This window comes from Kitasatospora sp. NPDC057965, from assembly GCF_042887135.1.
Classification (GTDB): domain Bacteria; phylum Actinomycetota; class Actinomycetes; order Streptomycetales; family Streptomycetaceae; genus Kitasatospora.
In genome coordinates this window covers 282,651-339,376 of record NZ_JBHVPZ010000004.1, presented here as the reverse complement: position 1 = coordinate 339,376, position 56,726 = coordinate 282,651, and the positions used below count along the sequence as shown (strand labels likewise).

At 73.3% G+C, this 56,726-nt stretch carries 48 protein-coding genes and 1 pseudogene (2 of these 49 cut by a window edge); 17 read left to right on the top strand and 32 right to left on the bottom strand.

Features of this window, described 5'->3' with window-relative positions; all coding sequences use genetic code 11:
* From ACFVVU_RS07335 to purD, 3 genes are all read right to left on the bottom strand, one after another.
* A protein-coding gene (locus tag ACFVVU_RS07335; protein ID WP_380684315.1) for a N,N-dimethylformamidase beta subunit family domain-containing protein crosses the window boundary here: on the bottom strand, positions 1-747 show its beginning. It extends 792 nt beyond the left edge of the window; 747 of the gene's 1,539 nt are visible here — the first part of the coding sequence; the start codon lies at positions 745-747; its stop codon lies beyond the left edge, outside the window.
* A 228-nt stretch (positions 748-975) separates the two neighbouring features.
* Positions 976-2,544 carry a hypothetical protein gene (locus ACFVVU_RS07330; protein WP_387788664.1) on the bottom strand — a complete coding sequence of 523 codons (1,569 nt, stop codon included), beginning with the start codon at positions 2,542-2,544 and terminating at the stop codon, positions 976-978.
* 621 nt (positions 2,545-3,165) lie between these two features.
* Positions 3,166-4,413, bottom strand: coding sequence for a phosphoribosylamine--glycine ligase (purD, locus tag ACFVVU_RS07325; RefSeq protein WP_380685149.1), 1,248 nt, complete (start codon positions 4,411-4,413; stop codon positions 3,166-3,168).
* A gap of 470 nt (positions 4,414-4,883) precedes the next feature.
* Between purD and ACFVVU_RS07320 the strand changes: the two genes are divergently transcribed.
* Positions 4,884-5,669, top strand: a complete 786-nt coding sequence (locus ACFVVU_RS07320; RefSeq protein ID WP_380685151.1) for an SLATT domain-containing protein — start codon at positions 4,884-4,886, stop codon at positions 5,667-5,669.
* A gap of 96 nt (positions 5,670-5,765) precedes the next feature.
* Here the strand turns inward: ACFVVU_RS07320 and ACFVVU_RS07315 are convergent, their stop codons facing one another.
* The 3 genes from ACFVVU_RS07315 to ACFVVU_RS07305 form a co-directional block, all read right to left on the bottom strand.
* The gene (locus ACFVVU_RS07315) at positions 5,766-6,413 is read right to left on the bottom strand and encodes a hypothetical protein (protein WP_355362592.1); all 648 of its coding nucleotides are present in this window, start codon (positions 6,411-6,413) and stop codon (positions 5,766-5,768) included.
* 117 nt (positions 6,414-6,530) lie between these two features.
* The gene (locus ACFVVU_RS07310; RefSeq protein ID WP_387788663.1) at positions 6,531-7,604 is read right to left on the bottom strand and encodes a GntR family transcriptional regulator; all 1,074 of its coding nucleotides are present in this window, start codon (positions 7,602-7,604) and stop codon (positions 6,531-6,533) included.
* 227 nt (positions 7,605-7,831) lie between these two features.
* A complete protein-coding gene (locus ACFVVU_RS07305; RefSeq protein ID WP_387788662.1) occupies positions 7,832-8,629 on the bottom strand; it encodes a carbon-nitrogen family hydrolase in 798 nt (265 codons plus the stop codon).
* A gap of 174 nt (positions 8,630-8,803) precedes the next feature.
* On the opposite strand from ACFVVU_RS07305, the gene ACFVVU_RS07300 reads away from it, so the two are divergent.
* Both ACFVVU_RS07300 and ACFVVU_RS07295 read left to right on the top strand, forming a co-directional pair.
* The gene (locus tag ACFVVU_RS07300) at positions 8,804-9,625 is read left to right on the top strand and encodes a maleylpyruvate isomerase family mycothiol-dependent enzyme (protein ID WP_387788661.1); all 822 of its coding nucleotides are present in this window, start codon (positions 8,804-8,806) and stop codon (positions 9,623-9,625) included.
* A 150-nt stretch (positions 9,626-9,775) separates the two neighbouring features.
* Positions 9,776-10,600 carry a Bro-N domain-containing protein gene (locus ACFVVU_RS07295; protein ID WP_387788660.1) on the top strand — a complete coding sequence of 275 codons (825 nt, stop codon included), beginning with the start codon at positions 9,776-9,778 and terminating at the stop codon, positions 10,598-10,600.
* A 60-nt stretch (positions 10,601-10,660) separates the two neighbouring features.
* Here the strand turns inward: ACFVVU_RS07295 and ACFVVU_RS07290 are convergent, their stop codons facing one another.
* Positions 10,661-12,001 (bottom strand): nitrate/nitrite transporter, encoded by a 1,341-nt coding sequence (locus ACFVVU_RS07290; RefSeq protein ID WP_387788659.1) that lies wholly within the window; start codon positions 11,999-12,001, stop codon positions 10,661-10,663.
* 109 nt (positions 12,002-12,110) lie between these two features.
* Positions 12,111-13,346 (bottom strand): M64 family metallopeptidase, encoded by a 1,236-nt coding sequence (locus tag ACFVVU_RS07285; protein WP_387788658.1) that lies wholly within the window; start codon positions 13,344-13,346, stop codon positions 12,111-12,113.
* Positions 13,347-13,733: 387 nt separating this feature from the next.
* Here ACFVVU_RS07285 and ACFVVU_RS07280 point away from each other — a divergent pair, with 387 nt between their 5' ends.
* On the top strand, positions 13,734-14,405 hold the full coding sequence (locus tag ACFVVU_RS07280; protein ID WP_380685165.1) for a hypothetical protein: 672 nt from the start codon (positions 13,734-13,736) through the stop codon (positions 14,403-14,405).
* Positions 14,406-14,483: 78 nt separating this feature from the next.
* On the opposite strand, the gene ACFVVU_RS07275 is transcribed toward ACFVVU_RS07280, so the two are convergent.
* From ACFVVU_RS07275 to pdhA, 3 genes are read right to left on the bottom strand one after another with little or no spacing between them, the layout of a single operon-like run.
* Positions 14,484-15,920 (bottom strand): dihydrolipoamide acetyltransferase family protein, encoded by a 1,437-nt coding sequence (locus ACFVVU_RS07275; protein WP_387788657.1) that lies wholly within the window; start codon positions 15,918-15,920, stop codon positions 14,484-14,486.
* 15 nt (positions 15,921-15,935) lie between these two features.
* Positions 15,936-16,910 (bottom strand): alpha-ketoacid dehydrogenase subunit beta, encoded by a 975-nt coding sequence (locus ACFVVU_RS07270; protein WP_387788656.1) that lies wholly within the window; start codon positions 16,908-16,910, stop codon positions 15,936-15,938.
* Positions 16,910-18,076, bottom strand: a complete 1,167-nt coding sequence (gene pdhA, locus ACFVVU_RS07265) for a pyruvate dehydrogenase (acetyl-transferring) E1 component subunit alpha (protein ID WP_380688789.1) — start codon at positions 18,074-18,076, stop codon at positions 16,910-16,912. The genes ACFVVU_RS07270 and pdhA overlap by 1 nt, the downstream gene beginning before the upstream one ends.
* Before the next feature lie 380 nt (positions 18,077-18,456).
* Between pdhA and ACFVVU_RS07260 the strand changes: the two genes are divergently transcribed.
* Together ACFVVU_RS07260 and ACFVVU_RS07255 are read left to right on the top strand one after the other, a co-directional pair.
* On the top strand, positions 18,457-19,119 hold the full coding sequence (locus ACFVVU_RS07260) for a response regulator (RefSeq protein ID WP_380688787.1): 663 nt from the start codon (positions 18,457-18,459) through the stop codon (positions 19,117-19,119).
* Positions 19,120-19,181: 62 nt separating this feature from the next.
* Complete coding sequence (locus ACFVVU_RS07255) at positions 19,182-20,270, top strand: phosphotransferase enzyme family protein (protein ID WP_387788655.1); 1,089 nt, start codon at positions 19,182-19,184, stop codon at positions 20,268-20,270.
* A gap of 9 nt (positions 20,271-20,279) precedes the next feature.
* Here ACFVVU_RS07255 and ACFVVU_RS07250 read toward each other — a convergent pair whose 3' ends face one another.
* The 12 genes and pseudogenes from ACFVVU_RS07250 to ACFVVU_RS07195 all read right to left on the bottom strand — a co-directional run bounded on the left by ACFVVU_RS07250 (position 20,280) and on the right by ACFVVU_RS07195 (position 32,573).
* Complete coding sequence (locus ACFVVU_RS07250; RefSeq protein ID WP_387788654.1) at positions 20,280-22,106, bottom strand: protein kinase; 1,827 nt, start codon at positions 22,104-22,106, stop codon at positions 20,280-20,282.
* Between the two features lie 110 nt (positions 22,107-22,216).
* Positions 22,217-23,611 (bottom strand): protein kinase, encoded by a 1,395-nt coding sequence (locus ACFVVU_RS07245; protein WP_387788653.1) that lies wholly within the window; start codon positions 23,609-23,611, stop codon positions 22,217-22,219.
* A gap of 290 nt (positions 23,612-23,901) precedes the next feature.
* Complete coding sequence (locus tag ACFVVU_RS07240) at positions 23,902-24,510, bottom strand: bacterial proteasome activator family protein (protein ID WP_380683320.1); 609 nt, start codon at positions 24,508-24,510, stop codon at positions 23,902-23,904.
* A gap of 147 nt (positions 24,511-24,657) precedes the next feature.
* Positions 24,658-25,515, bottom strand: a complete 858-nt coding sequence (locus ACFVVU_RS07235; RefSeq protein ID WP_387788652.1) for a hypothetical protein — start codon at positions 25,513-25,515, stop codon at positions 24,658-24,660.
* Between the two features lie 161 nt (positions 25,516-25,676).
* Entirely contained in the window at positions 25,677-26,654 is a 978-nt protein-coding gene (locus ACFVVU_RS07230; RefSeq protein ID WP_380683318.1) for an NAD(P)H-quinone oxidoreductase, read from the bottom strand.
* A gap of 51 nt (positions 26,655-26,705) precedes the next feature.
* Positions 26,706-27,269, bottom strand: coding sequence for a YbaK/EbsC family protein (locus ACFVVU_RS07225; RefSeq protein WP_380683317.1), 564 nt, complete (start codon positions 27,267-27,269; stop codon positions 26,706-26,708).
* A 10-nt stretch (positions 27,270-27,279) separates the two neighbouring features.
* Positions 27,280-28,350, bottom strand: a complete 1,071-nt coding sequence (locus ACFVVU_RS07220) for a potassium channel family protein (protein ID WP_387788651.1) — start codon at positions 28,348-28,350, stop codon at positions 27,280-27,282.
* Positions 28,347-29,540, bottom strand: a complete 1,194-nt coding sequence (locus ACFVVU_RS07215) for a molybdopterin molybdotransferase MoeA (protein WP_380683315.1) — start codon at positions 29,538-29,540, stop codon at positions 28,347-28,349. Before ACFVVU_RS07215 ends, ACFVVU_RS07220 begins: the two co-directional genes overlap by 4 nt.
* 2 nt (positions 29,541-29,542) lie before the next feature.
* A pseudogene (locus ACFVVU_RS07210) lies at positions 29,543-29,800 on the bottom strand (DUF6457 domain-containing protein); the annotation flags it as partial.
* Between the two features lie 125 nt (positions 29,801-29,925).
* A complete protein-coding gene (locus ACFVVU_RS07205; protein WP_380683314.1) occupies positions 29,926-30,513 on the bottom strand; it encodes a molybdenum cofactor guanylyltransferase in 588 nt (195 codons plus the stop codon).
* Between the two features lie 22 nt (positions 30,514-30,535).
* Positions 30,536-31,588, bottom strand: coding sequence for an MBL fold metallo-hydrolase (locus ACFVVU_RS07200; RefSeq protein WP_387788650.1), 1,053 nt, complete (start codon positions 31,586-31,588; stop codon positions 30,536-30,538).
* Between the two features lie 223 nt (positions 31,589-31,811).
* Positions 31,812-32,573, bottom strand: coding sequence for a polyprenol monophosphomannose synthase (locus tag ACFVVU_RS07195; protein WP_380683312.1), 762 nt, complete (start codon positions 32,571-32,573; stop codon positions 31,812-31,814).
* A 325-nt stretch (positions 32,574-32,898) separates the two neighbouring features.
* Between ACFVVU_RS07195 and manA the strand changes: the two genes are divergently transcribed.
* Positions 32,899-34,098, top strand: coding sequence for a mannose-6-phosphate isomerase, class I (gene manA / locus ACFVVU_RS07190; RefSeq protein ID WP_387788649.1), 1,200 nt, complete (start codon positions 32,899-32,901; stop codon positions 34,096-34,098).
* A gap of 25 nt (positions 34,099-34,123) precedes the next feature.
* Here the strand turns inward: manA and ACFVVU_RS07185 are convergent, their stop codons facing one another.
* Positions 34,124-35,551: an acyltransferase family protein gene (locus tag ACFVVU_RS07185; RefSeq protein ID WP_380683310.1), complete on the bottom strand. Its 1,428-nt coding sequence runs from the start codon at positions 35,549-35,551 to the stop codon at positions 34,124-34,126.
* Positions 35,552-35,667: 116 nt separating this feature from the next.
* On the bottom strand, positions 35,668-37,140 hold the full coding sequence (gene dnaB, locus ACFVVU_RS07180; protein ID WP_387788696.1) for a replicative DNA helicase: 1,473 nt from the start codon (positions 37,138-37,140) through the stop codon (positions 35,668-35,670).
* A 591-nt stretch (positions 37,141-37,731) separates the two neighbouring features.
* Between dnaB and ACFVVU_RS07175 the strand changes: the two genes are divergently transcribed.
* Positions 37,732-39,057 (top strand): MATE family efflux transporter, encoded by a 1,326-nt coding sequence (locus ACFVVU_RS07175; RefSeq protein ID WP_387788648.1) that lies wholly within the window; start codon positions 37,732-37,734, stop codon positions 39,055-39,057.
* Positions 39,058-39,176: 119 nt separating this feature from the next.
* Here the strand turns inward: ACFVVU_RS07175 and rplI are convergent, their stop codons facing one another.
* From rplI to rpsF, 4 genes are all read right to left on the bottom strand, one after another.
* The gene (gene rplI, locus ACFVVU_RS07170) at positions 39,177-39,623 is read right to left on the bottom strand and encodes a 50S ribosomal protein L9 (protein ID WP_355362547.1); all 447 of its coding nucleotides are present in this window, start codon (positions 39,621-39,623) and stop codon (positions 39,177-39,179) included.
* Positions 39,624-39,640: 17 nt separating this feature from the next.
* Positions 39,641-39,877, bottom strand: coding sequence for a 30S ribosomal protein S18 (rpsR, locus tag ACFVVU_RS07165; protein WP_030304537.1), 237 nt, complete (start codon positions 39,875-39,877; stop codon positions 39,641-39,643).
* 78 nt (positions 39,878-39,955) lie between these two features.
* On the bottom strand, positions 39,956-40,558 hold the full coding sequence (locus tag ACFVVU_RS07160) for a single-stranded DNA-binding protein (protein ID WP_380687625.1): 603 nt from the start codon (positions 40,556-40,558) through the stop codon (positions 39,956-39,958).
* A 96-nt stretch (positions 40,559-40,654) separates the two neighbouring features.
* Complete coding sequence (gene rpsF, locus ACFVVU_RS07155; RefSeq protein ID WP_350570360.1) at positions 40,655-40,945, bottom strand: 30S ribosomal protein S6; 291 nt, start codon at positions 40,943-40,945, stop codon at positions 40,655-40,657.
* A 298-nt stretch (positions 40,946-41,243) separates the two neighbouring features.
* On the opposite strand from rpsF, the gene ACFVVU_RS07150 reads away from it, so the two are divergent.
* The 3 genes from ACFVVU_RS07150 to ACFVVU_RS07140 all read left to right on the top strand — a co-directional run bounded on the left by ACFVVU_RS07150 (position 41,244) and on the right by ACFVVU_RS07140 (position 43,954).
* Positions 41,244-41,543, top strand: coding sequence for a hypothetical protein (locus tag ACFVVU_RS07150; RefSeq protein WP_030304540.1), 300 nt, complete (start codon positions 41,244-41,246; stop codon positions 41,541-41,543).
* A 200-nt stretch (positions 41,544-41,743) separates the two neighbouring features.
* Positions 41,744-42,862 carry a lipid II:glycine glycyltransferase FemX gene (locus tag ACFVVU_RS07145; RefSeq protein ID WP_380687624.1) on the top strand — a complete coding sequence of 373 codons (1,119 nt, stop codon included), beginning with the start codon at positions 41,744-41,746 and terminating at the stop codon, positions 42,860-42,862.
* Positions 42,863-42,919: 57 nt separating this feature from the next.
* Positions 42,920-43,954, top strand: coding sequence for an alanine racemase (locus ACFVVU_RS07140; RefSeq protein WP_380687622.1), 1,035 nt, complete (start codon positions 42,920-42,922; stop codon positions 43,952-43,954).
* A 10-nt stretch (positions 43,955-43,964) separates the two neighbouring features.
* Here ACFVVU_RS07140 and ACFVVU_RS07135 read toward each other — a convergent pair whose 3' ends face one another.
* Both ACFVVU_RS07135 and ACFVVU_RS07130 read right to left on the bottom strand, forming a co-directional pair.
* Positions 43,965-45,566 (bottom strand): glycosyltransferase family 87 protein, encoded by a 1,602-nt coding sequence (locus ACFVVU_RS07135; RefSeq protein WP_380687620.1) that lies wholly within the window; start codon positions 45,564-45,566, stop codon positions 43,965-43,967.
* Positions 45,567-45,756: 190 nt separating this feature from the next.
* Positions 45,757-48,426, bottom strand: a complete 2,670-nt coding sequence (locus tag ACFVVU_RS07130) for a transglycosylase domain-containing protein (protein WP_387788647.1) — start codon at positions 48,424-48,426, stop codon at positions 45,757-45,759.
* A gap of 508 nt (positions 48,427-48,934) precedes the next feature.
* Here ACFVVU_RS07130 and ACFVVU_RS07125 point away from each other — a divergent pair.
* The 5 genes from ACFVVU_RS07125 (at position 48,935) to ACFVVU_RS07105 (ending at position 54,140) form a co-directional block, all read left to right on the top strand.
* Entirely contained in the window at positions 48,935-49,633 is a 699-nt protein-coding gene (locus tag ACFVVU_RS07125) for a helix-turn-helix transcriptional regulator (RefSeq protein WP_380686384.1), read from the top strand.
* Between the two features lie 127 nt (positions 49,634-49,760).
* A complete protein-coding gene (locus tag ACFVVU_RS07120) occupies positions 49,761-50,843 on the top strand; it encodes an inositol-3-phosphate synthase (RefSeq protein ID WP_355362533.1) in 1,083 nt (360 codons plus the stop codon).
* 138 nt (positions 50,844-50,981) lie between these two features.
* Positions 50,982-52,325, top strand: a complete 1,344-nt coding sequence (locus ACFVVU_RS07115) for an MFS transporter (RefSeq protein WP_387788646.1) — start codon at positions 50,982-50,984, stop codon at positions 52,323-52,325.
* Positions 52,326-52,376: 51 nt separating this feature from the next.
* Positions 52,377-52,997, top strand: a complete 621-nt coding sequence (locus ACFVVU_RS07110) for a hypothetical protein (RefSeq protein ID WP_387788645.1) — start codon at positions 52,377-52,379, stop codon at positions 52,995-52,997.
* A gap of 36 nt (positions 52,998-53,033) precedes the next feature.
* Positions 53,034-54,140 carry a hypothetical protein gene (locus ACFVVU_RS07105; protein ID WP_387788644.1) on the top strand — a complete coding sequence of 369 codons (1,107 nt, stop codon included), beginning with the start codon at positions 53,034-53,036 and terminating at the stop codon, positions 54,138-54,140.
* Positions 54,141-54,220: 80 nt separating this feature from the next.
* On the opposite strand, the gene ACFVVU_RS07100 is transcribed toward ACFVVU_RS07105, so the two are convergent.
* Entirely contained in the window at positions 54,221-55,642 is a 1,422-nt protein-coding gene (locus tag ACFVVU_RS07100) for a CCA tRNA nucleotidyltransferase (protein ID WP_387788695.1), read from the bottom strand.
* Between the two features lie 381 nt (positions 55,643-56,023).
* On the opposite strand from ACFVVU_RS07100, the gene ACFVVU_RS07095 reads away from it, so the two are divergent.
* Positions 56,024-56,726, top strand: partial view of a DUF6049 family protein gene (locus ACFVVU_RS07095; RefSeq protein WP_387788643.1) — the start only. Its footprint extends 1,820 nt past the window's final position; 703 of the gene's 2,523 nt are visible here — the first part of the coding sequence; the start codon lies at positions 56,024-56,026; its stop codon lies off the right edge, out of view.

Sequence of the window (56,726 nt, the reverse complement as noted above, 5' to 3'; positions counted from 1 at the left end):
CGGGCGGTCGAAGGAGACGGTGACGGCCGCCTCGGTCTCGCCGACCAGCCGGCCGCCGTCCCAGGCGTGGTAGAGGCTGGCGCCGCTGCGGCCGTCCTCGGGGAAGAGGTTGTACGCCTGCCAGGTGACGTCCGGGACCACCAGCAGCAGTTCGGCGGCGCGGGTCTGGTCCTCGAAGTCGCGGACCGTGAAGGGGATGTGGCTGCGGTGCAGCATGTCGGCGGTGGTGAGCACGGCGACGTACGCGCCGGGCCGCCAGTGGTTCGGGATCTGCAGCCGCCAGGTGTGCCACCAGTGGTGGCAGGAGACGGTCCGGCCGGCCACCATCGGGGCCGGCTGGACCATGCCGGCGATCAGCGGGCTGGAGGTCATGTGGTGGGCGCCGTCGCCCGCGTAGTGGCCGATCCGGAAGACGTCGACGGTGAACTCGCGGGGCGGATTGACGGTGACCCGCAGGTCCACCGAGCCGCCGGGGCGGACCACGCCGGCCGAGGCGAAGCCCTTGATCTGCTGTTCCTCGTCGTTGGCGCTCAGCGGGGTGCCGACCGCGGGCTTGCCGCGCACCCCGGCGGCCAGCGGACGCTGCCCGGGGGCGTCCACCGAGACGTACCAGGGGACGTCGCCCTCGGCGCCGGCGAGGTACTGGTCCGGGCTGCGCAGCCAGGGCAGCGGGCCCTGGCCGAAGGGGTCGGAGACGCTGTGCGCGTGCGTCCCGGACTCCCAGCGGCGGTTGACTTCGGTCCCCACGCGCGCCCCTCCCAGGTGCACCTCCGCCGGGCTGGCATGTGCCTCCCGGATGTGCGTGCGGACTAATACACCACACCGTGCTGGCGCTGCGTCACCCTACGGTAGCAACTAGTGGCGGGAATCTTCCGGGCCGGCGGACGGATGGCCTCCGGCCTGCGAAGACCCGGGGCGGCCGGTTCGACCGGGGGCGCTCGCGCAGGGGCTGCGCGCCCCTCCCGGCGGTGCCGGTCAGAGCCGGACGGGCTTCTCCAGCCGGACGTCGGCGGCGTCCAGCCAGGCCCGCAGCGGACCGTCCTGGCCCTGCTCGACGGCCTGGGCGACCGGCTCGGCGAGGTCGGTGCGGCGCACCCCGCCGAGCAGCAGCACCGGGCCGTCCAGCCAGTCGAGGCCGGGGACGGCGCCCGCGGTGTCCACGGCGGCGCAGCAGACCATCGCGGTGACGTGGTCGACCAGCACGTCCCGCGCGGTGCGGACCGGTTCGAGCAGCGGTGCGGGAGCGGCGGTGCGGGCCGGCTGGGCCACCAGCGCGGCGGCCAGCCGCTCGCCGTCGCCGTCGGCGAGCCGGTTCAGCAGCCGGGTCAGCGTCGGGGCGCCGGGGCGGGCCTGCGGGGCGAGCAGGTCCAGGGCGGACTGCAGGGCGGCGGCGCGGGCCCGCCAGCCGGCGTCCACGACGTCGGCCGGGTAGTCGGCCCACTCCAGCTCGCGCCGGCCGCCGGAGGCGGGCGTGCCGAAGAACAGTTCGGCGGCGAGCCGGGAGACGGCGGCGTCCACCGTGCCGGGCTCCTCCAGCAGGTCGCAGGCCGGGCGGTCGCCGAGCCGGCTGCCGTAGCCGTCGGCCAGCCGGTCGCGCCGGGAGAGTTCGGTGAGTGCGGCGACCACGCCGGCGTTGAGGTGCGCGGGGTGCCGGCCGATCCGCCAGGCGGGCAGCGCGACCCGGGTGAGCAGCCGGTCCCAGCCCGCGTAGGCGAGGCCGACCTGCTCCTGGGCGGCGATCCGCAGGCCGTAGTCCACCCCGCGGGCCTGTTCGGAGGCCCAGCCGGCGACCGACCGCTCCAGCTCGGCGGCGTGGCCACGGCAGGCGCCGAGCAGCCGGCGGGTGATCCGGTCGGTGAGCGCGGCCGGGCCGCGCCGGGGCGCGCGGGGGGTGCCGGGGCCGGGGACACCGGCCGGGCCGGCGACGGAACCGGCGTCCAGGCTGGCGTCGAGGGCGCGCAGGAAGCGGCGGGCGGCGGCGATCTCGGGGTCCGCGGCGGCCGCGGTGCCGGCCACCACCGGGGCGAGCAGGGCGCGCAGCTCACCGGCCCGCATCCACCAGAGGAAGGGCGAGCCGATCACCAGGACCGGCGCGGGCGGTTCGGCGCGGGCGGCGCGCGCTCGGCGGCGGGGCCGGGCCGCGGGGACGTCCTCCAGCCAGCTGTCGCAGTCCGGGGTGAGCGCGACTGCGGAGGGCGCGGGGACCTCCAGCCGGTCGGCCAGGTCGTCGATCAGCCGGTACAGCTCGGGGGCCTGGGCGCGGCCGAGCGGGACGGCCGGGGTCTGCGGCGGAACGGCCCGGCGGTATCCGCGGGCGGCCGCGGCGGCCACCAGCAGGGTGAGCACGGCCACCGCGCAGACCGTCCAGCGGGCGATGTCCCAGCCGGCGGCGTCGGGTGAGCCGGGGGCGCCGATCCGGCCGGTGAACCGGCCGGCGAGCAGGACCACCGCGGCGGCGGCGGGCAGCGCGGCGGCGGCCAGGGCGAGCCCTCGGATGCGCAGGACCGCGTGGGCGTGAGCGCGCGCGGTGTCGACAGCGGCCATACGGTGCGGCACCCCCTTCGGAGCCCTCGGGTGCCCGGTGAGGGCCCCTGGGCCGTTCGAAACGATCGGTTCCGACCGGGAAACGGTGGCGTCCGAGCCCCGGTAGTACATGCTGCGTGGCGCTTCTGACATTTTCGACGCCCGTGTCCGGGTGGTGTTCCGGATCGCCCCGGTTCCACTCGTCCCGGTGACGCCGCCCGAATTCCGGACGGCCGCCCGGGGCGGCATCGGACGGGCCGGGCGTGTCCGGTCCGGCCGGACGCCGTCCAGCATCCCCCCGCACGACCGCCGCTACCCGGCGGCAGGCGGAAGCGGCCCGACCTGTGGTGCCGTGGTCCAGCGCACCATAAGGCCGGGCACCCGGTTACGTCAGCCGGATGCGGCCGCTGTCACTCGATGGGCTGGATTCCGGCCGCCGAACGGTGTGCCGCGCCCGAAGAGCGCTCCGGCCCCGCTCGGCCCCGAAACGCCCGGCGGCGCTGCGTCCATGGGGGTTGTCCACGGGGTCCGCGGGGCTCGCGGACCGCACCGGGGGTCGCCCGCGGGCCGGCGAACGCCCGGGCCCCCGGCGCGCGGATCGCTCGCCGGGGGCCCGGAGGGGGAGGAGGGGGTGCGCGGCCGCTACTGCGCGGCCTTCAGCGCGATGTCGCCGCGGTGCTGGCCGCCCGCCAGCGAGATCCGCTCCACCGACCGGTAGGCCCGCTCACGCGCCTCGGCGAGCCCGGCGCCGGTGGCGGTGACCGACAGGACGCGGCCGCCGGCGCTCAGCACCCGGCCGTCCTCGGCCGCCTTCGTCCCGGCGTGCAGCACGTACGCGGTGCCGTCGGCGGCCTCCGCCTCGGCCAGGCCCTCGATCGGGTCGCCGGTGCGCGGCGCCGCCGGGTAGCCCTCGGAGGCGATCACCACGGTGACCGCGGCGCCCTCGTCCCAGCGCAGCGGCTCCAGCTGGTCCAGCGTGCCGGTCGCCGAGGCGTGCAGGACGCCGGCCAGCGGCGTGCGCAGCCGGGCCAGCACGACCTGGGTCTCCGGGTCGCCGAAGCGGGCGTTGAACTCGATCACCCGGGTTCCGCGCGAGGTCAGCGCCAGGCCCGCGTAGAGCAGGCCGGAGAACGGGGTGCCGCGGCGGCGCAGCTCGTCCACGGTGGGCTGCAGGACGGTCGCCAGGACCTCCTCGACCAGGCCCTCGGGCGCCCAGGGCAGCGGCGAGTAGGCACCCATGCCGCCGGTGTTGGGGCCCTGGTCGCCGTCCAGGGCGCGCTTGAAGTCCTGGGCCGGCTGGAGCGGCAGGACGGTGCTGCCGTCGGTGATCGCGAACAGCGAGACCTCGGGGCCGTCCAGGTACTCCTCGATCACCACCTGCCCGCAGGCGGCGGCGTGGGCCAGCGCCTCGTCGCGGTCGGAGGTGACCACGACGCCCTTGCCGGCGGCCAGGCCGTCGTCCTTGACCACGTACGGGGCGCCGAAGGCGTCCAGCGCCTCGGCGGCCTCGGCGGCGGTGGTGCAGACGTAGGAGCGGGCGGTCGGCACCCCGGCGGCGGCCATCACGTCCTTGGCGAAGGCCTTGGAGCCCTCCAGCCGGGCGGCTTCGGCGGACGGGCCGAACACCGCGATGCCGGCCGCGCGCACGGCGTCGGCGACACCCGCGACCAGCGGGGCCTCCGGGCCGACCACGACCAGTTCGGCACCGAGCGCGGTGGCGAGCGCGGTGACCCGGGCGCCGTCGAGCTGGTCGACCGGGTGGACCGTCGCCACCTGCGCGATCCCGGCGTTGCCCGGGGCGCAGTGCAGCTCGGTCACGGCGGGATCTTGGGACAGAGAGCGGCACAGGGCGTGTTCGCGGGCGCCGCCGCCGATGACGAGGACCTTCACGCTGGGCAAGGGTAGTCGGTGGCCGGTTCCGGCCGCTCTCCGGTCCCGTAGGAAGAGACAGCGGAGCGGATCCGGCGCCCGCGCGGCCTGGGAGGATCCTCCAATCAGAACCCCCCGGGATCGGCGCACGGTGTCCGGGTCAGGACAGCGGGTCACCGGGCCCTCGCTCGGACGGGTGAAATCCCGCCGACCGCCGCAACCCTCTCACCTCGGGATCCGATGACCGAATCCCGTAACGATCATTGGCGAAGCGCCCACACGGTAAGCCATTTGGCGGTAAGAAGTGCTGTTGGACCACCGCCGGCGGCCGCCGGTGACGCCGCCCCGGGCATCCGCAGCACGCCCCGGAGCGGCGGTGTGGCCGGCGCGTTGTCCGTCGTTCCACGGGTCGTCAGGCCGAGGACACGTCGGTCCGCGCAGAGTCGGAACCAGCGAGACCAGCAGTCCGCCCGCCACAGGGAGCCCCACAGGTGAGCCAGCCGGAAATGCAGCCCGAGGAGAGTGCCTGGGGCAAGGAGATCGGTGAGGAGGACCAGCCCGCCACGACGGTGGCGCGCCGGCCCTCGACCCGCCGCCGGTCCGATCTGAGCACCCGCCAGTTCCCCCTGGGCGACTGGGGCGAGCCCGCGGAGCGGCTGGAGGAGCTGTACCGCTGGTCCGAGGAGCGGGCGGTCGAGGCCGTCGAGTGGTACCGCAGGGACCGGGTCTGGAAGCGCCGCTGGGCCCGGCTGCTGAGGTTCGCCTCGGCCGGCTTCGCGGTCGGCGGCATCGCCGCCCCGCTGGTCGACCTCACCGGGGCCGTCGACAACGCCACCGGCTGGGGCTACGTCGGGCTGGCGCTGGCCGCCGCCTGCTACGGCGCGGACCGGGTGTTCGGGCTGACCTCCGGCTGGATGCGCGACGTCTCCACCGCGCAGGCGCTGCAGCGCCGCCTGGAGGCCTTCCAGTTCGACTGGGCCTCGGAGTGCGTCCGGGAGGTGCTCGGTCCCACCGAGGGCACCGCGGGCGAGGCCGCCGAGCGGTGCCTCGGGGTGCTGCGGCGGTTCTGCGAGGACGTCTCGGACATGGTCCGCACCGAGACCTCGGAGTGGATGCTGGAGTTCCGGGCCGGGATGACCCAGCTGCCCACCCAGGTCGCCGGCAGCTGGGGCGGGCGCACCGAGCCGGGCGTCGGCGCCCAGGTGCGGGTGCTGCCGCCGCCGGGGACCAGGCCCACCATGCCGCGCCAGCGGCCGCCGGAGGGGCCGCTGCGGTAGCGCGGGCCGGGCCCCGGGCTCGGGCCGGGCTCGGGCCCGCGCTCAGGCTCGGGCCCGCGCTCAGGCCCGCGCTCAGGCCCGGGCTCAGGCCCGGGCTCAGGCGAAGACGACCATCGAGCCCTGGTGCAGGCTCCGGGTCGCCGCCGCGTACAGGCCCGCCCAGGCGTGCCGCTCCCGGGCGAACGGGTGCAGGTCGTCCAGCGGCGGGCCGAACGGCTGCTCCAGGCCGGTCGGGCCGAGCGGCCGGGTCGGCGCCGGCGGGTCGAGCGGGTCGATGCCCAGCGCCGGGGCGACGGCCTGCAGCTCGCGCAGCAGCCCGTGGCTGGAGCCGAGCGGACCGCCCGCGGCGAGCAGCGACTCCTCCACCAGCGGGGCGGCGAACTCGATCGGCACGTACGCGCCGGCGTGGTCGAAGTGCCAGACCAGGTGCGACTGCTCGGCGCTGCTCTCGAACATCTCCAGCAGCTGCTCGTAGTCGCCGCCGAGCGCGTCCACCGGCGTGATGTCCAGGCCGGTCAGACCCAACAGGTAGGCCCGGCGCAGGAAGTGCAGCGAGTCGTAGTCGAAGGCGGCTATCGGCTCGACCGCCCCGCTGAGCCCCGGCACGAACCGGTAGACCGGCATCTCGGGCAGGCCGCGGGAGGCCAGCACCTGGTTGTACAGCGCGAGGTCGTCCCGGAAGGGGTTGTCGGGGCTGTGGCTCAGCACGTCCACCAGCGGGACGAGCCAGAGGTCGCAGGCCATGGCCGGCTCTTCCTCTCCGGACGCGGGGAACCGGCCGCGCGGCGGCGGACGGCGGATGGGCGGGTCGGTGCCCGGACCACCGCCACGAGGCGCGGCCGGGACGGACGACCGCCCACCCTACCGGCCCGGCGAGCGATGCGGATCGGGCCGTCCCCCGGGCAGTTGGTCCGGCGGCGGATCGGACGGCCGGCGGCCGAACCGCCCGTACGGCACCGAGCGCGGCTGCGGCACCAGGCCGAGTCCCAGGCCCAGTTCGCGGCCCAGCTCCCGGCCCAGCTCGCGCTCCCGTCCCCGGGCGCCGCCGGTCGCACGGCCCGGATCCGCCGGTCGGGCGGGCTCCCCCGGACGCGGCTGCTCGGTGGCGGCGGTCCCGGTGCCCGCCCCGGTCTTCCCCGGCGCGGCGTCCTCCGGGGTGTCGGGCGGCGCGGCCGGGGCGCCCTGGCCGCCCCGGGCGGCGGGCAGGCCGCCGGTCAGCAGCGGCAGCACCTTCACCGTCTCCACCGACTCGCCGGCCAGCTCGGCCAGCAGCCCGACGGTGAAGAGGTTGTACTCGCAGATGACCCGGTGCGAGCGCGGCACGTCGCGCGCCTCGATCGCCTCCACCAGGTCGAGGTGGCCGTCCCAGCAGACCCCGGCCAGCTGGGGCGTCGACCGCAGGAACCGCGCGGCGAACATCCACGACTGCACCCGCAGCCAGTCCAGGTAGTCGGCGATCCGGCGGTTGCCCATCAGCCCGCCGACCTCCTGCCAGAACCGGCGGTCGCAGCCCACCATCACGTCGAGGTTGCCCGCCCGGGCCGCCCGCGCCGCCGCGTCCGCCCGGCGGCGCAGCGAGGTGAGCCGGCTCTCGTCCTGGCGGCCGGGGTCGCTGGCCAGCCGGCGGTAGTAGCTGTCGGTGATCAGCACCCGGGTCTCGAAGATCTCCAGGAAGTCGTCCCAGCCGAACTCGGGGACGGTGAAGCCGCGGTGGTGCTCGGCGCGGAGCAGCCCCTGGGCGGAGAGGTCGACCAGCGCCTCCCGGGCCGGAGTCGCCGAGACCCCGTACAGCTCGGCGATCTCCTTGACGGTGAAGTTCCGCCCGGCCGCCAGCCGGCCGGCCATCATCTCCTCGCGCAGCGCGCCGGCGATCTGCTCGCGCAGGCTGTTGCGCTGGATCACCGGACGGGGGTCGCCCGCGTCGGTCCCGAACATGCGCGCGACCTCCTCGGGCGGGCGGGACGGCCTGACGGGACAGACCGGCGGTGTACGGACTGGTAACACGACGAGGGCTCATCTTCTCAAATTGGACACCGACGTGTACAAGCCCCCCATACTCTCCGCGCGCCCCCGTACGCTCCCGACCGCCGGTCGAGCGCCGGACGACCGTGCGACCGGCGCCCCCGGACGGCCTTCCGCCCGCCGCCCCGGGGCCGGCCGCCTCAGCGCTGGACCGGCGCCGGGATGCCGAGCAGCCGGTCCCGGTGCACCGGGAACTCGGCGCGCGCCTTCACCACCTCCGCCGGATCGAACTCCACGGTCAGCACCTCCTCCCCCGCCCCCGCCTCGGCCAGCACCCGGCCCCACGGGTCCACCGCGATGCTGTGCCCCGCCTGCTCGACCCCGCCGTGCGTCCCCGCCGTGTTGCAGGCCAGCACGTACGCCTGCTCCTCGACCGCGCGTGCCCGGTTCAGCAGCGTCCAGTGCTCCCGCCGCCGCTCCGGCCAGGCCGCCGGCACCACCAGCACCTGCGCGCCGGCGTCCAGCAGCGCCCGGAACAGCTCCGGGAACCGCAGGTCGTAGCAGGTCGCCAGGCCCAGCGTGCCGACGTCGGTCGCCGCGGTCACGATCTCCTGACCGGCCCCCATCACCACCGCCTCGCCGCTGTCGAAGCCGAAGCGGTGGATCTTGCGGTAGGTGTGCACCAGCTCGCCGTCCGGGGCGAACAGCAGCGAGGTGTTGTAGATCGGCCCGTCCGGGTCGCGCTCGACGATGGAACCGGCGTGCAGCCACACCCCCGCCGCCCTGGCGGCCGCCGCCATCGCGTCCGAGGTCGGCCCGGCCAGCGACTCCGCGCCGTCCGACCAGAGGTCGTGGGCGAAGCCGCCGAGCGGCCACAGCTCGGGCAGGACCACCAGGTCCGATCCCCGCTGCGACCGCACCAGCGCGGCCGCGCGGGCCCTCCGCTCGGCCGAGGGCTCGGCGTCGGAGACCACGAGTTGGATCAATGAAGCGCGCACAGTACCACCGTCCACGGCAAGAGTCCTACGATCGTCACCCGAAAGCGCTGCCCTGCTCTCACCCGGCAGCGTAACGTGCGGTTAGCGTGTGCGCCCGGAAGCCGGAATTCCCGGCCGACCCAGGAAACCGCGGGCACGCGTGGCAAGGCAGCTGACGGAGGGCCGGAGATTCCCGTGACGGACAACCAGACCGTGCAGGCTTACACCGAGGCGTGGACCCGGTCCATCGAGGCGATATCCGAACTGGTGACCCCCCTGCCCGAGGGCTCCTGGAACCGGGCCACCGAGTGCCCCGGCTGGTCGGTCCGCGACATCGTCTCGCACGTGATCGCCGTCGAGTCCGAACTGCTCGGCGACCCCCGTCCGATCCACTCGCTCCCGCGCGACCTGCGCCACGTCACCACCGAAGCCGCCCGCTACCTCGAACTGCCCGTCGACAAGCGCCGCTGCCACACCGCGCTGGAGATGACCAGCGAGCTGGAGTACACGATCATCCGCCGCTCCCGCGCGCTGCGGAACGCCAAGCAGATGCCCAACGAGCCGGTCCGCCGGCCGGGCGGCCCGCAGAGCGGCGAGATCAAGTACTACGAGCTGCTGCGCCAGCGCGCCTTCGACGTCTGGGTCCACGAGCAGGACCTCCGCCGCGCCCTCGGCGTCCCCGGCAACCTCGACTCCCCCGGAGCCCTGGTCGCCCGTGACGTCCTGCTCGAGGGCCTGCCGGAGGCGGTCGCCCACCAGGCCGGCGCCCCGGCCGGCACCGCGCTGGTCGTCGACGTCACCGGACCCGTCGAGTTCCTGCGCACCGTGCGGGTCGACTCCGCCGGGCGCGGCACCGTCGACGAGTCGATCAGCCTCGCCCCCGACGTCCAGCTCACCCTCGACTGGGAGACCTACGTCCGCCTCGCCTGCGGCCGCGGCCGCCCGGGCCACGTGGTCGTCGACGGCGACAAGGAGCTCGCCGACCGCGTCCTCGCCAACTTCTCCGTCACCCGATAGGGGTCGCCTTCACCCGCCCGGCTTACACGTACGAGTGCACGCCGGGCGAGTGCGCCTCGTGCTCCCGTGCGTCACGTTGGGACCAGTAGCCCCGTCCGTTCGGCCTCGTTGATCCGGGCAGTGTCACCCGGAAGAAGGAGGGGCGTCCCGATGGACGACGAACAGACGATGGTGCTGGTCCGGTCGAGCTTCCCGGTCACGGGCCGGCCGATCAGGGTCGTGATGATCGACGGCGAGCCGTGGTTCGTCACGGCGGACGTGTGCCGGATCCTGGGGCGTGGCAACCCGAGCGACGCCGTCAAGGTCCTCGATCCGCGCCGGCACCGAACCATCGACCTGCGGTCGGTAACCCTTGTTCGGAACAAGGGTTATGACGTTTCCGCAGGCCAGAAACCCTATCGACGAGGAAATCCGCTTCTCGGGGTGGTCAGCGAGGCAGGTCTCTACGGATTGCTGATGCGCTCCGACAAGAGTTCGGCCCGCCCCTTTCACGACTGGGTGACGGAAGAGTTGCTCCCCGCCGTCCGCCGCGGGGACACCGACATCCCCGCCCAGCAGCGGCGGATGGCGGAGACGCTCACCGAGGCGATCGGGCAGCAGGTGTACGTCGTCGCGCGGATCGAGCACGAGGACTGGCCGGACCTGACCGTCCACTCCGACGGCACGGTCAGCTGCCGACACGGCGAGATGGTCCTCCGGCTACCCGGCCCCGACGACAGCGGGCCACCATTCGGGCCGTACTTCGAGTGCCCGGGCGGGGAGCACGTCGGGATCCGGGGCAGCCGGGTGGTCCCGGGCTGCCCGAAGCTGCGGATCGTGGACCTGGTCCGGATGCGCGACAAGGCTCAGGCCGGACCGGAGCCGGAGGAGGCGCCCTCACACGCTCACGAGCGTCTGCTCGTGGAGATGCACGGTGCCCGCATCCTCGGAACGCCCCCTCAGATCGCCGAGTTCATGCGCGCCTACGGGAACTGATCCGAACGGGATTACCCTCAGCGAGACTGATAGTAATCCCGTTTCCGCAGGTGAGAAACCCTACGCCGGCGCCTCCGCGAGCTTCTTCCGCAGCCGCAGGATCATCAGCGTCCCCACCGCCAGCGGCACGTACTGCCAGCAGAACGCCCAGCGGAAGGCGCTCGCCGCGTAGGTGTCGGCGCCGGACGGGCTGAGCGTGTCCAGGAGGACGCCGATGCCGAAGAGGGTGATCATCGTGCCGATGAAACCGCCCATGTTGACGATGCCGGAGGCGGTGCCGAGGCGTTCGACGGGGTTGCGGGCGCGGGCGTAGTCGAGGCCGACGAGCGAGGCGGGGCCGTTGCTGCCCATCACCAGGACGACGGTGACCAGCAGCCAGAGCGGCGGGTGGCCGCCGGGCCAGGCGAGCGTCACCGCCCACAGCAGCGCGGTGGCGCCGATGACGGTGAGCACGATGGGCATCCGGGCCCGGGCGGTGCGGGACAGCACGCGGCCGAAGAGGAAGCCGAAGCTCATGTTGGAGAGCACCAGCAGGGTGAGCAGCCCGCCGGCCGCGGCGCGGGTCATGCCCTGGGCCTCGACGAGGTAGGGCAGGCCCCAGAGCAGGCCGAAGGCGTTGCCCGGGAACTGGGTGGTGAAGTGGATCCAGAGCCCCAGCCGGGTGCCCGGCTCGCGCCAGGTCTCCCGGATCTGGCGCCCGACGCCCGGCCGGGGTGCCGCGGCGGGCGACGCCGTCGCGGTGGCGGGCCCGTCCGGGGCCTCGCGCAGGAAGAGCGCGACGAGGGCGAAGACGGCGACGCCGAGCAGCGCGATGGCGGTGAAGGTCGGCGTCCAGCCCTCGCTGTGCAGGGCCTGGGCGAGGACGACGGTGGTGACCAGGTTGCCGCTCATCCCGGCCAGGCCGGTGAGCTGGGCGACCAGCGGGTTCTTGGCGGCGGGGAACCAGCGGGCGGCGATCCGCAGCACGCTGATGAAGGTCATCGCGTCGCCGCAGCCGAGCACGGCCCGGGAGGCGAGGGCGGGGCCGAAGGAGCCGGAGAAGGCGAAGGCGAGCTGGCCGGCGCTGAGCAGCACGACGCCGACCAGCAGCACCCGGCGCGGTCCGAACCGGTCGACCAGCAGGCCGACGGGTATCTGCATGGCCGCGTAGACGAGGACCTGGAGGATCGAGAAGGTGGAGAGCGCGGAGGCGCCGATGCCGAAGCGGTCGGCGGCGTCCAGTCCGGCGACGCCGAGGCTGGTGCGGTGGATGACGGCCAGGACGTAGACGCTGACGCCGATGGACCAGGCGAACCAGGCGGCCCGCCCGCCGGGCGGGTGGTGGGCGGTGGTGGGGCCGGCGCCGGCACGGGGAGCGGGGGCGGACAGGGGGCGGACTGAACTGGCGGGCTCCACGGTCATAGTGGCCCCAGATTAGTCATCCCATCATTGAACGGACAGAGCGGGGTCCCGGGGACGGATACGAACCATCCGTTCCGTCCCCGGGCCCCGGGAGCGCCCGAACGGGGTCTCAGCCCACCACCGTCCAGGAGACCGAGCGCGTCATGTAGCGGTCCCGGAAGGCCTCGTCGCGGACCCAGTCGGTGGTGTCCCGGACGGTCGCCGTGACGGTCGCGCTCTGCCCGGCGGCCAATGGCAGCCGCGCGGTGTCCAGCCAGCTGCGGTCCGGCGCCTGCGGCTCGACCGGGGCGCCGTTCACCGTCCAGTCCACCCGCAGCTGCCGGGCGCCGGCCAGCGGGAGCGGCCGGACCTCCAGCCGGGGCCGGCCGGTGACCTCGCCGGGCGGCGGGACGGGGTCGTCGGTGGGCCGGACCCGCCGGTAGACCTCCTCGATGATCGCCTCCCGGGAGGGCAGGTTGTACGCCCCGCCGAGGGTGCGCATCACCGAGTCCCGGGTGGGCCGGTAGACGCCGTTGGCGCTGCGGTAGGCGCCGATCGTCCCGGCGCCGTCCGGGGACTCCGCGCCCAGCCAGCGCCACCACTTGGTCTGCTTGCGGCGCATCTCCTCGGCGTCGTCGGTGGAGAGGTTGGGGTAGTCGGCGTCGTCCGGCGCGCTGTCGTACTCGTCGCCGAGGTCCCCGACGGTGTGCCCTATCTCGTGCTGGATGATCCGCCCGGCGTCCGGGCTGCCGCCGGCCAGGGTGGTCACCCCGGTGCCGCCGGCGCCGCCGTACTCGGTGGAGTTGGCGAGCGCGATGAGGTACTGCGGGCCCTGGCCGCGGCCGGCGTAGCGGGCGGTCGCCTCCTCGTCGGCGCAGAGCAGCCGGGCGGTGCCCTCGCACCAGAAGTGCATGCCGAGCGGGGTGGCCGGGCGGCGGCCTCGGTTCTCGGTCTCGGCGATGCCGGAGACCGGGGAGACCACCTCGACCCGCCTTATGTTGAAGAACCCCTGGTAGCTGCGGAACGGCTCGATGTCCATCAGCGCGCGCCAGGCCCGGTCCGCCTGCGTGCGGAACAGGTCCTGCTCCCCGGCGCCGTAGCCGTCGCCGAGCAGGACCAGGGTGATCCGGTTGGCCGGGTCCCCGGTCCGCCGTATGTCGACGGTCGGGGCGCCGCCGTCGGCGGGCAGGTCGGCGCGCTGCACCGCGGTGTGCGGCGGCACCGCGCGGTCGGCGGGGGCGCCGGGGCCGATCACCCCGAACGGCGGGGGTCCGGCCAGTTCGAGCGCGGCCGGGAGCACGGCGGTGGACACCAGCACGAGCGCGGCCAGACTCCGGACGATCCGGCCAGGGTTGCCAGGCGGCATACGGGTGTGTCCTCGACGTTCCGGTCACCCGGCGTCGCCCGGGTGGTGGACGCGAAGACGTACCCCGGGCGGCGTGTCGTCCTCACCGAACGGCGGAAATGTCACTGACCTGGCCGAACGACAGGAATCCCACCAGTCGTCCCCATGAGTCGGACCGTTTGGACGATCTCCACCATGAGGGCCTCGACGCCGCCAGAAAAAAATCTGGAAAGAACTTCGGATCGACCGCAACCCTTCGGCCGCGATCGCTGTCTGTACGGACGAAGGAAGCGGGAAGCGAGACCGGCCGGGCCGGGGGGCGCAACTGCTCGGCAGGAGCAGGCCGGTACACCTTCGTCATCCACTCACCCAGCACCATCACCAGACCTCGGGGGTCCTGTCATGCGCATGTCCGTTCTGTCCGCTTCCACCAAGAACTCCGGCTCCTCCTCCGCCACCCGTCGCCGCCGGATCGCCACCGTCGCCGCCACCCTCCTGATCGCCGGCTCGGTCCAGCTGCTGGCCGCCGAGTCCTCCTCGGCCTGCGCCGGCCCGTACCGGGCGAACAACCCCCAGATTCCGGCGGCGGCCCGCGCCGTGCAGCACAAGGGCCCGATCAACAGCGTGTTCCTCTCGACCCCGGGCACGCTCACCCGCGGATCGAAGATCGAGGTCGGCACCCAGATCGGCAACTTCACCGGCGGCGACTTCTCCCTCGCCGCACCGGCCCTCACCCTGACCGGCAAGGGTGCGCGGCTGCGTGCCCAGGACGTGACGGTCGAGGTGTTCGTGAACGGCGCCTGGAAGAAGCTCGGCGTCGACGGCGGCTGCGGCGGCGAGGCCGTCCGGGTCGACACCTCCCCGCTGCTCCAGCCGCTCAAGGACGGACGCGCGAGCCGCCTGCTCTTCCGGATCGGCCTGTCGGCGAAGGCCCCGGCCGGCCAGTCCGCCGTGTCGGTCACGCTGTCGGCCTGGTCGGAGTCCGGCAGCGGCGCGAAGAGCACCCGGACGGTCAAGGTCGTCCGCGCCGCTGGCACGCCGGGCAAGGCCGCGGCCGGCAGCCCGCGCACCCACGGCTGACACTCCGGGGGAACGAAGGGGCCCTGCCGACGCACTGCGGTGCGCGGGCAGGGCCCCTTCGACGTGGCCGGGGGCGGGTCAGCCCCAGGTGATCAGGCGCTTCGGGTGCTCCAGGATGCCCGCGATGTCGGCCAGCACCTTGGAGCCCAGCTCGCCGTCGACCAGCCGGTGGTCGAAGGACAGGGCCAGCGTGGTGACCTGGCGCGGGACGACCTTGCCCTTGTGCACCCAGGGCATCTCCCGGACCGCCCCGAAGGCGAGGATGGCCGCCTCGCCGGGGTTGAGGATCGGGGTGCCGCTGTCGACGCCGAAGACGCCGACGTTGGTGATCGTGACCGTGCCGCCCTGCATGTCGCCGGGCGCCGTCTTCCCCTGGCGGGCGGTGTCGACCAGCTCGCCGAGCGAGACCGCCAGCGCCGAGAGGGTCTTCGCGCCCGCGTCCTTGATGTTGGGGACGATCAGGCCGCGCGGGGTGGCCGCGGCGATGCCGAGGTTCACCTGACCCTTGATGACGATCTCCTGGGCGGCCTCGTCCCACTGGGCGTTGATCCCGGGGTTGCGCTTGACCGCGGTGAGCAGCGCCTTGGCGACCAGCAGCAGCGGGCTGACCCGGACGTCCCGGCCCAGCTCGCCGTTCTCCTTGAGGCGGCGGACGAACTTCATCGTCCGGGTGACGTCGACCTGGACGAACTCGGTGACGTGCGGGGCGGTGAAGGCCGAGGCCACCATCGCCTGCGCGGTCGCCTTGCGGACGCCCTTGATCGGCACCCGGACGTCGCCCGCGCCGGGAACGGCCACGGGGACGGTCACCGGCTCGACGGCCGACTCGACGGCCTGCTCGGCGACCGGCGTCACGGCCGGAGCCGGGGCCGCGGCGGCCGCCGCGTGGGCGTGCAGGTCCTCGCGGGTGATCACGCCGTCCGGACCGGTCGGGGTGACGGCCCGCAGGTCGATCCCGAGGTCCTTGGCGAGCTTGCGCACCGGCGGCTTGGCCAGCGGCCGGTCACCGGTCACCGCGACGGCCGGCGCGGGCGCCGCGGCCGGAACCGGAGCCTCCACGGGGGCCGGAGTCGCGACGGGAGCCGGCGCCACGACCGGAGCCGGAGCCGCGGCCGTGGTGCGCCGGGCCCGGCGCTGGCTGCCGCCGGTCCGCGGACCGTAGCCGACCAGCACCTCGCGCCGCTCGGGCTCGGCGGCCTCCGCCGGGGCGGCGGCGGGTGCCGGCGCGGCGGCCGGAGCCGCGGGCGCCCCCGCCGCGCCGGCCACCGCGACCGAGATGATCACGGTGCCGACGTCGACCGTCGCGCCCTCCGGGAAGAACAGCTGCTCGACGACCCCGGTGAACGGGATCGGCAGCTCCACGGCGGCCTTGGCGGTCTCGACCTCGCAGACGACCTGCCCGTCGGTGACGGTGTCACCGGGCTTGACGTACCAGCTGAGGATCTCGGCCTCGGTGAGGCCCTCGCCCACATCGGGCATCTTGAACTCGCGGAGCGAGCGAACTTCGGTGGTCATCAGCGCTCCCCGGGATCAGTACGCGAAGGCGCGGTCGACGGCGTCGAGCACGCGGTCCAGGTCGGGGAGGAAGGCCTCCTCGACCCGGGACGGCGGGTACGGGGCGTAGTAGCCGCCGACCCGCAGGATCGGTGCCTCCAGGTGGTAGAAGCAGCGCTCGGTGAGCCGGGCGGCCAGCTCGGCGCCCATGCCCAGGAACACCGGTGCCTCGTGCACCACGATGGCGCGCCCGGTGCGCTTGACCGACTCCTCCAGGGCGGCGAAGTCGACCGGGGTGAGCGAGCGCAGGTCGACGACCTCCAGCCGGCGGCCGTCCTCCTCGGCGGCCGCGGCGGCCTCCAGGCAGACCTTGACCATCGGCCCGTAGGCGATCAGCGTGGCGTCGGCGCCGGGGCGCACGATCCGCGCGTCGTGCAGGCCCAGGTCGGCGGCCTCGCCGACCTCGCCCTTGTCCCAGTAGCGGCGCTTGGGCTCCAGGAAGATCACCGGGTCGTCCGAGGCGATGGCCTGGCGCAGCATCCAGTGCGCGTCGTGCGCGTTGGACGGGCTGACCACCCGCAGACCCGCGGTGTGCGCGAAGTACGCCTCGTGCGACTCGCTGTGGTGCTCGACCGCGCCGATGCCGCCCGCGAAGGGGATCCGGACGGTGACCGGGAGCTTGACGTGGCCGAGCGCGCGGGCGTGCATCTTGGCCAGCTGGGAGACGATCTGGTCGAAGGCCGGGTAGACGAAGCCGTCGAACTGGATCTCCACGACCGGGCGGTAGCCGCGCAGCGCGAGGCCGATCGCGGTGCCGACGATGCCGGACTCGGCGAGCGGGGTGTCGATCACCCGGTCCTCGCCGAAGTCCTTCTGCAGGCCGTCGGTGATCCGGAAGACGCCGCCGAGCTTGCCGATGTCCTCGCCCATCAGGACGGTCTTGGGGTCGCTCTCCAGCGACTTGCGCAGCGCCCCGTTGAGCGCCTTGGCGATGCTGAGCTGACCGGCCATCAGAGGTTCTCCCCCGCCTCGAAGGAGGCCGCGTACTCGACGTACTCGGCCCGTTCCTCATCGACCAGCGCGTGCGGCTCGGCGTAGACGTGGTCGAAGATCAGGGTGGGGTCCGGGTCCGGCATGCCGCGCACGCCCTCGCGCACCCTCAGCCCGAGCTGCTCGCTCTCGGCCTCGACCGAGGCGAAGAACGCCTCGTCGGCCAGGCCCTCCTTCTCCAGGTGGGCGCGGAGGCGGGTGATCGGGTCCTTGGCCTTCCAGGCCTCGGTCTCCTCGGCGAGCCGGTAGCGGGTCGGGTCGTCGGAGGTGGTGTGCGCGCCCATCCGGTAGGTGAACGCCTCGACCAGCACCGGGCCGTTGCCGCTGCGGGCGTGCTCCAGGGCCCAGCGGGTCACCGCGAGGCAGGCCAGCACGTCGTTGCCGTCGACCCGCACGCCCGGGAAGCCGAAGCCCGAGGCGCGGCGGTACAGCGGGATCCGGGTCTGGGTGGTGGTGGGCTCGGAGATCGCCCACTGGTTGTTCTGGCAGAAGAACACCACGGGGGCGTTGTAGACCGAGGCGAAGGTGAAGGCCTCGCTGACGTCGCCCTGGCTGGAGGCGCCGTCGCCGAAGTACGCGATCACCGCGTCGTCGGCGCCGTCCTTGGTGATGCCCATCGCGTAGCCGGCGGCGTGCAGGGCCTGCGCGCCGATCACGATGGTGTAGAGGTGGAAGTTCTTCTCGTTCGGGTCCCAGCCGCCGTGGTTCACGCCGCGGAACATGCCGAGCAGGTTCAGCGGGTCGACGTCCCGGCACCAGGCGACGCCGTGCTCGCGGTAGGTGGGGAAGGCGTAGTCGCCGGGCCGCAGCGCGCGGCCGGAGCCGACCTGCGCGGCCTCCTGGCCGAGCAGCGAGGCCCACAGGCCCAGCTCGCCCTGGCGCTGCAGGGAGGTCGCCTCGGCGTCGAACCGGCGCACCAGCACCAGGTCGCGGTAGAGGGCGCGAAGCTCGTCCGGCTCCACGGAGAGCGGGAACTCCGGGTGCTCGACGCGCTCGCCTTCCGGCGTCAGCAGCTGCACGAGCTCCGGCTGGGCGTCCTGACCCGTGGTGCGGAGGGTGCCAGGGACGCCGGGGGCCGCCTTCTTGCGCGCCCTCGCCGTGCTTTTGGCCGTGCTTTTGACGGTCACGTTCACTCCTCGGTCTGTCCGGCCGCCCGGGGTCGCCGGTGACCGGTCCGGTCACCGCCTCGCGGGGCGCGCGTGGGTGTGCGCTCCCATCTGCGGGGCAGGTGGTGATCCTGTTCCGACGGCGTCCCTCACGAGAACGTTACCCAGCGTCCGCCCTCGGCGCGTCTGCGCTAGGACGTCCTACTTGTTCGGGGTCTACAAACGCGCGTGTGGCGCAGCTCTCAATTCGGTCGCCTTCAGGACACCTGCGCACGTTATCCGGGCAAAGGCTCTCGCGTAAGGGGGTTACCGGCATCGGTTTCTCCCGCTCTGGCCGGAACGTGACCCCGGTCCGGTGCGGGCGGAAGGTCTCTCGTAGGGTGATATGGGAGGCTTTGCGCGTGACTGACACGGGACAAATCAGGGTATTCCTCCTCGACGACCACGAGGTGGTCCGCAGGGGCGTTCACGAACTCCTCTCGGTCGAGGACGACATCGAGGTGGTCGGCGAGGCCGGCACCGCCGCCGAGGCGCTGACCAGGATCCCCGCCGTCCACCCCGACGTCGCGGTCCTGGACGTCCGGCTGCCGGACGGCAACGGGGTCGAGGTCTGCCGGGAGATCCGCTCCCGGCTGCCGGAGATCAAGTGCCTGATGCTGACCTCGTTCTCGGACGACGAGGCGCTGTTCGACTCGATCATGGCGGGCGCCTCCGGCTACGTGCTGAAGGCGATCCGCGGCACCGACCTGATCACCGCCGTCCGGGACGTCGCGGCCGGCCGCTCGCTGCTCGACCCGGTCGCCACCAGCCGGGTGCTGGCCCGGCTGCGGGACGGCGGCGAGAAGGAGGACGAGCGGCTCGCCCAGCTCACCAAGCAGGAGCGCCGCATCCTGGACCTGATCGGCGAAGGGATGACCAATCGTCAGATCGGCAACGAGCTGCACCTCGCCGAAAAGACGGTGAAGAACTACGTCTCCAGTCTGCTCGCGAAGATGGGGATGGAGCGCCGGACCCAGGCGGCCGCTTTTGTCGCCCGGCACCAGGCGGACCACCAGCACGGATAGGGCCGATGCACAGAACTGACGAACTGTCAATGCCACCCGCCGAGAGGTCCTAACCTCTGGCTGTGACTTTCAGCCAGACCCTTGCCCTCGCACCAGCCCGTCCCGACCTCACCGCTCCCCCGATAGGAACCCTCAGCCCGCCCGTCCCCCGCACGGCGCTCGCCGAGGTCCTGCGCCGCTACCGGGTGGGCCGCCTGCTCACCGCCGAACCCGTCGCCGAAGGCCTGCTGAACCGCGGCTACCGGGTCACCACCGAGGCCGGCGGCTACTTCCTGAAGTGCTACGTGGACGCCGCGACGGCCGGTCGCGAGGCCGTCGCCGCCCACCACCGCGCGATGGACGCGCTCGCCGCCCTGGGCCTGCCCGTCGCGCCCCCGCTGGCCCTCGCCGGGCGGACCGCCACCATCGCCGCGTTCGGCGGCCGGCTCTTCGCGCTCTTCCCCTGGGTGGACGGCCGGCACCGGCACGGCACCGAGCTGTCCCTGCCGCAGTGCGCCTCGCTGGGCGCGCTGCTCGGCCGGCTGCACGGCGCGCTCGACGAGGTCTGCGCGCCGGCCGCACAACCCTCCGGCTACCGCAGCGCGGACCCGCTCGACAGCGCCGTGCTCGCCCGCGAGCTGCGCCGCCGGGCCCGTGAGCACCAGCCGCACGGCGAGCTGGACATCCTGGTCGAACGCCGGCTGACCGAACGGCTGGAGCTGCTCACCGAGCACGCCCACCGCCGTCCGCTCCCGCAGGCCGCCCCGCCCACCGGCTGGACCCACGGCGACTTCCACGGGCTCAACCTGCTGCACCACGACGAGCGGATCACCGCCGTCCTGGACTGGGACAAGCTCGGGCCGCAGCCGCGCGCCGAGGAGGCCGTCCGCGCGGCCACCCTGCTCTTCAACGACCGTGTCACCGGAGTGCTCGACCTCGTCCGGGTCCGGCACTGGTCGCAGTCCTACCGGGCCACCGGCGCCGCCACCGCCGAGCACCTGGCCGCCGCGGCGCACCGGGTCTGGTGGGAGCGGCTGAACGACTTCTGGATGCTCCAGTGGCGCTACCAGCGGGCCGACCACCGGGCCGACCCGCTCTACCCCGCCTCGGCGGGCCAGTTGGCGTGGTGGTGCCAGGAGTACGAGCAGGTCCTGGACGCCTTCGCCAACTGACCCGTCGGGTCAGCCGGTGGTGGCCGTCGGCTGGGTCGTGGGCTGCACCGGCGGCTTCGGCGTGCCGCCGCCGCCCGCCGGCGGCGTCGTGCCCGCGCCGCCGCCCCCGGTCTGCGGCGGGTTGGTCGCCGGAGCCGTGGCCGTGGCCGTCGTCCCGCCGCCGCCCGTCCCCGTGGTCGGGGCGTTGGTCGGCGGGGCGGTGGCCGCCCCGGTCGGCGTCGTGGGCTCGGTCGTCGGCTTGCCGCCGGTCATGGTCGGCGTCGGCGTCGGGCTAGGCGTGTTGTGCTTGCCGCCCGGCTGGCTCGGCTGCTGGTTCTGGTTGCCGCCGCCGTTGTTGTTGCCGTTGTTGTTGTTGTTCGTGTCCGTCGGCTGCTGCGGACGCTTGCTGTTCTGGCCGCCCTGGGCGGGGGGCGTGGTCGTCCCGGAGCTGGGCGCGGTGGTCTCCGGCGCCGTCGAGACCACCCCGGCGGACGGGCTGGTCCCGCCCGGCGTCCCCTTCGGGGCGTCGTCGCCGCCGCTGAGCGCCAGCGCGATGCCGGCACTGGCCGCGACCACCACCGCCACGATCCCGGCCACCCAGCGCCACGGCCCGCGCTTGCCGGAGCCGTGCCCGTGCCCGCCGCCCTCGTGCCCGTCACCGGAGTCGCCGCCGTACGACCCGCCGGCCGCCGGGTAGGGCGAGGCCGGCGTGTGCGGGCCGCCCGGCACCTGGTAGGGCAGCACCGTCGTCGAATCGCCCGGGACGCCGGCTCCGAGCACCGCCGTCTCGTCCGTGCCGACCGGCGGCAGCCCGCCGCCGTGCACCGGCGCGGCACCGACGGCCCAGCCGCCGGTGCCGCCGGTCAGCTCGCGCAGCGCGTGCTCGATGTGCGCGCGGAACTCGTCGGCGTCCTGGAAGCGGTCGTCCGGGTTCTTGGCCAGCGAGCGCAGCACCAGCGGGTCCAGGCCGGCCGGCACCCGCGGGTTGGCCTGCGAGGGCGGCACCGGCTGGTCCTGCACGTGCTGGTAGACCACCGACAGCGGGGTGTCACCGGTGAACGGCGGGCGCAGCGTCAGCAGTTCGTAGAGCATGCAGCCGGCCGCGTACAGGTCGGAGCGGTGGTCGACCGGCTTGCCCAGCGCCTGCTCCGGCGAGAGGTACTGCGGGGTGCCCATGACCATGCCGGTCTGGGTCATCGTCGAGGCCGTGCCGGTGAGCGCCCGGGCGATGCCGAAGTCCATCACCTTGACCGCGCCGTTGGTGGTGATGATGACGTTGGCCGGCTTGATGTCGCGGTGCACGATGCCGTGCCGGTGGCTGTAGGACAGCGCCTCCAGCACCCCGGCGATGATGATCAGCGCCTGGTCGACCGGCGGCGGCGCCGTCTCGTCCACCAGCAGCTCGCGGACGGTCCGGCCCTCGACCAGCTCCATCACGATGTACGGCGTCGACTCCTCGCCGACGTACTCCTCGCCGGTGTCGTACACCGAGACGATCGCGTGGTGGTTGAGCGCCGCGACGGCGTGCGCCTCCCTGGTGAAGCGCAGCCGGGCGATCTCGTCCTGGGCCAGTTCGCCGCGGAGCAGCTTCACCGCGACGGTCCGGCCGAGCCGGACGTCCTGGGCGGCCAGCACCTCGGCCATGCCGCCCCGGCCGAGCCGGTGGGTCAGCCGGTAGCGGCCGTCGCCGACCGTGCCCAGCGGGGCCGCGGTGCCCCGGCCGGGCGTCTGCGGGCCGCCGTACGGCGGAAGTGCGGTCGTGGCGGCGTCGCTACCGGGCTCGGGCCTCGGGGCCCCGCCGGCCGGACCGGTCGCCCAGGCCCCGTCGTCGTCGCCCGGATGCTGCGTCTGTGCCATCGCTCCTCGCCCCGGGCCTTCGCTCGGATCGCGGTGCCCTGTCGCTCGTATCCCCGAACGCTACCGTCTCCGACCGACCCCTGTGGCACGCGCGATCCGGACGGAACGCGTCAGAGCAGGCCATTCCGGTCGGCCGGACCGTCGAGGCGCAGCACCGTGGCGGTCTGGCCCGAGACCCGCGAGTTGGGACCGGTCTTGGTGTCCCGCTCGGCCCGGTTGACCACGATCGCGATGATGATCACCGCCAGCACGATCACGCCGACGATGATGCCGACGATGACCAGCGCGGTCGAACAGCCGCCGCCGCTGGAGGCCGGGGCCGGCTGGAACGGCGGCGCCGGCATCGGGTGCGGCGGCGGGGTGTGCGCCTGCTGCGGGAAGGGCTGCGGGGTGTGCGGGGCCTGGAAGGCGGGCGGCGGGGTCTGGAACGGCTGCTGCTGCGGCGCCGCGAACGGCTGCGGGGTCTGCGGCGCCTGGAAGGCGGGCGGCGGGGTCTGGAACGGCTGTTGCTGCGGCTGCGGGAACGGCGTCGGCGTCTGCGGGACCTGCGGCGCCGCGTGCACCGAACGCGGACCGTCGGTGATCACCAGCGGGTTGCTGGCCGCCAGCGGGCTGCCGCCGCCCTTGGCCGCGCCGATCAGCCGCTCCGCCTCGTCGCGCATCGCGGCCGCGCTCGGGAAGCGGTGCGCCGGGTCCTTGCGCAGCGCCCTGGCCACGAACTCGTCGACCGCCGGGGTGATCCGCGGGTTGAGCGTCGACGGCGCCGGCGGCGCCTCCTGCACGTGCTTGTAGGCGATCGAGAACGCCGAGTCGCCGTCGAAGACCAGCTGGCCGGTGAGCATCTCGAAGAGCATCACGCCGACCGAGTAGAGGTCGGAGCGGGCGTCCACCGGCTTGCCGAGCGCCTGCTCGGGCGAGAGGTACTGCGGGGTGCCGACCACCATGCCGGTCTGGGTCATCGAGGTGACCCCGCTCTCCAGCGCGCGGGCGATGCCGAAGTCCATGACCTTGACGTTGCCCTTGCGGTCGAACATGACGTTGCCGGGCTTGATGTCGCGGTGCACCAGGCCCATGTCGTGCGAGGCCTCCAGCGCGTTCAGCACGCCGACGGTGACCCGCAGCGCCTCCTCGGCCGGGATCGCGCCCTGCTGGGCGACCGCCTCGTTGATGGCGTCCCGCAGGCCCTTGCCGTCGATCAGCTGCATGACGATGTACGGGGTGCTGGACCCGTCCGGGGCGATGTCCTCGCCGCTGTCGTACACCGTGACGATGTTGGGGTGCTCCAGCCGGGCCACCGCCTGCGCCTCGCGGCGGAACCGCTCCTTGAACGAGTCGTCCCGGCCCAGCTCGGCGTGCATGCTCTTGAGCGCGACCTGACGGTCCAGCACGCTGTCGTACGCGAGGTGGACCGAGGCCATGCCGCCCTCGCCCAGCACCCGCTGCAGCACGTACCGCCCGTTGCCCAGGGAGTAGCCCTCGACCGCCGCGTTGCCGTGCTCGCTCATGGTCCTCTGCTCCCCCTCGGTGCGGCACTGCCGCCGCGACCGTGACGTTCGGTCTCGTCCGTGCGTGTGCGGGCCCGGCCCGCTGGCCCGCCCGCCCCCTGTCGCGGCGCTCGCCCGGCCTGCGACAGGGGCCCAGGGTATCGGCTCACGACGAGGCCGACCGGCCCAGGGCCGACACTGTGTCCAGGTCGCGACCGGGTACCGGCCGGTGGTGCGTCCGGCACCGGCACGCCGTGCGGCGCCCGGTGCCCCACGGCCCCGACACGGGGCCGTGGCGGTACGGGTACGGCCTACAGGTACGGGCCGGAGCGGATGCCGCGGCCCTCGCCCGGCTCGTCGCCCTCCGGCTCCCCGCCCTGCAGGCCCGGCGGCAGCGCCCGGCGCATCTGCTCCAGCTGCGCCCGGGCCGCCATCTGCTGGGCGAACAGCGCGGTCTGGATGCCGTGGAACAGCCCCTCCAGCCAGCCCACCAGCTGCGCCTGCGCGATCCGCAGCTCGGCCTCGGTCGGGATCGAGTCCTCGGTGAACGGCAGCGAGAGCCGCTCCAGCTCGGCGACCAGCTCGGGGGCCAGGCCGAGCTCCAGCTCCTTGATCGAGCTGGCGTGGATGTCCTTCAGCCGGGCCCGGCTGGCCTCGTCGAGAGGAGCCGCCCGGACCTCCTCCAGCAGCTGCTTGATCATGCTGCCGATCCGCATGACCTTGGCGGGCTGCTCGACCATCTCGGTCACCGGCAGCTCACGCGGGCCGTCCCCCTCGTCACCGCCCGCCATGCCGATCGCCCCCTGGCCCACCGGCAGCCCGTCCGGTCCGACGATCAGCACCTTCTGGCCGTCCTGCGACTGCCCGCCCATGGCCTGGTGGAACTCGTGGGACGAGCGCTCGTTCATCGGATTCGTCATGAACCACATTCTCCCTCACTGGGATTGCCCGGGTGGAGGGCCCCGGCCACCCGGGAACGACGCTACGCCCCGGACGCGGGGGCCGGTATCCGTACGGATACTCAGTCCGCCCGGGTACCGGGGCGGGCGCGCGGCGGGGCGCGCGGGTCAGCCGCGTCGCAGCCGCAGGCCGATCAGGCCCAGTCCGCAGCCGATCAGGCCGAGGCCGGCGCCGAGCGGGAACTGCCGGGTGGAGGCGTCGTCCCAGCGGGTGGGCAGCACGACCGGTCCGGCCGCGACCGTCTGCGGACCGGGCAGGCCGAGTGCCAGCGCCTCGCTCCCGGAGCCGTCGGCGGGCTCGGCCGGGGCCGGGGCGTCCGGGGCGGGGTCGGCCGCGGTGGCCGCGGGCTGCTCCGGCGGCTGCTCGACCGGCTGGTCCGGACTCTGCTCGACGGCCTGCTCGGGCACCTGCTCGGGCGCCTGCCCGGCGCGCTCGGGCGCCGATCCGGGATGGTGCCGCTGCCGGCGCTGCTGCCATCCGGCCTGGGAGGCGCCGGAGCGCGGATGCCCGGCCCGCTGCCACCCGGGCGCACCGGCCGGGACGACAGCGGACGAGGACGCGGACGCGGTGGCGGCGGCGGCGATCACCGACGGGTCGGCGGTCTCGGGCACCGGGGCGACGGAGGAGGAGGGCCCGGCGGAGGGCTCATCGGCGGGCTCCGCCTCGGATCCCGTTCCGGCCTCCGTTCCGGGCTCCGTTGCGGGCTCCGCCGCAGCGGCGGACGGCTCGGGCGTCACGGACGCCGCCGGGGACGGCCGGTCGCCCGGCAGGGCAACCGCCGCCGGGCCGACCGCCAGCGGCACGGCCAGACCGAGCGCCGCCACCAGCAGCAGCCGGGCCCGCCACCCGGCCCGGCGGGCACCCGGACGGACCCGGCCCCGGACGCACCCGGGCGACCGGCGGGAGGGGGACGACGGTGATGCTGCGGGCAGCGGCCCGAGGAACGCGGACGAAGGTGCGGGCACGGTCGAGGTCCTTCCGCGACGGCCGACCGCGCGGGGCGGGATCGGCGGCGGGACAGCTCCCGTCCAGACTCACACACACCCGCATTCCGGGCATGTCGGACGGCCCGGACCGGCGGAGCACGGATCCCCCGGAGCCGCCACCCCGCCGGCCGCGCCCGGGCTCAGACCCGCAGCACCACCTTGCCGACCTGCGTACCGGCCTCCAGCACCCGGTGCGCCTCGGCGGCCTCCGTCAGCGGCAGCACCCGGTCGACCACCGGCTTCACCACCCCGGAGGCGACCAGCGGCCAGACGTGCTCGCGCACCGCCGCCACGATCGCCGACTTCTCGGCCAGCGGCCGCCCGCGCAGATTGGTCGCGATCACCGCGCCGCGCTTGCGCAGCAGGGTGTTGAGGTTCAGCTCGCCGTTCACCCCGCCCTGCAGCCCGATGATCACCAGCCGCCCGTTGACCGCCAGCGCGTCCACGTTCCGCTGCAGGTACTTGGCGCCCATGATGTCGAGGATCACGTCCGCCCCGGCGCCGCCGGTGGCCTCCCGGAGCACCTCGACGAAGTCCTGCGTGCGGTAGTCGATCAGCACGTCGGCACCCAGCTCCGCGCAGCGGGCCAGCTTCTCCGGGCCGCCCGCCGTCACCGCCACCCGGGCGCCGATCGCCTTGGCCAGCTGGATCGCCATCGTCCCGATGCCGCTGGCGCCACCGTGCACCAGCACCGTCTCGCCCGGCCGCAGGTGCGCGGTGAGGAAGACGTTGGACCACACCGTGCAGACCACCTCCGGCAGCGCGGCGGCCTGCTCCGGGGTCAGCCCGGGCGGCACCGGCAGCAGTTGGCCGACCGGCACCGCGACCCGCTCCGCGTAGCCGCCGCCGACCAGCAGCGCGCAGACCTCGTCGCCGACCGCCCAGCCGGACACCCCGGGGCCCAGCGCGGTGATCCGGCCCGCGCACTCCAGGCCGGGGTGGCGCGGGCTGCCGGGCGGCGGATCGTAGAAGCCCTGCCGCTGGAGCAGGTCGGCGCGGTTGACGGCGGTGGCGGCCACCTCGACCAGGACCTCGCCTTCCCCGGGCACCGGGTCCGGCACCTCCGCCCAGACCAGCGCCTCGGGCCCGCCGGGTTCAGGAATCGTCATCGCATGCATGGCCCGACGCTACTGCCCGCCGGCCGCCCCGCGGGCGGGCGACCCGCGCCGTCAGCCGGCCAGGTCGGGCAGCAGCACGGCGCCGGGCAGCGCGGCCAGCACCGCTCCGGGCAGGATCAGCTTGCCGCGCCGCCGCCCGCTGCCCACCAGGACGAAGGGGGCGGCCGCCACCGCCTCGTCGACCAGCAGCGGCCAGCCGGCCGGCAGGCCGACCACGGTGATCCCGCCGTACTCCATGCCGGTCGCCTCGACGGCGGTGTCCATCGGCGCGAACGAGGCCTTGCGCGCCTCCAGGTGCTTGCGGACCGTGCGGTTGACGTCGACCCGGGTGGTCGCCAGCGCCAGGCAGGCGGCCAGGGTGGTCTCCCCGCCGCGCTTGGCGGCGACCACCACGCAGTTCGCCGAGGCGTCGAGCGGCACGTCGTAGGTCTCGCAGAAGACCGCGGTGTCGGCCTTCTCCGGATCGGTCTCGACGTACAGCACGGACCGGGCGGCCTCCCGGTCCTCCCAGCCCGCCAGCGCCTCGGCCACCGGGGCGACCAGCCGGTCGGCCACCTCCAGCGCGGGGGCGAAGAAGTCGAAACTGCCGAACGGGAGCTGCGGTTGACCGGTCATGGCGGCAACCCTACGCGCCGTCCGCCGACTTGATGACGATCACCCGGTCGGTGATCTGCAGCGTCCGCGCCTCCGGCTCGGTGTAGTTGATCACCCGCCGGCCGCGCACCACCGCCACCACCAGGTCGTCGAGTTCGCGCGGGCTGTGCCCGGCCTCGGCCCGGGTGACCGGGCGCTCGACCACGTCCAGGCCGTTGCCGTAGGTGAGCAGGTCCTCCATCACCGCTCCCGCGTGCGGGCTGAGCATCGACATGCCGAGCAGCCGGCCCGCCGAACTGGAGCTGGTGACCACCACGTCGGCACCGCTCTGCCGCAGCAGCGGGGCGTTCTCGTCCTCCCGCACCGCCGCGACGATGGTCGCCGAGCGGGTCAGCTGGCGGGCGGTCAGGGTGATCAGCGCGGCGGTGTCGTCCCGTTCGGGGGCGACCACCACCCGGGCGGCGGTGGGCAGTCCGGCGCGCAGCAGGGTGTCGGTCCGGGTGGCGTCGCCGACCACGCCCACCAGGCCCTGCTGGGCGGCCTGGTCGACCACCCGGCGCTGCGGGTCGACCACCACGATCTCGTCCTTGCGGGCGCCCTGCCCGAGCAGGGTGTCGATGGCGCTGCGGCCCTTGGTGCCGAAGCCGATCACGACGGTGTGCTCGCGCACGGTGGACCTCCAGCGGTTCAACCGCCACTGCTGACGGGTGCGTTCGGTGAGCACTTCGAGGGTGGTGCCGACCAGGATGATCAGGAAGAGCACCCGCAGCGGAGTGATCACGAAGATGTTGGTGAGCCGGGCGCTGTCGCTGAACGGGGTGATGTCGCCGTACCCGGTGGTGGAGAGCGTCACCGTGGCGTAGTACGCCGAGTCCAGGAAGCTCAGCCCGCCGCCGGCGTTGTCGTTGTAGCCCTCGCGGTCCAGCCAGACGATCATCGTGGTGGCCACCAGGACGCCCAGCGCCAGCAGCAACCGGGAGCCGACCTGCCGCACCGCCGGCGCGGTGCGCCGGGCCGGCAGCACGATCCCGGAGTCGGCCCAGGGCTCGGTACCGGGTGTGGTCGGTCCGGCCAGCCGCTCGCGGACGCGTCGGACACTCATGGCACCTCCAGCAGTTCGATCTCGTCACCGGCCGCCGCGCCGCCCGGCGGCACCACCGCCAGCGCCTCGGCCCGGGCCAGGCCGCGGAGCATCGCCGGGCCGTCGTGGCGGAGTCGGACCACCCCGCGGGCGGTCCGGCGGACCGGCAGCAGCCGGGTGTCCACCGGGTGGCCGGGCAGCGGGTCGACGGCGGCGGCCAGCACCGGCTCGCCGCTGCTCCGCCCGGCCAGCGCGCGCAGCAGCGGCAGGGCGAGCGTCACCGTGCCCGCGACCGCGGCCAGCGGATTGCCGGGCAGGCCCACCAGGTGCCGGCCGCCGGGGAGTTCGGCCAGCACCATCGGGTGGCCGGGGCGGACGGCGACCCCGTCCACCAGCAGCCGGGCGCCGCACTCGGCGAGCGCCCGGTGCAGGAAGTCCACCGGGCCGGCCGCCGTCCCGCCGGTGGTGACCACCACGTCCGCGACGGAGTGCCGCAGGGCGTCCCGGAGCAGGCCGAAGTCGTCCCGGACGGCACGCGGTTCACCGGTCTCGGCGCCGGCCGCGCGCAGCCACGGCGGCAGCAGCGGGCCGAGCGCGTCCCGGACCAGGCCGGGCCGGGGCAGGCCGGAGCCGAGCAGTTCGTCGCCGAGCACCAGCAGCTCCACCACCGGGGGACGGTGGACGGCCAGCCGGTCGTGGCCGCAGGCGGCGGCCAGGCCGAGCACCGCCGGTCCGACCTCGGTCCCGGCCGGCAGCAGCACCTCGCCGCGCCGGCACTCCTGGCCGCGCGGCCGCACGTCCTGGCCGGTGGTCAGCGCACCGGGGATCCGCTCGGACAGCAGCGTCGCACCCGGCTCACCGTGCTCACGGCGGAGCACCGCGGTGGCACCGGGCGGCAGTTGGGCGCCGGTGGCGATCTCCACGGCGGCGCCGTCGGCCAGTGGACCGTCGGCGGGGTGCCCGGCGAGCAGCCGGCCGGCCACCTTCCAGGGGCCGGGGCCGGCGACCGCCCAGCCGTCCATCGCCGAGGTGTCGAAGGCCGGCAGGTCGCTGAGCGCGATCAGCGGCTCGGCCAGGGTGCGGCCGAGCGCGCCGTCCAGCGGCAGGCTCAGCGACGGCAGCACGGGGCGGCCGGCCCGGCGGGCGGTCTCGCGGGCCGCCGCCCAGCCGGCCGGGCGGGCCGGGGCGACGGCGGTGCGTTCCTCGATCACGCTCACGGCTGTCCCGGGTCGTCCGTCCGGGCCGCCGCCCAGCGCTCGGCGAGCGCCTCGGTGCGCCGGGACGCCTCGGCGACCGCCTCCGGGCCACCGCCGCGACGCGCGGCCGCGTAGCCGATCAGAAAGGCGGTCAGCGGGGCCGCGGGGCGGTCCACCCCGTGCGCGACCACCCGGGCCAGGTCGAGCAGGCCGCGGACGTCGACCTCCAGGTCGATGTCCAGCTCGGCACGGACCTCGGCGATCCAGTCATCCAGCGTGCGCTCCATGCGAACATGCTGCCCGATCGGTGGTGGACCCGGGATGTTTGTCCGGTGAGCGGCGCGCGTCGTTTCGCTCACGTCCGGGCCCCCGCCCCGTGAGCCGGCCGGTCCGGCCGGGATCAGCCCGCGCCGCCGCCGCGTTCGCGGGCCTGCTCCAGGTCCTCCCAGGTGTCGCAGTCGTAGGTGACGTCGTCGGTGTCGGCCAGCCGCAGGGTGGGCAGGGCGCCGGTCAGCCGGCGCAGCGGGAGCCCGGCGGGGTCGCCGGCGGCGGCCAGCGCGGCGCGCAGGGCGGCGGTGCGGTAGGCGGCGGCGAGCGGCTGGTCACGGCCGGCGGCGTCGACCAGCACGGCCGCCGCGGTCTCCGGCCCGGCCCCGTCGAGGGCGGCGACCAGCCGGTGGACGGTGCGCCGGTCGAGGAACGGCAGGTCGGCGGCGAACAGCAGCACCAGATCGGCGCTCACCTCGGCGAGACCGGCCGCGACGGCGGCCACCGGCCCGCCGCCGGGCGGGCGCTCGCGGGTCCAGCGGACCCCGGGCCGGGCGGTGGGCCGGGCCGGCCCGACCACCACGGTGGTCCGGGCCTCCGCGCAGGCGGCGAGCACCCGGTCCAGCAGGGTGGTCCCACCGACGGTCAGACCGGGCTTGTCCGCCCCGCCCAGCCGCCGGGCGGCGCCACCGGCCGGGACGATCACGTCGTACGGCGTCATGCCGCCAGTATCCGCCGGACGCTCAGGCGGTGGACCCGCCGTCCTCGGGCTCCCGCTCGGCGGGCGCTTCGGCGTCCGGTCCGGCCCCGGTCCCGGCGTCCGGTTCGGCCTCCGCCCCGGGCTCGGCGTCCGGTTCGGCCTCCGCCCCGGGCTCGGGCTCGTCGCCGGGCTCGGCCGGCGCCCCGGCCGCAGCACCGGTCCCGGCGGCAGCCGTGTTGGCGGCGGCGCTCAGCTCCAGCACGACCGGCAGGGTCAGCTCCCCGTACCGCCGGTTCACCGCCGCGACCAGCGCCTCCGGGTCGTCCGGGTGCTCGGCCAGCAGCCGGTCGAAGTCCTGCAGGTACTCCCCGGTGAAGGCCAGCACCCGGGCCGCGTCGTCGCCCTGTTCCGGCGCCCGGTGCCCGGCGATCACCCGGTCCGCGCCCAGCTCGGCGATCCGGCCCAGATTGCGGACCCAGCCGGCGCGCTGCTCCGGCGTGGTGTCGGCGGTCCAGACGTGGGTGCCGTTGTACACGAAGTCGCCGGCCACCACGGTGCGGACGCTCGGCACGTGCACCACCGTGGAACCGTCGCAGTCGGCCTGTCCGAGCAGCAGCACCGGGATCACCTGCCGGTCGATCATCAGCGGCTGGGGCAGCAGCGGGGCCGGGACCAGCGGATGGTCCGGGATGTCGTCGCCGAACACCGGCTTCCACTGGGCGACCTTCGCCGCGGCGGTGCGCAGAATGCCGTCGACCACCGGCGGCGCGGCCAGCAGCTGCGCCTCGGGGAAGAGCCGCAGCACCTCCTCGGCGCCGAAGTAGTGGTCGGGGTGCTGGTGGGTGACCACGATGGCGAGCAGCCGCCGGCCCTTGCCCGCCACCCACTCGGCCAGCTCGCGGCCGGCGCTGCGGGTGAGCTGGGCGTCGACCAGGATCGCCGTGTGCTCGCCGAGGATCAGGGTGGAGGTGGCGAAGAAGGCCGACTCGGGGCCGGTGAAGACCTCGACCTCCAGCGGCCGGACCGGCGCCCCGGCGGCGGGCGCCCCGTCGACCGGGTCCGCGCCGGCGTTCTCCTCGGACGGGGACGACGTCACTGGCTGCTCCCTCTGCTTCGGCGGTCCCGGTCCCGTTCCGGCTCGGTGTCGGTGGTGCGCACGGCGGTGACGGCGGGAGCCGCCCGGCCGGGGACCGTACCGGGCGGCCGGACCTCGCGCCCTACAGCATGGGAGTACGGCGCACGGAAAACGCGGAAGGCGCGCCCGGCGGGGGCGCGCCTTCCCGATCACGTGTCCGGACGGTGACCCTTCGCCGCGGTGGTCAGCCCTTGCGGCCGGTGAGCTTGGCGACGCGGTCGGCGACGCCCCAGGAGGTGACCCGCCAGAGCGCCTCGACCACGATCTGCCGGCTCATCTTGGACGCGCCCAGCTCCCGCTCGACGAAGGTGATCGGCACCTCGGCGACCTTGAAGCCGGCCTTCACCGTGCGCCAGGCCAGGTCGACCTGGAAGCAGTAGCCGGCCGAGGCGACCTGGTCCATGCCCAGGCCGAGCAGGGTCTCCTTGCGGAACGCCCGGTAGCCGCCGGTGACGTCCCGGATCGGCACGCCCAGCATCAGCCGCGAGTAGGTCGAGCCGCCGCGCGAGAGCAGCAGCCGGGACTTCGGCCAGTTCACCACCCGGCCGCCGGGGACCCAGCGCGAACCCAGCACCAGGTCGGCACCGCGCAGCGCGGTGAGCAGCCGGTCCAGCTCCTCGGGCCGGTGGGAGCCGTCGGCGTCCATCTCGACGAGCACGTCGTAGCCCTCGTCGATGCCCCAGCGGAACCCGGCCAGGTAGGCGGCGCCCAGCCCCTCCTTGCCCCGGCGGTGCATGACGTGCACCTGGGGGTCCTCGGCGGCCAGCTTGTCGGCCAGCTCACCGGTGCCGTCGGGGCTGTTGTCGTCGGCGACGAGGACGTGCACCTCGGGCACCGCGGCACGTACCCGGCCGACGATGAGCTCGACGTTCTCCGCCTCGTTGTAGGTGGGGATGATCACCAGCACCCGGCCGAGATCGGCGAAGCCCTGCTGGTTGACGGTCACGTACTAACCTCTCGGCCGGTGGCGGGACGTGCCGGTCACCATTGCCCGCACTCATCGGAAGACACAGTCCCGGCCGACACCCCGCCGGCCCGGACGACACCGTGGAAAACACTGGGTCCTGGCATCCTACTACCGCGCCCTCGGGCCGACCTTCCTCCCGAGGCACTCCCGACCGGCGCCCGCCGTTTCACCGGCGGAGGTGCAGGTCGGCTAGGGTCGATGCCCGGCCTTTGCCCGGATGCCCGAACCCGTCCGCCCCCCGCCCGCGGCCGCCTGACGGCGGCGAGGCCCACCAGCCACTGCAGCAAGGAGCAGGACCGCGCCCATGGACAAGCTCGTCAACACCGTCCGCCCGTACGCCTGGGGTTCGGTCACCGCGCTCCCCGAGCTGCTCGGGCAGGAGCCGACCGGCGAACCGCAGGCCGAGCTGTGGATGGGCGCCCACCCCGGGGACCCGTCGCGGGCGGACCGGGGCGAGGGGCCGCGCCGACTCGACGAGTTGATCGCCGCCGACCCGCAGGGCGAGCTGGGCGCCGCCTCGGTCGCCCGGTTCGGACCCACCCTGCCGTTCCTGCTCAAGATCCTCGCCCCGGGCATCCCGATCTCCATCCAGGCCCACCCCTCGCTCGACCAGGCCCGCGCCGGGTACGCCGCCGAGAACGCCCTGGGGATCCCGCTGGACGCGCCGCACCGGAACTATCGGGACGCCAACCACAAGCCCGAACTCATCTGCGCGCTCGGCGACTTCGACGGCCTCTGCGGCTTCCGCCGGCCCGCCGAGGCGGCCGCGCTGCTGGCCGGCCTCGGGGTGCCCGCGCTGGCGCCGGTGATCGCCCTGCTGGGCGCCGGGGACGAGTCCGAAGCGCTCAGCACCGCGCTGGCCGCCGTGCTCACCCTGTCCGGGCCGGAGGCCGCGGAGGCGGTCCGGGACACCGCCGAGGCGCTCGGCAAGGCCGCCGCCGAGGACCCGGAGGGCCCGTACGCGCCGTACACCCGGATTGCCCGGGACTTCCCCGGGGACGTCGGGCTGATCGCCGGGCTGCTGCTCAACCACGTCCTGCTGCGCGCCGGCGAGGCGCTCTACCTGGGCGCCGGCGTCCCGCACGCTTACCTGCACGGCCTGTGCGTGGAGCTCCAGGCCAACTCCGACAACGTGCTGCGGGCCGGGCTCACCCCCAAGCACATCGACGTGCCGGAGCTGCTCCGGGTGGTCGAGTTCGCCGCCTGCTCGCCGGAACCGCTGCTGCCGGTCACCGTCGACGGGACGCCCGGCGAGGAGCTGTACCCCGTGCCGATCGACGAGTTCCGGCTCTCCCGCTTCGTGCTGGACGACCGCGCGCGGGAGGTGGCCGGCGACGCCCCGCAGATCCTGCTCTGCACCGCCGGCACCGTCCGGCTGACCGCGGCGGACGGCGCCGTCCTGGGGCTGGCCCGGGGCGAGGCGGCCTTCCTCCCCGCCACCGGTACCGCGACCCGCCTGGACGGCGCCGACGCCACGCTCTTCCGCGCGACCGTCACCCTCTGACCCCGGCCGCACACGGCGGCGCCGGTCAGTCCGTCTTCGCCGGGCCCCCGGCGCCGGTGGTGCCCGCGCCCACCAGAACCGGCTCCGCCGCTCCTGCGGCCGGCACCGGGACCGCGGCCACCGCCGCGGGGGCCTCCAGGGACTGCGGCGGCCACCGCCGGTTCATCGCCTTCGTCAGCTTGCGGCCGAGGTTCTGGAAGGGCATCTCCACCAGCCGGTACACCACCCAGCAGACCACCAGCAGCACCGCCAGGTACATGGCCACCCACGCCCACCGCTCGGCGAACGGCAGCTCCTGCAGCTTGGCCCAGTAGTACTTGGGGTCCCAGCCGAACCGCCACAGCAGGAACCTCTTCACCGGCCAGTGCAGCAGGTAGAGCGAGAAGCTCACCGCGCCCAGCCAGACCATCGCGCGCGGCATCCGCCGCTTGCGCAGCAGGAAGAAGAGGCCGAACGACGCCCACGCCCCCAGGTAGGCGTAGGTCCACGCCTGCCAGGTGAAGGTCGAGGTCGCGTCGGCCATCGGGCCCCGGTTGAACATCCACCCCACCAGGGCGCCCGCCGCCGCCACGAAGCCGATGGCCAGCCAGGCCTCGATGCGCTCGATCTGCCCGTGCTGCGCCCGGTAGATCACCGTGCCCGCGAACATCGTCGCGAGGATGGTGAAGGTCTCGAACGCGGGCACCCGGCCGTTGGTGCACACCAGGTACAGGCTGAGCCCGCCCAGCAGCAGACCGCCGGTCCGGGCCAGCGACGCGTTGCCGCTGAGCATGCAGAGCACGCCCATGACCACGACGGCCAGGGCGGCGGTCACGAGGTTGTAGACCTCCTGGTTGCTGTTCTGCAGGCTGTGCGACGGGATCCAGACGCCCATCACCAGCGCGACCGCCCCCGCCCCGACCGCGATCGGCGTGCTGCGCCGGTGCCAGCCGAACGCGAAGAGGCTGCTGACGAGGAAGTAGAAGAGCATCTCGTACGTGAGCGTCCAGCTCACGCCGAAGCCGTTCCACACGCCCAGCATGTCCGTCAGCATCAGGCCGTTGCCCACCAGCCAGAGCTTGTCGTGGTGGTAGCTGTCGAAGGTCAGGACCTGGTAGGCGGGCGGCAGGATGAACTCGGACAGCAGCATCGCCACGATCAGCGCCGGGTAGATCCGGAAGATCCGGCCGATCCAGAACGCCCGGACGTCACCACGGCGCTCCAGCGAGGCCGGGATGATGTAGCCGCTGACGATGAAGAACACGATGACCCCGTAGAAGCCGAGGTCGAAGTGGCCGGCGATCTCGCCGCCGAACGGGACGATCCTCAGGATCTCGAAGTGATGGGCCGCGACGGCGAGCGCCGCGATGCCGCGCAGCGCGTCCAGCCAGCCGAGCCGGTTCGACGAGGGGGGCGCGGATCCGGCGCCGGTTGCTCCGGTGGCCTCTCGCCGAGAGCGGGATATGAGTGTCATCACGCGCCGGAGGCTAGTCCATGTCCGGGGCCGACTCCGCACCACCCCTTCGTGAACGGCCTTTGCGGGAGTTCCGCACCGCCTCCGGACCGGGCGCCGTCCCCTCCGGCCGGAGGTCAGTCGCGGGTCATGTCGACGAAGCGGGAGTAGTGGCCCTGGAAGGCCACGGTGATGGTGGCGGTCGGGCCGTTTCGGTGCTTGGCGACGATGAGGTCGGCCTCGCCCGCGCGCGGGGACTCCTTCTCGTAGGCGTCCTCGCGGTGCAGCAGGATGACCATGTCGGCGTCCTGCTCGATCGAGCCGGACTCACGCAGGTCGGAGACCATCGGACGCTTGTCGGTGCGCTGTTCGGGACCACGGTTCAGCTGGGAGAGCGCGATCACCGGCACCTCCAGCTCCTTGGCCAGCAGCTTCAGGTTTCGCGACATGTCGGAGACCTCCTGCTGGCGGTTCTCGGCCCGGCGGGAGCCGCCGGACTGCATCAGCTGGAGGTAGTCGATGACGACCAGTTTGATGTCGTTGCGCTGCTTGAGCCGGCGGCACTTGGCGCGGATCTCCATCATCGACAGGTTCGGGGAGTCGTCGATGAACAGCGGGGCCTCGCTGACGTCCGGCATCCGCCGGGCCACCCTGGTCCAGTCGTCGTCCGTCATGGAGCCGGAGCGCATGTGGTGCAGCGCCACCCTGGCCTCGGCGGAGAGCAGACGCATGGCGATCTCGTTGCGGCCCATTTCGAGCGAGAAGATCACGCTCGGCAGCTTGTTGTGGATCGAGCAGGCCCGGGCGAAGTCCAGCGCCAGGGTGGACTTGCCCATCGCGGGGCGGGCCGCGATGACGATCATCTGGCCGGGGTGCAGCCCGTTGGTGAGCGCGTCGAAGTCGGCGAATCCGGTCGGGACGCCGGACATCTGGCCATTGCGGGAGCCGATCGACTCGATCTCGTCGAGGGCGCCCTCCATGATGTCGGCGAGCGGGGCGTAGTCCTCGTTGGTGCGCTGCTCGGTGACGGCGTAGATCTCGGCCTGCGCCGCGTTGACGATCTCGTCGACGTCGCCCTCGGCGGCGTAGCCCATGCCGGCGATCCGGGTGCCGGCCTCGACCAGCCGGCGCAGCACCGCGCGCTCGTGCACGATCTGCGCGTAGTACTCGGCATTGGCGGCGGTCGGGACGGAGTTGACCAGGGTGTGCAGGTAGCCCGGGCCGCCGACCCGCTGGAGCTCGCCGCGCTTGGTCAGCTCGCCGGCCACGGTGATCGGGTCGGCCGGCTCGCCGCGCGCGTACAGGTCGAGGATCGCGCCGTGGATCAGCTCGTGCGCGGGCCGGTAGTAGTCGGCCGGCTTGAGCACCTCGACCACGTCGGCGATGGCGTCCTTGGAGAGCAGCATGCCGCCGAGGACGGACTGCTCGGCCGCGAGGTCCTGCGGAGGGACGCGCTCGAAGCCGTCCAGGCCGCCCTCGCCGCGGTCGTCCTCGCCGCCCTGGCGCCGCTTGCCGCCGTCCCGCTGGAAGCCGCCGGACCCGCCCTTGCCGCCCTTCTGGAAGCCGCCGCCCTGGCCCTGGCCCTGGCCGCGGCCGCGCGAGACCGGCAGGCGGTCGCCGGGGCCGTCCGGGAAGGGGGCGTCGGCGAAGGCGCCGACCGGGAAGGGGTCGTCGGCGCCCTGCCAGTCGTCCTCCGGCGGCGGGGCGTCGTGGTCGTCGTACTGGGGGCCGGTCACGCGTGTTCCCCGTTCAGCGAGTGGTGCGAGTTGGAGCGGGCCTTGCCGGTGGCTGGGATGGTGCGGAACCCGACTCCGCGCCACCGCATTTTCTACGCCACCGCACCGACAAATCGGACGCCGGGGCGGGTGGGAGTGTCGGACGGAGGGCCCACGCTAAGGCGCCGGACGGCCTTCAGCCAAGGCGGTTATCCACAGGGGGTGTGGACGAGTGGCCGATGACTGTGGAGAAGTGCCGCAAACCTGTGGACGCCCCTGTGGAAAGCCCTGTGGATAACCAGACGATCGATCCACCGTCAACCCGCTGACCTGCGCTTCCCCCGTCCCGGGCCTGTGCATGAGAAATTCTTCACACGCAGCCGGGTGGCGGTGGACACACATCCGGACGACCCGGTCGCTCGCTCGTACGAGTAAGTGCCCGGATGGCCTTTTGTCACTTACCTGTGGATGAGTAGCCTGGTTCCCATGACCCTCACCACCGACCGCCGCCGGCACGACCGCGAGATCCTCGCCCTCGCCGTCCCCGCCTTCGGCGCCCTGGTCGCCGAGCCGCTGTTCCTGATGGCCGACTCGGCGATCGTCGGCCACCTCGGCACCGCCCAGCTGGCCGGCGTCGGCGTCGCCTCCGCCGCGCTCACCACCGCCACCGGGGTGTTCGTCTTCCTCGCCTACGCCACCACCGCCGCGGTCGCCCGCCGGATCGGCGCCGGGGACCGCCGGGCCGCCGTCCAGCAGGGCATCGACGGCATCTGGCTGGCGCTGGCCCTCTCCGTCGGAGTGGTCGCGCTGACCCTGCTGCTCGCCCCACGGCTGGCGGACGCGCTGGGCGCCTCGCCGACGGCCGCCCCGTACGCCGTGACGTACCTGCGGATCAGCGCGCTCGGCATCCCGGCGATCCTGATGGTGATGGCCTCCACCGGCGTGCTGCGCGGCCTCCAGGACACCCGGACGCCGCTGTACGTGGCCGTCGCCGGCTTCGCCGCCAACCTCGGGCTGAACGCCGCCCTGGTGTACGGCGCCGGGCTCGGGGTGGCCGGCTCGGCCTGGGGAACGGTCGCCGCCCAGACCGGCATGGCCGCCGTCTACGTCTTCGTGGTGGTCCGCGGCGCCCGCCGGGAGCGGGCCTCGCTGCGGCCGGACCCGGCCGGGATACGGGCGAGCGCCCGGGCCGGTGGCCCGCTGATGGTTCGCACCCTGAGCCTGCGCGCCATCCTGATGATCGCCACCGCGGTGGCCGCCGGGCTCGGCGACGACCAGATCGCCGCGCACCAGATCGCCATGACGGTCTTCCTGTTCATCGCCTTCGCGCTGGACGCCATCGCGATCGCCGGCCAGGCGATCATCGGCCGCTACCTGGGCGCCGGGGACGTCCCGGGCACCAGGGCCGCCACCCGGCGGATGATCGAGTGGGGCATCGGCTCCGGCGTGCTGCTGGGCCTGCTGGTGGTGCTCGCCCGGCCGCTGTACGTCCCGCTGTTCACCCCCGACCCGGCGGTGCAGCAGCAGCTGAACACCGTCCTGCTGCTGCTCGCGCTCTGCCAGCCGGTCTCCGGCCTGGTCTACGTCCTGGACGGCGTCCTGATGGGCGCCGGGGACGGTCCGTTCCTGGCCTGGGCGATGCTCGCCACGCTGGCGGTCTTCGCGCCCGCCGCGCTCGCGGTACCGGCCAGCGGCACCGGGCTCGCCGGGCTCTGGTGGGCGATGAACCTCTTCATGCTGGTCCGCGGCGGCTTCCTGGCCTGGCGGGCCCGCGGCGGCAGGTGGCTGGTCACCGGCGCGGTGCGGAGCTGAGCGGCCCGGCCCGGCGAACGACCGGCCCGGCGAACGACCGAGGGCCGGTCCCCCCGCGAAGGGGGACCGGCCCTCGGGCCACTGCTGCGGAGCTGACGCTACCGAGGCGTGGTCGTGGCTCAGGCGGCGACGACGGCGATGTCCAGGTTGGCCTGGACGTCCGAGTGCAGCTTGACCGAGACCTTGTGGGTGCCCACGGTCTTGATCGGCGAGGCGATCGCGACGGCGCGCTTGTCGACCGACGGGCCGCCGGCGGCCTTGATGGCCTCGACGACGTCGGCCTGGGTCACCGAGCCGAACAGACGGCCGGCCTCGCCGGAACGAACGGCCAGCTTGACCTGGACGCCCTCCAGCTTGCCCTTGACCTCGTTGGCGGCCTCAAGGGTCTGGATCTCGTGGATCTTGCGGGCGCGACGGATGGCGTCGACGTCCTTCTGACCGCCCTTGGTCCAGCGGATGGCGTAGCCACGCGGAACCAGGTAGTTGCGGGCGTAGCCGTCCTTGACCTCGACGACCTCGCCGGCCGAGCCCAGGCCCGGCACCTCGTGGGTGAGGATGATCTTCATTGTTCGGTCACCCTCTCTTAGCGCGCGGTGCTGGTGTAGGGCAGCAGCGCCATCTCACGGCTGTTCTTCACGGCCGTGGCGACGTCACGCTGGTGCTGGGTGCAGTTGCCGGTGACCCGGCGGGCACGGATCTTGCCACGGTCGGAGATGAACTTCCGCAGCAGGTTCGTGTCCTTGTAGTCAACGTAGTTGACCTTGTCCTTGCAGAAGACGCAAACCTTCTTCTTCGGCTTGCGAGCAGGCGGCTTCGCCATTGTGTGCTCCATTGGGGTTCACGGCCGGGCGGGCGTCTCGCGACGCCCGCGGCCAGGCCGCACGAAATCTGTCAGCTCTTAGAACGGGGGCTCTTCCGAGAAGCCGCCACCGGACGGGGCACCCCAGCTGCCGCCACCCTGGTTGCCACCAGAGGGAGCGCTGGACGCCCAGGGGTCGTCGGAGGGGCCGGACTGGCCGCCGGAGTTGCCACCCCAGCCGCCGCCCTGCTGGCCGCCACCGCCGCCGCCCCAGCCGCCGCCCTGGCCGCCACCCTGCGGGCCGCCGCCGAAGCCGCCGCCCTGGGGGCCGCCGGACCGGTTGGCCCGGGTGACCTTCGCGGTCGCCGAGCGCAGGCTCGGACCGACCTCGTCGACCTCGACCTCGAAGACCGTCCGCTTCTCGCCTTCCTTGGTCTCGTAAGACCGCTGGCGCAGCCGGCCCTGCACGATGACGCGCATGCCGCGCTGGAGCGACTCGGCCACGTTCTCCGCCGGCTGCCGCCAGACGTTGCACGTGAGGAAGAGGCTCTCGCCGTCCTTCCACTCGTTCGTCTGACGGTCGAAGGTGCGGGGGGTGGACGCGATGCGGAACTTCGCGACCGCCGCACCCGACGGGGTGAAGCGCAGCTCGGGGTCGTCGACGAGATTGCCGACGAGGGTGATGACGGTCTCGCCTGCCATGGTGGTGATGACCTCTCGGGAAGATGTCCGTTCACCGCTGTTTCACGTGAAACAGCGGTCGCGAGCTACCCGAGACCCGAAGGCCTCAGAGGTGGCTCAGTGGGTGTCCGGGCGCAGGACCTTGGTCCGCAGAACCGACTCGCTCAGGCCCAGCTGGCGGTCGAGCTCCTTGACGACCTCAGGCGTGGCCTGCAGGTCGATGACCGAGTAGATGCCCTCGGACTGCTTGTTGATCTCGTAGGCCAGACGGCGGCGACCCCAGGTGTCGATCTTCTCGACCTTGCCACCCGCGTTGCGGACGACAGCCATGAAGCTCTCGATCAGGGGGGAAACGGCGCGCTCCTCGACCGAGGGGTCGAGGATCACCATCACCTCGTAGTGACGCATGAGTAACCCACCTCCTTTGGACTCAGCGGCCACGGTCTCTCCGTGGCAGGAGGGTTGTGCAGCGTCGGCACCGGAGCAGTGACGACACGGCCACCGTAGCGGCCGGGTCGGACAGCCCGTCCCCGTTCACCCGGAAGAGGGCAGAGGAGGGCACAACTACACCAGTGCAGACGACACACCCTACCCGCACCCGGACGGACGAACAAAACGCATAGGGGTTGTGAGACCCGTCCAACCGCCGCAATCTGGACGGAACGGGTTTCCCGCCCGTTCGTCTCCACGCCAGGAGGTGGGACTCATGGCCCAGACCGTCCACCGCATGCCCGCCCTCACCCTGAACACCGACGGACACCCGCACCCGCGGGAGAACACCCTGGTCGGCCTCACCGCCGTCCTGGGCGCGATCGCCTTCATCACGTCGTTCTTCCACAACCTGCACCTGCTGACTTCGTGGACCGGCCTGTTCGGGATCGTCACCGGCCTGCTGGGGATGTACGTCTCCGTCACCACGGCCGAGCGCTTCGTCCTGATGATCACGCTCGGCGCCTCGGCGATCGGCTTCTACCTCGGCATCGCACGCGGCGGTCTGTGGGGTTAGCCCCACCACGGGTCGGCCCCACGACGGGGTTGGCTCCATCACCCCGAGGAACCCCGGGCGCCCCCGTGGCGTACTTGTCTTCAGGCGGACGGGTACGCGGCGGGGGCGCCGCCGTGCCCGAAGCCGACGGGACCCCGGACGATAGGGTCACCCCGAGAAGACGGGGCCCACCGCAGCCCGACCGACGAGGAGCACCGAGCATGAGCCTGCGCCTGAGGACGATCACCCGCGAGGAGCACCTCGCCTTCATCAGGAGCCGCGCCTCGGCGAGCCACATGCAGGTGCCGTCCTGGGGCGACGTGAAGGCCGAGTGGCGCTCCGAGTCGATCGGCTGGTTCGACGGGACCAACCAGCTCGTCGGCGCCGGCCTGGTGCTCTACCGGCAACTGCCCAAGCTCAAGCGCTACCTCGCCTACCTGCCCGAGGGCCCGGTGATCGACTGGTTCGACCGCGACCTCGACCGCTGGCTGCAGCCGATGCTGGCGCACCTGAAGTCCCAGGGCGCCTTCTCGGTGAAGATGGGCCCGCCGGTGGTCATCCGCCGCTGGAACGCCCCGACCATCAAGGAGGCCATCGCCGCCAAGCAGGCCAAGCGCCTGCGCGACGTCGAGGCCGACTGGTACGAGCCGCGCGCCTTCGAGGTCGCCGACCGGCTGCGCAAGGCCGGCTGGCTGCAGGGCGAGGACGGCGGCGCCGGCTTCGGCGACGTCCAGCCGCGCTACGTCTTCCAGGTGCCGCTGGCCAACCGCTCGCTGGACGACATCCAGAAGGGCTTCAACCAGCTCTGGCGCCGCAACATCAAGAAGGCCGAGAAGAGCGGCGTCGAGGTGGTCCAGGGCGGCTACGACGAGCTGCCGGTCTTCCACCAGCTCTACCTGGTGACCGCCGAGCGCGACAAGTTCACCCCGCGCCCGCTGGCCTACTTCCAGCGCATGTGGAAGGCCCTCGTCGCCGAGGACCCCAACCGGATGCGGCTGTACATCGCCTACCACGAGGGCGAGCCGCTGGCCGCGACCACGATGCTGGTCGTCGGCGAGCACGTCTGGTACTCCTACGGCGCCTCGGCCAACCACAAGCGCGAGGTCAAGCCGTCGAACGCGATCCAGTGGCGGATGATGCGCGACTCCTACGCCCTCGGCGGCGGGGTGTACGACCTGCGCGGCATCTCCGACACCCTGGACGAGAACGACCACCTGTTCGGCCTGATCCAGTTCAAGGTCGGCACCGGCGGCCAGGCCGCCGAGTACCTCGGCGAGTGGGACTTCCCGCTCAACAAGCTGCTGCACAAGGCCCTCGACCTCTACATGTCGCGCCGCTGAGCAGCGCTCGCCGAGCCACCGAGCAGCCGTGCCCAACACCCCCTGGGAGATGACCCGATGACGCTGTCGCTCTACCTCGACACCGAACGCTGGCGTACCCACCAGCGCTCCGTGCTGGCCGAGTTCCCCGGCCTGGTGCCGGTGGCGAAGGGCAACGGCTACGGCTTGGGCAACCACCGGCTGGCCGAGGAGGCGACCCTCCTCGGCACCGGCGTGCTGGCGGTCGGCACCGCCTACGAGGCCGCCGACGCGGCCGACTGGTACGGCGGCGAGCTGCTGGTGCTCACCCCCTACCGGCTGGGCGAGGAGGCGCTGCCGCTGCCGCACGCCCGGGTGATCCGGACGGTGGCGAGCGTGGACGCGCTGCGGGCGCTGCACGGCGCCCGGGTGGTGGTGGAGTGCATGACCACCATGCGCCGGCACGGCGTCTCGGCGGCCGACCTCACCACGGTCGCCGCCGAGCTGGAGGGCGTCCACTTCGAGGGCCTGGCGCTGCACCTGCCGATGGACCGGCCGGACGGCTCCAACCCGGTCGACGAGGTCGCGTACTGGGTGGAGACCGCCCGGGCCGCCGGCGTCCCGGTGCACACCGTGTTCGTCAGCCACCTCGGCGCGGCGGGCATGGAGCAGCTGGCCCAGCGCTTCCCGGAGACCGTCTTCCGGGCCCGGATCGGCACCCGGCTCTGGCTGGGCGACCACGGCGCGCTGGAGGTCCGGGCGACGGTGCTGGACGTCACCCCGGTCCAGAAGGGCGACCGCTACGGCTACCGCCAGCACCCGGCGCCCTCCGACGGCCACCTGCTGGTGGTCGCCGGCGGCACCGCGCACGGCATCGGTCTGGAGGCGCCCAAGTACGTGCAGGGCATGTCCTCCCGGGCCAAGGGCATCGCCCGGGCCGGCCTGGCGACCGTCAACAAGACGAAGTCGCCGTACCACTGGGCCGGCAAGCAGCTCTGGTTCGCCGAGCCGCCGCACATGCAGGTCTCGCTGCTCTTCCTGGACAACGAGGCCAAGCCGCCGGCGGTCGGCGACGAGCTCGGCCTGCAGGTGCGGCACACCACCACGCACTTCGACCGCGTGGTGGACCGCTGAGTCCGGCCGGTCAGTCCTTCGCGGCCGGTTCCGCGGCGGGCGGCTCCGTCGCCGCGGCCGGTTCCGCGGCGACCGCTTCCGCGACGGGCGGCTCCGTGGCGGCCGGCTCGTCGAGCCACGCCTCGGGACCGGCCGGCGCGTACCCGGCGTAGCTCTCCTCCTCGCGCAGCCGGCGGGCGGTGCCGAGCACGAAGACGTCCGCCGCCCCGTCCAGCACCCCGCCGGACGGGTCGTCGCTGCCGTCCCAGCGCACCGGGTCGCGATCCGGCAGCAGGATGTCCCGGACCACCATGCCGACCAGGTAGAGCGTGCCGAGCAGGTGCAGCACGATCGCGAAGTGGTACCAGGACTCGCCGATGCCGTGCTGCTTGGGCCCGGTGACGAAGCCCAGGTGGGACCAGATGCCCAGGGTGTAGAGCACCTCGCAGGCCTGCCAGATCAGGATGTCCCGCCAGCGCGGCCGGGCCAGCACCGCGAGCGGCAGCAGCCAGAGCACGTACTGCGGCGAGTAGACCTTGTTGAACACCACGAAGGCGGCCACCACCAGGAAGGCCAGCTGGACCACCCGCGGCCGGCGGGGCGCCGCGAGGCCGAGCCACGCTATCCCCGCGCAGCTCAGCAGCATCAGGATGGCGATGAAGGTGTCGAGGTTCGCCAGCCCCACGCCCCGGTTCTGCATGAGGATCAGCCACAGCGAGCCGTAGTCCTCGGTGCGGTGCTTGCTGAAGACGTAGAAGGTCGACCAGCCCTGCCAGTTGGCCATCATGATCGGCAGGTTGACCAGCAGCCAGGTCCCGACGGCGCCGCCGAGCAGGGCCCGCAGGTCGCGGGTGCGGCCGGCCCGCCAGCAGAGCACCACCAGTGGGCCGAGCAGCAGCACCGGGTAGAGCTTGGCCGCGGTGGCCAGTCCGATGAACACCCCGGCCCAGGCCGGCCGCGAGCCGGACCACCAGGCCAGTGCGACGGCGGCCAGCGCGACGGCCAGCAGGTCCCAGTTGACGGTGGCGTTGAGCAGCAGGGTCGGCGCCAGCGCGAACATCAGCGCGTCCCAGGGGCGGCGCCGGTGGGTGCGGGAGAGCGCGACCACGGCGACCACCGCGCAGGCCATCAGCAGACCGGCGTTGATCGTCCAGAACCACCGCTCCTGGTCGTGCAGGGACCCGCCACCGGGCGTCAGCCAGGCCGCGATCTGCATGAACAGGCCGGTCAGCACCGGGTACTCCAGGAACTGGAGGTCACCGGTGGTGCCCGGGATCCGGTCCACGTACGGGTGCAGGCCGGCCGCGAAGCCGCGCCCGGAGAACAGGTGCGGGATGTCGCTGTAGCAGGCGTGCACGTACTGCGGCGAGCCGGGCTGGAACCAGGCGGCGTCGTAGCAGGGCAGCTTCTGCGCCATGCCCAGCACCGAGACCACGATCACCACCAGCGCCAGGAAGCGCGCCGGGACCCACCAGGAGACGCCGAGCAGCGCGCGCCGTCCGGGCGGGCCACCGATCACCTCGCTGCCGGCCGCCGCGACCGGATCCTCGTCCGCCGGCACCACCACGGTGTTGGCCTGCGGACCGACCGGCGGCGCGGCCGGGGCCTCTTCGTCACGAACGCTGGACGTCATGGCGGACATCCTGCCGCACCCCGCCCGCCCGTACGAGGATGCCCCTGCCCCTTTTCCGCGGCAGGACGGCGCCGACCGGGCCACCGGCCGCCGGGGTACCGGCACGAATCGCTCCGAATACGGCGAAACGGCGGTGGGAGGCTCCGGAGAGCCTCCCACCGCCGTTTCCGGTCACCGTCCGACGGCGCCCCTACTGGACCGCCACGTTGCCGTTCGGGGGTGCCGTGGCCGATCCGCTGGGCTTGGGCGGCCTGGTGGTCGGACCGCCGGTCGCCCCGCCGGCGCCGCCGCCCGGGTCGGTGGTCGGCGGCGTGGTCGGCGAGGAGCAGCCGATGACGGGCAGACAGCTCGGCGACGGGTTGGTGCCGCCCGTGCCACCCGCACCGCCGGTGCCCGCACCACCGGTGCCGCCGTTGGTGCCGCCGGTACCTCCGGTGCCGCCGCCGGTGCCACCACCGGCCCCGGTGCCGCCGGTGCCCCCGGCTCCGCCGGTGGTGCCGCCACCGTTGGTGCCGCCGTTGTTGCCACCGCCCGGGTTCGGGTTGGTCTTGGTCGGCGCCGGCTGGGTGGGCACGGTGCCGGGGCAGTCCACGCCGGGGACGCAGACCGGCTCCTGACTGGCCGGCGGCTGGACCGGCTGGCCGGCGTTCGGGTCCGTCGGGGCGGTGGGCCCGGTCTCGGTCGTGGTCGGCGTCGGCATGGCGCTGGCGGTGCTGGGCGCACCCGAGGAGTCGACCTGCGAGCCGACCGGCTGCGGGGTCGGGAAGTCCAGCTTCTTCTCGTTGGCCAGCGCGGCCTTCATGTACCGGGTGAAGACGTCCGCCGGGACGTCACCACCGTGCACCGAGTCCTTGCCGCCGGTGCCGTTCAGCGAGAGCCGCCCGGGGTGGGCCGCGTCCTCGCGCCACATCGCCACGCTGGTGGTCAGCTGCGGGGTGTAGCCGACCCACCAGGCCGACTTGTTCTCGTCGGTGGTACCGGTCTTGCCGGCCACCGGGCGGCCCAGGGTGTTGGTCTTCTTACCGGTACCGTTCTTCGCCACGTTCACCAGCACATCGGTGATGTTGTCGGCGACGGCCGGCTCCAGCGCCTGCTTGGTCTCGTGCTTGCCGAAGCCGGGCCGCTCCTTGCCGTCCATCAGCACCTTGGTGACCGAGTACGGGTCGGCCTGCTTGCCGCTGGCGGCGAAGGTCGCGTAGGCGTCGGCCATCCGGATCGGGCTGATGGTGGAGACGCCGAGCGGGAAGGTCGTGGTCTTCGACTCCTTCTCGATGTTCTCCTTGCGGATGCCCATCGCCTCGGCGATCTGCATGACGTTCTGGCCGCCGACGTCCTGGTTCAGCTGGACGAAGGGGACGTTGTAGGAGTACTGCATGGCCATCCGCAGCGAGACGTAGCCGCGTCGGCCCTTCTCCTCGTTCTTCTGGTGGTAGGGCTTGCCGTCGTCCCCCATCACCAGCGAGCCGTCCGGCTTGCGGATCTCCGACATGTCGTCGGAGAGGTAGCGGCTGTCGGCGTTGATCCGCTTCGGCTTGCCCTTGTCGTCGGTCGCGGTCATCACGCCGGTCTGCATGGCGGTGGCCAGCACGAACGGCTTGAAGGTCGAGCCGACCTGGACGCCCTGGGCGTCGGCGTTGTTGTCGTGGTGGCCGTTCTCCACGCCGTCACCGCCGTAGAGGGCGACGATCGCACCGTCGTTGGGCACGATGCTGGCCGCGCCGAACTGGACGAAGTTGTCGTTGTCCGGGCGCTTCTGCGGGTTGAGGGTCTCGCCCTTGACGTCGTCCACGGCCTTCTTCAGGGCGTCGACCTTGTCCTTCTGGAAGGTCGTGTAGATCTTGAAGCCGCCCTTGTCGATCGCCCGCTGGTCGATCGACGAGTCCTTGGCCATGACGTACTTGTTGGCAGTCTCGACCAGGTAGCTGATCTGGCCGTTCATGTTGGCCGGCGGGACCTGCTTGATCGGCTCGGGGAAGGTGGTGCACTTCGCCCGTTCCTCGGCGGTGGTGTTCTTGGTCTCCACCATCCGGTCGAGGATCCACGCCCAGCGCTCCTGAGCGCGGTCGTGGTTGCCCTTGATGGTCGGGTCGTAGAACGACGCGCCCTTGAGCAGGCCGGCCAGCATGGCGCTCTGGCACAGGTCCAGGTCCTTGGCGTTGACGCCGTAGTACGCCTGGGCGGCGGCCTGGGCGCCGGTCGCGCCGCGGCCGAACCAGCTGGTGTTCAGGTAGCCCTTGAGGATGTCGTTCTTCTCGAACTCCTGATTGACCTTCAGGGTGATGAAGAACTCCTTGAGCTTGCGGGAGAGCGTCTGCTCCTGCGTCAGGTAGGCGTTCTTCACGTACTGCTGGGTGATCGTCGAGGCGCCCTGGGTCTGTCCGCCCTTGGCCATGTTGATCACGGCGCGCATCATGCCCTTGGGGTCGATGCCGCTGTCGGTGCGGAAGGTCGAGTTCTCCGCCGAGATGACCGCGTTCTGCAGATTGGGCGAGATGTCGGCGAGTTCGACGATCTGCCGGTTGGTCTCACCCTTGCGGACCATCTCGGTACCGTCGGCCCAGTAGTAGATGTTGTTCTGGTCGTCCACCAGGGCGTTGAGCTTGGGGATCTCGGTCGTCTGGTAGACGTAGAAGACCCCGCCCACGCAGGCCGCGGCGAAGAGCAGGACGCCGCTCAGCCACTGCCGCCAGGACGGCAGCCAGCGGCGGAAGCCCCGCTTGCCGAAGCGCGGGTAGTCGATGAACCGCTTCTTGCCGGGAGCCGCGCCCCGTCCGGCCGCGGCCGCGGCGGCGCCGCCGGCCTCCGCACCACCGCGCCGGCCGCCCTTCTGGGCCGCCTTGCGCATCTCGGCGCGGGTCATCCGGGGCTGCTGGGCGGTGTCCCGCCCGCCCTGGGGTCTGCGCCGGCCGAGGCCCTCCGAACCGAGCTCGTCGGGCCCGGGGCCCGCCGCTCGCCCGTTGTCTCCGCCCGGGGGACGACCGTCGCCACCTGGCGACCTGCGCCGTCGTTCGCTCATGTTCCAGCTACTCCTCGCCAGGCCGGTCGAGCCTGAAGGCAGGGTCCACGTCCGATGCCCGCAACCGACCTAACCCCGGAGGTGGTCCTCGTGCACACGCGACAGCGTACGCAGCCTGGAATCCGAACCAATCGGGCATCAATCGCCAATAGCCGCAAAACGGCAGCAGATCATTACACGCCCGTTGCCAAGCACACCCGCGCGTCGCCTTGTGATCACATTCACGCGCGTCCCCCTTGCCGGTTCGAAGGGCCAGGTTTACTGTTCTCGATATATCGAGCCGATACATCGGAGCGACATACCGCCGAGCCAGGCGGGTCGCGGACCGGCCGGGGAAGGGAGGACGACAGCAGTGGGCAGGCGCTCAGGAGTGCTGGAGTTCGCCGTTCTCGGACTGCTCCACGACGCCCCGATGCACGGGTACGAGCTGCGCAAGCGGCTCAACGTCCTGCTCGGCTCGTTCCGCGCGTTCTCCTACGGGACGCTCTATCCCTGTCTGAAGAGCCTGGTGGCCCAGGGTTTCCTGGTCGAGGACAACCCTGACGTCGAGTACGTCCCGGCCACCGCGCTCAACGGCAAGCGGTCCAAGATCGTCTACCGGCTCTCCGCCGAGGGCAAGCAGCGGTTCGAGGAACTGCTCGCCGACTCCGGCCCCGACGCCTGGGAGGACGAGCACTTCGGCGTGCACTTCGCCTTCTTCGGCCAGACCGACCGGGCCGTGCGGATGCGCGTGCTGGAGGGCCGCCGCAGCCGGCTGGAGGAGCGCCTGGAGCGGATGCGCAACTCGCTCGCCCGCGCCCGCGAGCGGTTCGACGACTACACCGTCGAGCTGCAGCGGCACGGACTGGAGTCGGTGGAGCGCGAGGTCCGCTGGCTCAACGAGCTGATCGAGACCGAGCGGGCCAACCGCACCGGCCGCACCGGCCCGTCGGCCGGCACGACCGGCCCCTCAGTACCCAGGACTTCGGACGGCCGAGGCGAGGAGGACGGGTCCGTGGACCCGCCCGGGCCACCGTACGACCGCCCGGGGCGCTCCGACCAGGAGCGCTGACACCGCGCCAGCCCTGTGCCGCGCGGCAGGAGCGGGCGCGTCACGCGCCCGTCAGCAGTCATCGAAGAAGCAGGACGAGTCCCGCCGACCCTCGGCGGCGCTCATGAGATCACAGGGAGCAACCGGAATGGGTTCGGTTCGCGTAGCCATCGTGGGTGTGGGCAACTGCGCCACGTCGCTGGTGCAGGGTGTCGAGTACTACAAGGACGCCGACCCGGCCGGCAAGGTCCCCGGGCTGATGCACGTCCAGTTCGGTGACTACCACGTCCGTGACGTGGAGTTCGTCGCCGCCTTCGACGTCGACGCCAAGAAGGTCGGCCAGGACCTCGCGCACGCCATCACGGCGTCCGAGAACAACACCATCAAGATCTGCGACGTGCCGCCGACCGGCATCACCGTCCAGCGCGGCCACACCCTCGACGGTCTGGGCAAGTACTACCGGGAGACCATCGAGGAGTCGGACGAGGCCCCGGTCGACGTCGTCCAGGCCCTGAAGGACGCCCAGGTCGACGTCCTGGTCTGCTACCTGCCGGTCGGTTCCGAGCAGGCCGCCAAGTTCTACGCCCAGTGCGCCATCGACGCCAAGGTCGCCTTCGTGAACGCCCTCCCGGTGTTCATCGCCGGCACCAAGGAGTGGGCGGACAAGTTCACCGAGGCCGGCGTGCCGATCGTCGGTGACGACATCAAGTCCCAGGTCGGCGCCACCATCACGCACCGCGTGATGGCCAAGCTGTTCGAGGACCGCGGTGTCATCCTCGAGCGCACCATGCAGCTGAACGTCGGCGGCAACATGGACTTCAAGAACATGCTCGAGCGCGAGCGCCTGGAGTCCAAGAAGATCTCCAAGACCCAGGCCGTCACCTCGCAGATCCGCGACCGCGAGCTGGGCGCCAACAACGTCCACATCGGCCCCTCGGACTACGTGGCCTGGCTGGACGACCGCAAGTGGGCCTACGTCCGCCTGGAGGGCCGCGCGTTCGGCGACGTCCCGCTGAACCTGGAGTACAAGCTCGAGGTCTGGGACTCCCCGAACTCCGCCGGTGTCATCATCGACGCCGTGCGCGCCGCGAAGATCGCCAAGGACCGCGGCATCGGCGGCCCGATCCTCTCCGCCTCCTCGTACTTCATGAAGTCCCCGCCGGTCCAGTACTTCGACGACGAGGCCCGCGAGAACGTCGAGAAGTTCATCCGCGGCGAGGTCGAGCGCTGAATCTGAGCCCCTCCGGGCACTGAGCCCGGTCCGCTCGGACTCCGAACGGGCCCACGGTCGGCAGCCGTGGGCCCGTTCATCTTTTCCCGGCGAATGTTTCACGTGAAACACCGGCCCCTTCCATGGCACTCTGGGCACGTGGCGATCACCGAGAACGGCAGTACCCACCGGGCCGCGCACCGCGCCACGCTCCTCGACCTGCTGCGCGGCCGTGACTTCCGCCGGCTGCTGACGGCCCGGGTGCTGTCCCAGCTCTCCGACGGCGTCTTCCAGGTCTCCCTCGCGGCCTACGTGGTCTTCTCCCCGGAGAAGCAGTCCTCGCCGGCCGACATCGCCTCGGTGCTGGCCGTGATGCTGCTGCCGTTCTCGGTGATCGGCCCCTTCGCCGGTGTGCTGCTGGACCGCTGGCGCCGCCGCCAGGTGCTCTACCTTGGCAACCTGGCCCGCTTCGGGCTCGGCCTGGTCACCGGCGGACTGCTCCTGATCCAGGCCCCGACCTGGCTCTTCTTCGCCTCCGCGCTGCTGGTCACCGCGCTCAACCGGTTCATCCTGGCCGGCCTGTCGGCGGCGCTGCCCCGGGTGGTGCGCGGCGAGCAGCTGGTCACCGCCAACGCCCTCTCCCCCACCCTGGGCACCGTCGCGGCGGCCTGCGGCGGCGGGCTGGGCTTCCTGCTGCACCAGGTGATGCCCCCCGGGCCGAAGGCCGACGCCGCCCTGGTCTGCCTCGCCGCCGTCCTCTACCTGACCGCCGCGCTGGCGGCGCTGCGGATGGACCGCGACCTGCTCGGTCCCACCCACCACCCGGACCGCCCCGCGCTCGGCCAGGCGCTGGTCCAGGCCGCCCGGGAGCTGCGGGCCGCCGTCACCCACCTGGTGCGCGACCGCCGTCCGGCGGCGCACGCGCTGGCCGCCGTCACCGCGGCGCGGTTCTGCTACGGCGTGCTGATCGTGGTCGTGGTGATGCTCGCCCGCTACACCTTCAACGACCCCACCGACAGCGCGGCCGGCCTGGCCACCCTGGGCCAGGCGGTCGGGCTCTCCGCGGCCGGCTTCTTCGTCGCCGCGGTGATCAGCCCCTGGTGCAGCCGGCGGCTCGGGCTGGCCGGCTGGATGACGCTCTGCCTGGCCGCGCCGGTGTTCTTCGTGCCCGTGCTCGGGCTGGGCTTCCGCCTGGTGCCCTGCCTGATCGCGGCGTTGCTGCTCGGCGTGGTCACCCAGGGCACCAAGATCTGCGCCGACACCGTGGTGCAGGAGTCGGTCGAGGACGACTACCGGGGCCGGGTCTTCGCCATCTACGACGTGCTCTTCAACGTCGCCTTCGTGGCCGCCGCCCTGGTGACCGCCCTGGTGCTGCCGCTCTCCGGCCGCTCGGTGCCGGTCGTGCTGGGCGTGGCCCTGGTGTACGGAGCCTCGGCCGTGCTCTACCTGCGCACCGCCCGTCGCACCGGACCGCTCCCCGGGGACGTCGGCGCGAGTCGCTAAGGTACGTCAGATCTGTCGGAGCGACAGCAGTCTGTCTCGGGGGACAATCTGATGAGCACACCGCCACATCCGTACGGACCACCACAGCCGTACGGCCCCGCGCCGGTCCCGCAGCCCTACGGCGCGCCCGTGCCCCAGCAGTACGGACCGCCCCAGGCGACTCCCCCGTACCCGGCCCAGTCCCAGCCGTACCCGCCCCAGCCCTACCCGGCGCAGTACCCGGCCCAGCCCTACCCGGCCCAGCCGTACCCCCAGGCCCCCTACGGCCACCCCTCCCCGCACGGCTACCCGCCGGCCGCCCCGCTCCCGGCCGGCGCACCGGCCGCGAAGGGCCACGGCAAGGCCCGGCTGAAGGCGGCCGGCCTGGTCCTGGGCGTGATCACCCTGATCGTCGGCTACTTCGTCAGCGGCCCGAGCGTCAGCGGCGCCAAGGCCGGCGACTGCGTCCGGGCCGCCGGCTCGCGCGACGTCTCGGTGGTCAAGTGCACCGACAGCAAGGCGAACTACAAGGTGCTGGCCGCGTTCGAGTCCACCACCGACACCACCAAGTGCCGAAGCACCGCCGGCACCACCAGCACCGTCTCGGGCAAGAGCGGCCGCCGCTGGAACAAGAAGCGGTACGTGCTCTGCCTCGGCCCGCTCACCGGCGTCCCGCCGGTCAAGAAGTCCTGACCGCCCGCCACCCGACCTTCCTTCCGGGGGATCCCCTTGTCCGTTCCGCCGCCGCCCCAGATGCCGTACGGCTCGACGCCGCCCGCCGACGGCGCCAACCCGTACGCCACCGGGAACCCGTACGCCGGCGCCCCGGCCCCGCAGCCGCCGGCCGCCCCCGCGCCGGCCGGCTACGGCTACCCCGCCGCCCCGCCACCGGCCGCGCCGCCCGGGTACGGCGTGCCCCACCAGGCCCCGCCCGGCGGCTACGCCTATCCGCCGCAGGCCGCGGGCTACCCGCCGCAGGCCGGGGGCTATCCGGCGCCGGCCGGCTACGCCCACCCGGGCGGACCGGTCTGCCGGTTCTGCGGCGGCTTCCCGGCCGTCGACACCACCGTCCGGGGGCACCAGGGCATCATCATCATCATGCGGTTCCTGAAGCAGCCGGGACCGTACTGCCGCACCTGCGGCACCGCGATGGTCCGCGACATGTCGGCCCGCACCCTGGTCCAGGGCTGGTGGGGCTACCTCTCCGGGATCTTCACCGTGGTCACCCTGCTGCGGAACCTCGCCGCCCACAACCGGATCAAGGAGCTGCCGCCGCCCGCGCCCGGCACCCACGGACCGCAGCTCGACCCGGGCGTGCCGCTCACCCGGCGCCCGCACATCTTCATGCTGCTGCTGCCGGTGCTCGGAATCGGCTCGACGATCGTCCTGATCGCGACCGGCGCGTTCCTCGGCGCCCGGCACGACGACGACCCGTACCGGCCGCTGGTGCTGCCCACGCCGACCACGGTGACCGTCCCGGCGCCGACCTTCTCGCCGACCCACGCGCCGAGCCCCTCGGTGCCGCCGGTGCCGGTGCCGACGATCACCCTGCCGACCCCGTCGGCCGGTTCCAAGGTGCCCAGCGACATCGACTTCGCCAAGGCCGGCGACTGCCTGCGCAACGAGAACGGCACCTCGGCCACCCACGACGCCAACCCGCGGATCACCATGCTGCCGTGCTCCGACACCCGGGCCCAGTACAAGGTGCTCAAGAAGGTCTACGCGACCAGCGACAACGAGAAGGCCTGCGACGACGTCACCGGCACCGAGAGCACCTACACCCGTGAGTCCAGCACCGAGGCGCTCAGCTTCGTCCTCTGCCTGAAGAAGCTCTGAGCCCCTGGCAAGCGGCGGGGGCGGCCCCGGGAGGAACCCGGGACCGCCCCCGCCGACCGCTCCGCGGCCCGGGACACGGCCTACTGCTGGGCGTCCCACCAGGAGCGCAGCGCGGCCACCGCGGCCTCGTGCTCCAGCGGGCCGTGCTCCAGCCGCAGCTCCAGCATGTGCTTGTACGCCTTGCCGACCATCGGGCCGGGCTTGAGGCCGAGCAGCTCCATGATCTGGTTGCCGTCCAGCGCCGGGCGGACGGCGTCCAGCTCCTCCTGCGCCTTGAGCTCGCCGATCCGCACCTCCAGTCCGTCGTAGGTGCGGGAGAGCGCGGCGGCCTTCTTCTTGTTCCGGGTGGTGCAGTCCGAGCGGGTCAGCTTGTGCAGCCGCTCCAGCAGCGGTCCGGCGTCGGTGACGTAGCGGCGCACCGCCGAGTCGGTCCACTCGCCGCCGCCGTAGCCGTGGAAGCGCAGGTGCAGCTCCACCAGGCGCGAGACGTCCTCGGTGAGCTCCTTCGAGTACTTCAGGTCACGCATCCGCTTGCGGGTCATCTTGGCGCCGACCACCTCGTGGTGGTGGAAGGAGACCCGGCCGTCCGACTCGAAGCGGCGGGTGCGCGGCTTGCCGATGTCGTGCAGCAGCGCGGCCAGCCGCAGGGTGAGGTCCGGGCCGTCCTGCTCCAGGTCGACGGCCTGCTCCAGGACGGTCAGCGAGTGCTCGTAGACGTCCTTGTGCCGGTGGTGCTCGTCGCGCTCCAGCTGCAGCGCGGGCAGCTCGGGCAGCACGTGGCCGGCCAGGCCGGTGTCGACCAGCAGCCGCAGGCCCTTGACCAGGTGCTTGGCCAGCAGCAGCTTGTTGAGCTCGGCCTGGACCCGCTCGGCGGAGACGATGGCGATCCGGTCGGCCATCGCGGTCATCGCGGCGACCACGTCGGGGGCCGGGTCGAAGTCCAGCTGGGCGGCGAACCGGGCGGCCCGCATCATCCGCAGCGGGTCGTCGGAGAAGGACTCCTCGGGCGTGGCGGGGGTGCGCAGCACCCGGGCCTCCAGGTCCTCCAGGCCGTGGTGCGGGTCGACGAAGCCGCGGCCGGGCAGGTCGACGGCCATCGCGTTGACCGTGAAGTCGCGGCGGACCAGGTCCTCCCCGATGGTGTCGCCGTAGGTCACCTCGGGCTTGCGGGAGGTTCGGTCGTACGCCTCGGAGCGGTAGGTGGTGATCTCGATCAGGAAGGAGCCCTGCGGGGTGTCCTTGCGCGCGCCGACCGTGCCGAAGGCGATGCCGACGTCCCAGACCGCGTCGGCCCAGCCGCGGACGAGCTTGAGCACCTGCTCGGGGCGGGCGTCGGTGGTGAAGTCCAGGTCGTTGCCGAGCCGGCCCAGCAGGGCGTCCCGGACCGAGCCGCCGACCAGCGCGAGCCGGTGACCGGCCGCCTGGAACCGGCGGGCGATCTCGTCGGCGACCGGGGACACCCGCAGCAGTTCCTGCAGCCCCAGGGTCTGGGCCTCGCTCAGGCCGGGGACGACCTGGACGGCGGAACTGGAATGATGGGCGCCGGTCGGGTGGGCGGTGGGCTCATTGGCAGTGGACACGGCTCACAAGGGTACGTGGCCCGGCGGCCCGGCCGCCCGCGCGTTTCCACCCGCTCACTCCCCGGCCCGCAACACCGCCCCCCTCACCACATCGTTACCATGCCGGTGGAACGAGTCCGGGGCACCGACGGCGGGCCGCGGTGCCGTGCGCCGTCATGGCCGCCCGGGCGACGGGCGACCACGTTTTCTTCACGGCTGATCCTCACGGCATCCACCACCGCCGGCGGAACATCCGCAGCAGCACGGCACCAGCAGCAGCGATCGAGAACGGCGAGGGCGAACCCGTGAGCGAGGGCGGACCGCGTGAGTGAGCCGGCACGGCACCCGGGACAGCGGGTGGACGACCGCCCCCGGCGGATCCTGCGACGAGCAGCCCGACGGCTGGCCGGTGCCCTCGGCGCCGCGCTGGTGCTCGGTACGGCGCTGCCCGGCCTCCCGGCCGCCGCGGCGGCCCCGGTCGCCGCGGCCGGCGGATCGGCCCAGGTGTCCGAGTCGACGGTCAGCGCCGAGTACCCGGTGACGATGACCATCGAGTCGGTGAACAAGCCGGTGGCCGTCCCCAACGGCATCGTGACCATCTCCGGGCACGTCACCAACGGCGGGAAGTCCGTCCTCAAGTCCGCGCACGCGACGGTCCGCAAGCCCTGGGCGGGCAAGCCGCTCACCACCCGCAGCGAGCTCGCCGGGGTGGTGAGCCGGACCACCCCGCAGGGATCGGACGGCATCTCGCTGGACAGCCCGCAGTACGCGCTGAACGAGCTCGGCCCCGGCCAGAGCCAGCCGTACACGCTGAGCGTGGCCGTCTCCGACCTCCAGCTCACCACCGAGGGCGTGTACGAGCTGGCGGTGGACGTCTGGGGCTCGACCACCGACAACCCGCGCGACCGCCCGCTGGGCATCAGCCGCACCTTCCTGCCCTACAACCCCACCCCGGCCGAGGCGCAGCCGTCCAAGGTCACCACCATCTGGCCGCTGGTGCACGCTCCCGTGCTGGCCGCGCAGACCC

What these genes read in the sequence shown, in the direction of transcription:
- ACFVVU_RS07330 (WP_387788664.1), bottom strand. Translation starts at nt 2,544, where the DNA reads ATGGCCGCTGTCGACACCGCGCGCGCTCACGCCCACGCGGTCCTGCGC.
- ACFVVU_RS07315 (WP_355362592.1), bottom strand. Translation starts at nt 6,413, where the DNA reads ATGGCCTGCGACCTCTGGCTCGTCCCGCTGGTGGACGTGCTGAGCCAC.
- ACFVVU_RS07310 (WP_387788663.1), bottom strand. Translation starts at nt 7,604, where the DNA reads ATGTTCGGGACCGACGCGGGCGACCCCCGTCCGGTGATCCAGCGCAAC.
- ACFVVU_RS07295 (WP_387788660.1), top strand. Translation starts at nt 9,776, where the DNA reads ATGGACGACGAACAGACGATGGTGCTGGTCCGGTCGAGCTTCCCGGTC.
- ACFVVU_RS07290 (WP_387788659.1), bottom strand. Translation starts at nt 12,001, where the DNA reads ATGACCGTGGAGCCCGCCAGTTCAGTCCGCCCCCTGTCCGCCCCCGCT.
- ACFVVU_RS07285 (WP_387788658.1), bottom strand. Translation starts at nt 13,346, where the DNA reads ATGCCGCCTGGCAACCCTGGCCGGATCGTCCGGAGTCTGGCCGCGCTC.
- ACFVVU_RS07280 (WP_380685165.1), top strand. Translation starts at nt 13,734, where the DNA reads ATGTCCGTTCTGTCCGCTTCCACCAAGAACTCCGGCTCCTCCTCCGCC.
- ACFVVU_RS07275 (WP_387788657.1), bottom strand. Translation starts at nt 15,920, where the DNA reads ATGACCACCGAAGTTCGCTCGCTCCGCGAGTTCAAGATGCCCGATGTG.
- ACFVVU_RS07270 (WP_387788656.1), bottom strand. Translation starts at nt 16,910, where the DNA reads ATGGCCGGTCAGCTCAGCATCGCCAAGGCGCTCAACGGGGCGCTGCGC.
- ACFVVU_RS07250 (WP_387788654.1), bottom strand. Translation starts at nt 22,106, where the DNA reads ATGGCACAGACGCAGCATCCGGGCGACGACGACGGGGCCTGGGCGACC.
- ACFVVU_RS07245 (WP_387788653.1), bottom strand. Translation starts at nt 23,611, where the DNA reads ATGAGCGAGCACGGCAACGCGGCGGTCGAGGGCTACTCCCTGGGCAAC.
- ACFVVU_RS07240 (WP_380683320.1), bottom strand. Translation starts at nt 24,510, where the DNA reads ATGACGAATCCGATGAACGAGCGCTCGTCCCACGAGTTCCACCAGGCC.
- ACFVVU_RS07230 (WP_380683318.1), bottom strand. Translation starts at nt 26,654, where the DNA reads ATGCATGCGATGACGATTCCTGAACCCGGCGGGCCCGAGGCGCTGGTC.
- ACFVVU_RS07225 (WP_380683317.1), bottom strand. Translation starts at nt 27,269, where the DNA reads ATGACCGGTCAACCGCAGCTCCCGTTCGGCAGTTTCGACTTCTTCGCC.
- ACFVVU_RS07220 (WP_387788651.1), bottom strand. Translation starts at nt 28,350, where the DNA reads ATGAGTGTCCGACGCGTCCGCGAGCGGCTGGCCGGACCGACCACACCC.
- ACFVVU_RS07205 (WP_380683314.1), bottom strand. Translation starts at nt 30,513, where the DNA reads ATGACGCCGTACGACGTGATCGTCCCGGCCGGTGGCGCCGCCCGGCGG.
- manA (WP_387788649.1), top strand. Translation starts at nt 32,899, where the DNA reads ATGGACAAGCTCGTCAACACCGTCCGCCCGTACGCCTGGGGTTCGGTC.
- ACFVVU_RS07185 (WP_380683310.1), bottom strand. Translation starts at nt 35,551, where the DNA reads ATGACACTCATATCCCGCTCTCGGCGAGAGGCCACCGGAGCAACCGGC.
- ACFVVU_RS07175 (WP_387788648.1), top strand. Translation starts at nt 37,732, where the DNA reads ATGACCCTCACCACCGACCGCCGCCGGCACGACCGCGAGATCCTCGCC.
- rplI (WP_355362547.1), bottom strand. Translation starts at nt 39,623, where the DNA reads ATGAAGATCATCCTCACCCACGAGGTGCCGGGCCTGGGCTCGGCCGGC.
- rpsR (WP_030304537.1), bottom strand. Translation starts at nt 39,877, where the DNA reads ATGGCGAAGCCGCCTGCTCGCAAGCCGAAGAAGAAGGTTTGCGTCTTC.
- ACFVVU_RS07160 (WP_380687625.1), bottom strand. Translation starts at nt 40,558, where the DNA reads ATGGCAGGCGAGACCGTCATCACCCTCGTCGGCAATCTCGTCGACGAC.
- rpsF (WP_350570360.1), bottom strand. Translation starts at nt 40,945, where the DNA reads ATGCGTCACTACGAGGTGATGGTGATCCTCGACCCCTCGGTCGAGGAG.
- ACFVVU_RS07150 (WP_030304540.1), top strand. Translation starts at nt 41,244, where the DNA reads ATGGCCCAGACCGTCCACCGCATGCCCGCCCTCACCCTGAACACCGAC.
- ACFVVU_RS07145 (WP_380687624.1), top strand. Translation starts at nt 41,744, where the DNA reads ATGAGCCTGCGCCTGAGGACGATCACCCGCGAGGAGCACCTCGCCTTC.
- ACFVVU_RS07140 (WP_380687622.1), top strand. Translation starts at nt 42,920, where the DNA reads ATGACGCTGTCGCTCTACCTCGACACCGAACGCTGGCGTACCCACCAG.
- ACFVVU_RS07135 (WP_380687620.1), bottom strand. Translation starts at nt 45,566, where the DNA reads ATGACGTCCAGCGTTCGTGACGAAGAGGCCCCGGCCGCGCCGCCGGTC.
- ACFVVU_RS07130 (WP_387788647.1), bottom strand. Translation starts at nt 48,426, where the DNA reads ATGACCCGCGCCGAGATGCGCAAGGCGGCCCAGAAGGGCGGCCGGCGC.
- ACFVVU_RS07120 (WP_355362533.1), top strand. Translation starts at nt 49,761, where the DNA reads ATGGGTTCGGTTCGCGTAGCCATCGTGGGTGTGGGCAACTGCGCCACG.
- ACFVVU_RS07110 (WP_387788645.1), top strand. Translation starts at nt 52,377, where the DNA reads ATGAGCACACCGCCACATCCGTACGGACCACCACAGCCGTACGGCCCC.